The organism is Streptomyces sp. NPDC059897, from assembly GCF_042730865.1.
Lineage (GTDB): Bacteria > Actinomycetota > Actinomycetes > Streptomycetales > Streptomycetaceae > Streptomyces.
The window spans coordinates 166310-223980 of record NZ_JBHWKQ010000005.1; the positions used below are offsets into that span (position 1 = coordinate 166310).

At 72.6% G+C, this 57671-nt stretch carries 44 protein-coding genes and 3 tRNA genes (1 of these 47 cut by a window edge); 27 read left to right on the forward strand and 20 right to left on the reverse strand.

What is annotated here, in order from left to right:
* The 9 genes from ACFV9W_RS08335 to ACFV9W_RS08375 all read left to right on the forward strand — a co-directional run.
* Positions 1-508: the 3' portion of a class I SAM-dependent methyltransferase gene (locus ACFV9W_RS08335; protein ID WP_385756839.1), read on the forward strand. 254 nt of this gene lie to the left of the window's left edge; only the last 508 of its 762 coding nucleotides appear in the window; its start codon lies beyond the left edge, outside the window; it ends in the stop codon at positions 506-508.
* Complete coding sequence (locus ACFV9W_RS08340; RefSeq protein ID WP_385756841.1) at positions 505-4701, forward strand: alpha-(1->3)-arabinofuranosyltransferase; 4197 nt, start codon at positions 505-507, stop codon at positions 4699-4701. The genes ACFV9W_RS08335 and ACFV9W_RS08340 overlap by 4 nt, the downstream gene beginning before the upstream one ends.
* Entirely contained in the window at positions 4698-5990 is a 1293-nt protein-coding gene (locus ACFV9W_RS08345) for a condensation protein (protein ID WP_385756843.1), read from the forward strand. The genes ACFV9W_RS08340 and ACFV9W_RS08345 overlap by 4 nt, the downstream gene beginning before the upstream one ends.
* A complete protein-coding gene (locus tag ACFV9W_RS08350) occupies positions 5987-6733 on the forward strand; it encodes a class I SAM-dependent methyltransferase (RefSeq protein ID WP_385756845.1) in 747 nt (248 codons plus the stop codon). Before ACFV9W_RS08345 ends, ACFV9W_RS08350 begins: the two co-directional genes overlap by 4 nt.
* 6 nt (positions 6734-6739) lie before the next feature.
* Complete coding sequence (locus ACFV9W_RS08355) at positions 6740-7654, forward strand: hypothetical protein (RefSeq protein WP_385756846.1); 915 nt, start codon at positions 6740-6742, stop codon at positions 7652-7654.
* Positions 7644-7886, forward strand: coding sequence for a Trm112 family protein (locus tag ACFV9W_RS08360; RefSeq protein WP_385756848.1), 243 nt, complete (start codon positions 7644-7646; stop codon positions 7884-7886). The genes ACFV9W_RS08355 and ACFV9W_RS08360 overlap by 11 nt, the downstream gene beginning before the upstream one ends.
* The gene (locus tag ACFV9W_RS08365) at positions 7883-8716 is read left to right on the forward strand and encodes an FkbM family methyltransferase (RefSeq protein WP_385756849.1); all 834 of its coding nucleotides are present in this window, start codon (positions 7883-7885) and stop codon (positions 8714-8716) included. Before ACFV9W_RS08360 ends, ACFV9W_RS08365 begins: the two co-directional genes overlap by 4 nt.
* On the forward strand, positions 8697-9278 hold the full coding sequence (locus ACFV9W_RS08370) for a hypothetical protein (protein ID WP_385756851.1): 582 nt from the start codon (positions 8697-8699) through the stop codon (positions 9276-9278). Before ACFV9W_RS08365 ends, ACFV9W_RS08370 begins: the two co-directional genes overlap by 20 nt.
* Before the next feature lie 716 nt (positions 9279-9994).
* Entirely contained in the window at positions 9995-11032 is a 1038-nt protein-coding gene (locus ACFV9W_RS08375; protein ID WP_385756853.1) for a rod shape-determining protein, read from the forward strand.
* A gap of 114 nt (positions 11033-11146) precedes the next feature.
* Here ACFV9W_RS08375 and ACFV9W_RS08380 read toward each other — a convergent pair.
* The 3 genes from ACFV9W_RS08380 to ACFV9W_RS08390 all read right to left on the reverse strand — a co-directional run bounded on the left by ACFV9W_RS08380 (position 11147) and on the right by ACFV9W_RS08390 (position 11548).
* A tRNA-Ile gene (locus ACFV9W_RS08380) sits at positions 11147-11220 on the reverse strand.
* A 177-nt stretch (positions 11221-11397) separates the two neighbouring features.
* Positions 11398-11470: transfer RNA gene (locus ACFV9W_RS08385), tRNA-Asn, on the reverse strand.
* A gap of 5 nt (positions 11471-11475) precedes the next feature.
* Positions 11476-11548: transfer RNA gene (locus ACFV9W_RS08390), tRNA-Asn, on the reverse strand.
* 183 nt (positions 11549-11731) lie between these two features.
* Here ACFV9W_RS08390 and ACFV9W_RS08395 point away from each other — a divergent pair.
* The 4 genes from ACFV9W_RS08395 to ACFV9W_RS08410 all read left to right on the forward strand — a co-directional run bounded on the left by ACFV9W_RS08395 (position 11732) and on the right by ACFV9W_RS08410 (position 17342).
* Positions 11732-12043, forward strand: a complete 312-nt coding sequence (locus tag ACFV9W_RS08395; protein ID WP_385756854.1) for a YtxH domain-containing protein — start codon at positions 11732-11734, stop codon at positions 12041-12043.
* Positions 12044-12110: 67 nt separating this feature from the next.
* Positions 12111-13541, forward strand: coding sequence for an FGGY-family carbohydrate kinase (locus ACFV9W_RS08400; protein ID WP_385756855.1), 1431 nt, complete (start codon positions 12111-12113; stop codon positions 13539-13541).
* 145 nt (positions 13542-13686) lie between these two features.
* Entirely contained in the window at positions 13687-15426 is a 1740-nt protein-coding gene (locus tag ACFV9W_RS08405; protein WP_385756857.1) for an ABC transporter ATP-binding protein, read from the forward strand.
* Entirely contained in the window at positions 15426-17342 is a 1917-nt protein-coding gene (locus ACFV9W_RS08410) for an ABC transporter ATP-binding protein (protein WP_385756859.1), read from the forward strand. Before ACFV9W_RS08405 ends, ACFV9W_RS08410 begins: the two co-directional genes overlap by 1 nt.
* Before the next feature lie 93 nt (positions 17343-17435).
* On the opposite strand, the gene ACFV9W_RS08415 is transcribed toward ACFV9W_RS08410, so the two are convergent.
* From ACFV9W_RS08415 to ACFV9W_RS08435, 5 genes are all read right to left on the reverse strand, one after another.
* Complete coding sequence (locus ACFV9W_RS08415) at positions 17436-18725, reverse strand: RNA polymerase sigma factor (RefSeq protein ID WP_385756861.1); 1290 nt, start codon at positions 18723-18725, stop codon at positions 17436-17438.
* A gap of 218 nt (positions 18726-18943) precedes the next feature.
* Positions 18944-20851, reverse strand: coding sequence for a DNA primase (gene dnaG / locus ACFV9W_RS08420; RefSeq protein ID WP_385756863.1), 1908 nt, complete (start codon positions 20849-20851; stop codon positions 18944-18946).
* Positions 20852-20908: 57 nt separating this feature from the next.
* Positions 20909-22174, reverse strand: a complete 1266-nt coding sequence (locus ACFV9W_RS08425; RefSeq protein WP_385756865.1) for an NAD(P)/FAD-dependent oxidoreductase — start codon at positions 22172-22174, stop codon at positions 20909-20911.
* Positions 22175-22252: 78 nt separating this feature from the next.
* Entirely contained in the window at positions 22253-23593 is a 1341-nt protein-coding gene (locus ACFV9W_RS08430; RefSeq protein WP_385756866.1) for a deoxyguanosinetriphosphate triphosphohydrolase, read from the reverse strand.
* A gap of 46 nt (positions 23594-23639) precedes the next feature.
* On the reverse strand, positions 23640-24500 hold the full coding sequence (locus ACFV9W_RS08435) for a sirohydrochlorin chelatase (protein WP_385757065.1): 861 nt from the start codon (positions 24498-24500) through the stop codon (positions 23640-23642).
* A 299-nt stretch (positions 24501-24799) separates the two neighbouring features.
* Here ACFV9W_RS08435 and ACFV9W_RS08440 point away from each other — a divergent pair, with 299 nt between their 5' ends.
* From ACFV9W_RS08440 to ACFV9W_RS08460, 5 genes are all read left to right on the forward strand, one after another.
* Complete coding sequence (locus ACFV9W_RS08440) at positions 24800-25471, forward strand: vancomycin high temperature exclusion protein (RefSeq protein WP_385756868.1); 672 nt, start codon at positions 24800-24802, stop codon at positions 25469-25471.
* Positions 25472-25549: 78 nt separating this feature from the next.
* A complete protein-coding gene (locus ACFV9W_RS08445; RefSeq protein WP_385756869.1) occupies positions 25550-27652 on the forward strand; it encodes a molybdopterin oxidoreductase family protein in 2103 nt (700 codons plus the stop codon).
* Positions 27653-28159: 507 nt separating this feature from the next.
* Complete coding sequence (locus ACFV9W_RS08450) at positions 28160-29734, forward strand: M4 family metallopeptidase (protein ID WP_385756871.1); 1575 nt, start codon at positions 28160-28162, stop codon at positions 29732-29734.
* A 228-nt stretch (positions 29735-29962) separates the two neighbouring features.
* A complete protein-coding gene (locus ACFV9W_RS08455) occupies positions 29963-30514 on the forward strand; it encodes a hypothetical protein (RefSeq protein ID WP_385756873.1) in 552 nt (183 codons plus the stop codon).
* 60 nt (positions 30515-30574) lie between these two features.
* Positions 30575-31231, forward strand: a complete 657-nt coding sequence (locus ACFV9W_RS08460; protein WP_385756875.1) for a class F sortase — start codon at positions 30575-30577, stop codon at positions 31229-31231.
* 22 nt (positions 31232-31253) lie between these two features.
* On the opposite strand, the gene ACFV9W_RS08465 is transcribed toward ACFV9W_RS08460, so the two are convergent.
* From ACFV9W_RS08465 to ACFV9W_RS08475, 3 genes are read right to left on the reverse strand one after another with little or no spacing between them, the layout of a single operon-like run.
* Positions 31254-32036, reverse strand: a complete 783-nt coding sequence (locus ACFV9W_RS08465; protein WP_385756876.1) for a sulfite exporter TauE/SafE family protein — start codon at positions 32034-32036, stop codon at positions 31254-31256.
* 10 nt (positions 32037-32046) lie between these two features.
* Complete coding sequence (locus ACFV9W_RS08470; protein ID WP_385756878.1) at positions 32047-32283, reverse strand: hypothetical protein; 237 nt, start codon at positions 32281-32283, stop codon at positions 32047-32049.
* 43 nt (positions 32284-32326) lie between these two features.
* Positions 32327-33790, reverse strand: coding sequence for a ferric reductase-like transmembrane domain-containing protein (locus ACFV9W_RS08475; RefSeq protein WP_385756880.1), 1464 nt, complete (start codon positions 33788-33790; stop codon positions 32327-32329).
* A 200-nt stretch (positions 33791-33990) separates the two neighbouring features.
* Here ACFV9W_RS08475 and ACFV9W_RS08480 point away from each other — a divergent pair, with 200 nt between their 5' ends.
* From ACFV9W_RS08480 to ACFV9W_RS08495, 4 genes are all read left to right on the forward strand, one after another.
* On the forward strand, positions 33991-35250 hold the full coding sequence (locus tag ACFV9W_RS08480) for an NAD(P)/FAD-dependent oxidoreductase (RefSeq protein WP_385756882.1): 1260 nt from the start codon (positions 33991-33993) through the stop codon (positions 35248-35250).
* A 1-nt stretch (position 35251) separates the two neighbouring features.
* Complete coding sequence (nirB, locus tag ACFV9W_RS08485) at positions 35252-37792, forward strand: nitrite reductase large subunit NirB (protein WP_385756883.1); 2541 nt, start codon at positions 35252-35254, stop codon at positions 37790-37792.
* Positions 37789-38139, forward strand: coding sequence for a nitrite reductase small subunit NirD (gene nirD / locus ACFV9W_RS08490; RefSeq protein WP_385756885.1), 351 nt, complete (start codon positions 37789-37791; stop codon positions 38137-38139). The genes nirB and nirD overlap by 4 nt, the downstream gene beginning before the upstream one ends.
* A gap of 244 nt (positions 38140-38383) precedes the next feature.
* Complete coding sequence (locus ACFV9W_RS08495) at positions 38384-39628, forward strand: LPXTG cell wall anchor domain-containing protein (RefSeq protein ID WP_385756886.1); 1245 nt, start codon at positions 38384-38386, stop codon at positions 39626-39628.
* 61 nt (positions 39629-39689) lie between these two features.
* On the opposite strand, the gene ACFV9W_RS08500 is transcribed toward ACFV9W_RS08495, so the two are convergent.
* The 3 genes from ACFV9W_RS08500 to ACFV9W_RS08510 form a co-directional block, all read right to left on the reverse strand.
* Complete coding sequence (locus tag ACFV9W_RS08500) at positions 39690-40619, reverse strand: oxidoreductase (RefSeq protein ID WP_385756888.1); 930 nt, start codon at positions 40617-40619, stop codon at positions 39690-39692.
* A gap of 202 nt (positions 40620-40821) precedes the next feature.
* Positions 40822-43539, reverse strand: a complete 2718-nt coding sequence (gene ppdK, locus ACFV9W_RS08505; RefSeq protein WP_385756889.1) for a pyruvate, phosphate dikinase — start codon at positions 43537-43539, stop codon at positions 40822-40824.
* A gap of 417 nt (positions 43540-43956) precedes the next feature.
* Positions 43957-45159 carry an ROK family protein gene (locus ACFV9W_RS08510; RefSeq protein ID WP_385756891.1) on the reverse strand — a complete coding sequence of 401 codons (1203 nt, stop codon included), beginning with the start codon at positions 45157-45159 and terminating at the stop codon, positions 43957-43959.
* A 125-nt stretch (positions 45160-45284) separates the two neighbouring features.
* On the opposite strand from ACFV9W_RS08510, the gene ACFV9W_RS08515 reads away from it, so the two are divergent.
* Positions 45285-46793 (forward strand): hypothetical protein, encoded by a 1509-nt coding sequence (locus ACFV9W_RS08515; RefSeq protein ID WP_385756892.1) that lies wholly within the window; start codon positions 45285-45287, stop codon positions 46791-46793.
* Positions 46793-48757 (forward strand): glycogen debranching N-terminal domain-containing protein, encoded by a 1965-nt coding sequence (locus ACFV9W_RS08520; RefSeq protein WP_385756894.1) that lies wholly within the window; start codon positions 46793-46795, stop codon positions 48755-48757. Before ACFV9W_RS08515 ends, ACFV9W_RS08520 begins: the two co-directional genes overlap by 1 nt.
* Positions 48758-48863: 106 nt before the next feature.
* Here the strand turns inward: ACFV9W_RS08520 and dusB are convergent, their stop codons facing one another.
* On the reverse strand, positions 48864-49991 hold the full coding sequence (gene dusB, locus ACFV9W_RS08525; protein ID WP_385756896.1) for a tRNA dihydrouridine synthase DusB: 1128 nt from the start codon (positions 49989-49991) through the stop codon (positions 48864-48866).
* A gap of 136 nt (positions 49992-50127) precedes the next feature.
* On the opposite strand from dusB, the gene ACFV9W_RS08530 reads away from it, so the two are divergent.
* A complete protein-coding gene (locus ACFV9W_RS08530) occupies positions 50128-51597 on the forward strand; it encodes an MFS transporter (RefSeq protein WP_385756898.1) in 1470 nt (489 codons plus the stop codon).
* Positions 51598-51637: 40 nt separating this feature from the next.
* Here ACFV9W_RS08530 and ACFV9W_RS08535 read toward each other — a convergent pair whose 3' ends face one another.
* A complete protein-coding gene (locus ACFV9W_RS08535) occupies positions 51638-52093 on the reverse strand; it encodes a hypothetical protein (RefSeq protein ID WP_385756900.1) in 456 nt (151 codons plus the stop codon).
* Between the two features lie 102 nt (positions 52094-52195).
* Here ACFV9W_RS08535 and ACFV9W_RS08540 point away from each other — a divergent pair, with 102 nt between their 5' ends.
* Positions 52196-53212, forward strand: coding sequence for an aldo/keto reductase (locus ACFV9W_RS08540; protein WP_385756901.1), 1017 nt, complete (start codon positions 52196-52198; stop codon positions 53210-53212).
* A gap of 25 nt (positions 53213-53237) precedes the next feature.
* Positions 53238-53846 carry a TetR family transcriptional regulator gene (locus ACFV9W_RS08545; RefSeq protein WP_385756903.1) on the forward strand — a complete coding sequence of 203 codons (609 nt, stop codon included), beginning with the start codon at positions 53238-53240 and terminating at the stop codon, positions 53844-53846.
* On the opposite strand, the gene ACFV9W_RS08550 is transcribed toward ACFV9W_RS08545, so the two are convergent.
* The 4 genes from ACFV9W_RS08550 to ACFV9W_RS08565 are packed head-to-tail and all read right to left on the reverse strand — an operon-like array spanning position 53839 to position 57597.
* Positions 53839-55086: an ABC transporter permease gene (locus ACFV9W_RS08550; RefSeq protein ID WP_385756905.1), complete on the reverse strand. Its 1248-nt coding sequence runs from the start codon at positions 55084-55086 to the stop codon at positions 53839-53841. The two genes, ACFV9W_RS08545 and ACFV9W_RS08550, sit on opposite strands and share 8 nt — an antisense overlap.
* A gap of 41 nt (positions 55087-55127) precedes the next feature.
* On the reverse strand, positions 55128-55871 hold the full coding sequence (locus tag ACFV9W_RS08555; RefSeq protein WP_385756907.1) for an ABC transporter ATP-binding protein: 744 nt from the start codon (positions 55869-55871) through the stop codon (positions 55128-55130).
* Complete coding sequence (locus ACFV9W_RS08560) at positions 55868-57070, reverse strand: peptidoglycan-binding protein (RefSeq protein ID WP_385756908.1); 1203 nt, start codon at positions 57068-57070, stop codon at positions 55868-55870. The genes ACFV9W_RS08555 and ACFV9W_RS08560 overlap by 4 nt, the downstream gene beginning before the upstream one ends.
* On the reverse strand, positions 57067-57597 hold the full coding sequence (locus ACFV9W_RS08565) for a hypothetical protein (protein ID WP_385756911.1): 531 nt from the start codon (positions 57595-57597) through the stop codon (positions 57067-57069). Before ACFV9W_RS08565 ends, ACFV9W_RS08560 begins: the two co-directional genes overlap by 4 nt.
* Positions 57598-57671 lie beyond the last annotated feature (74 nt).

Sequence of the window (57671 nt, forward strand, 5' to 3'; positions counted from 1 at the left end):
CTTCGAACCGGACACCACCGAGCTGGGCCTCGATCCGCCGGCCGGCACGGTGGTCGCGGACGGCTATCTGCTGCCGCTGCCCGACGCGTCGGCGGACGTCACGTTCTCCTCGAACGTCCTGGAGCACGTCGCCGATCGGGACACGTTCGTGAGCGAGCTGGTCCGGGTCACCAAGCCGGACGGCCTCATCTATGTCGCGTTCACCAACTGGCTGTCCCCGTGGGGCGGCCACGAGTGGGCGCCCTGGCACTATCTGGGCGCCGACCGCGCGCAGGCCCGCTACCGGCGGCGCACCGGCAGGCCGCCCAAGCACACCCTCGGCGAGAACCTCTTCGCCCACCACATCGGCCCCACCCTGCGCCATGTGCGTGCCCGCGACGACGTGCGCGTGGTCGCGGCGCGCTCCCGCTACTGGCCGTTCCTCGCGGAGGCGGTCACGCGGGTCCCCGGCGTGCGCGAGTTCGCCACCTGGAACCTTCTCCTCATCCTCAGGCGGTGTCCCCCATGACGACCATGGTCCAGGCCCCACCCGCGGCGGCGACGCACCCGGAACCCGAGCCGGGCCCGCGCTCGCGCCGCTGGCTGCTGACGTTCTGGGCCGTGCTGTTCGTCGCGTTCTGCGCGGCGGCGCCAGGGCGGGCGACGTTCGAGACGAAGCTCGGTGTGTCGCAGGACCCCTGGAAGTTCCTCGGCGACCTCGGGGAGCTGTGGCACGACAGATCCGGCTTCGGCGGGATCGCCGACCAGTACATCGGCTACGCGTTCCCGATGCTGCCGTACTACGGCCTGACGGATCTGCTGCAGATCCCGGTGTGGCTGGCCGAGCGGCTGTGGCTCTCGATCGTCGTGACCGTCGCCTTCTGGGGCGCCCTGCGCCTCGCCGAACGCCTCGGCGTGGGCTCGCCGCGCAGCCGGCTGCTCGGCGCGGTGGCGTACGCGCTGTGGCCGACGTTCACGATCGTCGTCGGCTCGACGTCGGCGGCGGCGCTGCCCGGCGCGTTCCTGCCGTGGGTGCTGCTCCCGCTCACCAACCCCCGTACGTCGGCGCGCATTTCGGCGACCCGCTCGGCGCTCCTCATCCCGTTCATGGGCGGCGTGAACGCGTCCTCGACGCTGGCGTCGCTGCTGCCCGTGGGCCTGTACCTGCTGTCCCGGCCGCCGTCGGTCCGCATGCGCCGCCAGCTCGCCTGGTGGATCCCGTCGGTGATCCTCGCGACGGCCTGGTGGACGGTCCCGCTCGTCCTGCTCGGCGTCCACGGCGAGAACTTCCTTCCTTACGTGGAGAGTTCACAGACCACGACGGAGACGATGTCCGCGACGGAGGCGCTGCGCGGCTCCGGGAACTGGGTGGCGTATCTGCACCTGGGCGATGCCTGGCTGCCCGCCGGCTGGGCGGTGGCGACGTCGGTGGTGGTCATCGTCTGTTCGGCGCTCGCCGCCGCTATCGGCCTCGCGGGCCTCGCGCGCCGCGACATGCCGGAGCGCCGCTGGCTGCTCCTGACGGTCATGGCGGCGGCCCTCGTCCTCCTCGCGGGATACGGGGGCTCCCTCGGCGCGCCCTTCCACGACACGGTGCGGTCGTGGCTGGACGGGGGCCTCGCCCCGTTCCGCAACGTCTACAAGTTCCAGACCGGGATCGCGCTCGCCCTGGCGCTCGGCATCGCCCACCTCGTGGGCGTGGCCGCCAATCCGCGCGGCGCCCGCCCGCTGCGCGCCCGCCGCCACGCCACGCTGATCGCCGCGATCCTCATCGTGCCGGGCCTCGCCTGGCCGTACCTCAACGGCTCGATCCTGCAGCCCGGCGCGTTCCAGAAGCTCCCCACGTACTGGGAGGCGACGGCCGACTGGCTGAAGAAGTACTCGCCGGACTCCCGCGCCCTCGTCGTGCCCGCGACCGCCCACGGCATCTACACCTGGGGCTCCCCCATCGACCAGCCGCTCGACGTGCTCGCCGACTCCCGCTGGGCGCAGCGCGACTACGTCCCGTTCGGCACGCGCGGCAACCGGCGCGCCATGGACGCCGTCGAGCAGGCCCTGATGAGCGGCACCCAAGTACCGGGCCTCCAGGACTACTTGAGCCGGTCGGGCCTGCACTACGTGGTGGTCCGCAACGACCTCGACCCCGACCAGTTCGGCTACGTGCCGACCGCCACGGTCAAGCGCACGCTGACGGAGTCGGGCTATCAGCGGGTGACCGGGTTCGGCCCGCAGGTCACGGGCGGCCGCATCGCCGAGAAGACACCGGTGCAGATCGAGGGCCTGTACCCGCGCAGCCGCTCCGTCGAGGTCTACGCGCCGCGCGGCGACGCCGCCCGGCCCGGCCAGGCGGGCCTGCTCCCGGTCGGGGACACGGCGCAGGTCAGCGGCGGCCCCGAGGCGCTGCTCCGGCTCTCCGCCGACCCGTCCTTCCTCGACCGCCCCGCCGTCCTGACCGGCGACAACCACCCCGGCATCGGCAACCCGGCCCTGCGGATCGCCGCCGACGGCCTGCGCCGCGCGGACACCCGCTTCGGCCTGGTCAACACCAACACCTCGTACCCGTACACGCCGACGGAACGCAACAGCCCGAACGCCGCCGAGAACCCGGGCGAGCCGCCGAAACAGATCCTGCCGAGCGAGGGCGTGGCCCATCAGACGACGGCCGATATCCGGGGCGCACGCTCGGTCTCGGCGTCCTCCAGCGGCAACTGGCTGCTGCACCTCCCGCAGTTCGACCCGGTGAACGCCTTCGACAAGGACCCCGACACGGCGTGGACCGAGGGCGCCCCCGACTCCGCCAAGGGCGAATGGGTGCGCGTCGACTTCACCCGGCCGACCCGGATCCCCGCCACCATCGACCTGACTCCGCTGCCGCAGGACAACGTGCGGGCGGCCCCGACCCGCGTACGCATCGAGACGGACAAGGGCTCCACGACGGCCAGTATTCAGCCGAACGGCAAACGCCAGGAGGTCAAGTCCCCTGCGGGCACAGCCGACTGGCTGCGCGTGACGATCCTCGACACGCAGCGCGCCCGCCCCGGCCTGACCGGCGCCGGGTTCACGTCCATCGACATCCCCGGCGTCCGGGCGACCCGCGCGCTGCGCCTCCCGGCCGACTCAGCACAGGCCGACCAGTACTCCTTCCACCGCGCCACGAGCGACGGCGGCCTCACCCTCACCGACACCGAGCGGTCCCTGAACCGCGTCTTCACGACGACCGGCGAGTCCACGTACGACATCGAGGCGACGGCCGCCCCCACCCCGGGGCCCGCGCTCGACAAGCTCCTCTACGACCTGGCCCCCGACCAGCGCCGCAAGATGACGGCGACCGCGGACTCCACGGCCGAGCTGGGCCTGAACACCACGCCCCGCAACCTCACCGACGGCGACCTGACGACGGCCTGGATCGCGGGCGACGACCCCACGATCCACCTGCGCTGGCCGGACAAGCAGCCCGTGTCCACCCTCGTCCTCGCCGGGGCCGGCGGCCTCACCACGCGCCCCGAGGAGATCGAGATCAGCAGCCCGGACGGCGCCGCGATCGCCGGCGTCGACAAGAACGGAGTGGCCCGCTTCGAGCCCATCACCACGAACCGCCTCGACATCACCATCACGAAGGCGGCCCGCCTCAAGGTCCACAACCCGGTCGCCGACAGGGACCTGCAACTCCCGGTGGGCCTGACCGAGGCCTACATCCCGACCCTCGACGCGTACCGGGTCGAACAACCCACGCCCGACCGCGAGTTCAGCCTCCCCTGCGGCAAGGGCCCGACGGTCACGATCGACGGCACCCGCCACCGCACCTCGGCGAGCGGCACCCTGCGCGCCCTGACGGAACGCCGCCCGGTCACCGTGAAACCGTGCGGCGCCGCCCCGACCCTCCCCGCGGGCCGGCACACCCTGAGGACCTCACCCGACGGCCCCCTCGCCCTCACGGACGTCACCCTCACGAACACGACGGCCACCACCGAGACGACACCCACCAACCGCAGGCTCACGGTCCGCGACTGGCTCGGCGACCGCCGCGAGGCACGGGTCGACGCGGGCGAGGCGACGTACCTGACCACGTACGAGAACGCCAACGACGGCTGGGAGGCCACCCTCGACGGCAAGAAGCTGACCTCGCTGCGCCTCGACGGCTGGCAGCAGGCGTGGCTGGTCCCCGGCGGCGCGAGCGGCACGGTCAAGCTGTCCTACGCCCCGGCCCGCACCTACGAGGTCGGCCTGTTCGCGTCCGGCGCGGCGCTCCTGGCCCTCGGCGCGCTGTGCCTGTGGCGCCGCAAGGACACGGAGCAGGAACCCCCGGCCCCGCCACCGGCCCCCGGCCGGCTCATCGGCACGGCCCTCCTGACGGCCATCGGCATCGTGATCGCGGGCCCCTGGGCGGCCCTGGTCCCGGCCCTCGCCCTCCTCGCCTGGAAACGCCACGCCCTCCTGGTCCCGCTCGCGTTCACGGCGATGACGGCGGCGGGAGCACTGGCGGCGACGGGCGCGGGAGAACCGGTCCGGGAGGGCGCGGGCGCGTACAGCACGGCAGCCCAACTTCTGGCGCTACTGGCCCTGTTCGCAGCGTTGGTGACGACACGATCAGCCCCGCCGGCGCTTGAGGCGCGGGGTCCGGACAATCAAGCCCCTCCGGCGATTGAGGAGCGGGGTCCGGGGCAGAGCCCCGAGGCCTCGACCGAGTCGACCGAAACCTCACGGAAGGGCGCCACACAATGACCACACTGGACCGCCCCGCCCGCGGGAACCGGACCACCCGCATCCCCTTCCCGACCGTCGACGAGGTCTCCCGCCACTGCCTCCAGGACCGCGAACCGGAAACCGTCCACATCGAGATCCACCTCACCGCCCGCCTCGACCCCACCCGCCTCACCCGCGCGTTCACGGACGCCCTCCACCACCACCCCCGCATCCTCATGCGCGAGGCCCCCCGCCACTGGTACAGCAGCCGCTACGAGTGGGAACTGACCCGCACCCCGGACACCGCGCCCGTCTCGTTCCCGGCCCCCACCCCGGACGCCCTGCACCAGGCCCGCACCCGCTCCCTCGCCGACGCCCCGCCCCTGACCGCGTCCCCGCCCATCCGCCTGGAAGCGGTGGAGGACCCGAGGACCCGCACCACCGTCCTGTTCGTCACGATCAACCACACCGCCCTGGACGGCCCCGCCTGCCTGCGCGTCGTCGCCACCGCGGCGGAGCTCTACTCGGGCCGGGACAACTCCCCGCCGCCCACCGCTCCCCCGCTCCTGAGCCCGCGCCCCCCGCAGACCCCGCCCTCCCCCTGGTCCCGCCCGGCCCGGGTCTCCGCCGGCACCCCCGACCCCCGCCCCGGCAACGGCCTCCTGGTCACCGAACTGTCCGTGCCGCGCCGCCCGAAGGGCGCCCCGTACACGGTCAACGACCAGCTGATGGTGGCCACGGCCCGCACGATCGCCGACTGGAACGAGGAGCACGGCACCCTCCACGCCCGCCGTCCGTTGCGCGTCACCATGCCGGTCGACGACCGCCCCCGCGACACGACGATGCCCATCGGCAATGGCACCCGTCTGGTGGAAGTCGCCCTCACCCCGTCGGAGTTGAAGTCCCCGACACCCGAACTCCTCCGCCTCACCGCCACCCGCACCGCCGCCCTGAAGTCCCAGCCGCGCCCCCAACTAGGCCACGGTGCCGCCCTGTTGACGAGTCCCTACGCGCCGGTCGCCTGGCGCGCCGCCGCCACCCGCGCCCTGCGCACGGCGGCGGCCCCGTGGACGTCGACGACCCTGCTCAGCAACATCGGCCGCGTCCCCTACCCACTGGACTTCGGCGACGGCGGCCGCGCCCGCGCCGTCTGGTTCTCCGCCCCGGCCCGCATGCCGCGCGGCCTCACCTTCACGACGGCGTCCACGGCGGGCCGGCTCCATCTGGCCCTGCGCTGGTCGCGCACCCTGCTCGGCCCCGGCGACGGGGCCCGCCTGCGCGACCTGTTCGAGCAGCACCTCCACGCGACACAGGAGGAGGCACCATGACGACACCCACCGAACTCGACGCCCCGCCAAGGGACTTGAGGGACTTCTACGAGAACCCGAGCGTCCCGGTGGCCTCCGGCACGCCCCGCACCCGCCGCCAGGCCCGCGTCCTCGCCGCCGCCCTGTCCGGCACCCGCGACGCCACCGTCCTGGACATCGGCTGCGGCGACGGCACGGCCGCGGCCACCACCGCCCGCCTGCTCCCCGCGTCCGACGGCCACCGCCTGATCGGCGTCGACTGGTCGCAGGACGCGCTGCGCCGCGCCGCCGGCCGTGTCCCCGGTGTCGTACGCGGCGAACTGACCGGCCACGGGCTGCCGTTCGCGGACGCGTCCGCCGACGCGGTGCTGCTCTCCGAGGTGATCGAGCATCTCGTCGACCCGGACGCCGCGCTCGACGAGATCCGCCGCGTCCTGCGGCCGGGCGGCCATCTGATGCTGTCCACCCCGAACCTGGCCGCCTGGTACAACCGGGCGCTGCTCCTCGCCGGGGTGCAGCCCGTCTTCTCGGAGGTGAGCCTGCGCGCGATCCACGGCAGGCCGGGCACCGAGGTCGTCGGCCATCTGCGGCTCTACACGCCGCGCGCCCTGAAGGAGTTCGTCGCCGCGTCCGGTTTCGGCGTCGTACGGCTCACCGGGGCGCCGTTCCACGGCGTGCCCCGGCCGCTGCGCCCCCTCGACCGGCTCGCCTGCGCGGCCCCGTCCCTCGCCTCGATCCTTCTCCTGCACGCGCGAAGGACGTGAGGGGCGATGCCCGCCGTGGCATGGGGAGTCGGCGCGGCACTGCTCGCGAACACGCTCTACAGCGTCGGCTTCGTCCTGGAGAAGCGGGCCCTCACCCGGCTGCCCGAGGTGAGCGTGCGCCGCCCCGCCCACCTCCTGCGCCAGGTGGTGACGAGCCCGCTGTGGCTGGCCGGGTCCATCGCCCTGGCCTCCGGCTTCGGCGCCCAGCTCGCCGTGTACCGCACGCTGCCCATCGCCGCCGCGCAGGGCATCTTCGTCTCCGGCCTGGTCCTGCTCCTGCTCCTGTCGGCCCGGCTCCTCGGCGAACGCACCTCGGGCCGCGAGCGCTACGCCATCGCGGCGATCCTGGCGGCGCTGCTCATGGTGGTGCTCTCGCTGCGGCAGGGCTCGGAGTCGGTGGGGCAGGAGTCCCCCGCGCCCCTCATCCTCCTGGTGTGCGTGCCCTCACTGGCGGCGGGCCTGTCGCTGTACGCGTCCGCGGAGCGCCGCGCGCGGCACCGGCACCGGCTGCCGACCACGGGCGTCGAGTACGGGGTCGCGGTGGGTCTGCTGTACGGGGTCAGCTCGCTCGCCATCAAGGGTGTGTCGGGCGTGCTCCCGGACATCCCGGCGCTGTTCGCCTCCCCGTACCCGTATCTGCTGATGTGCACGGGCGCGTTCGGGCTCGTCATGTCGCAGGCGGCCCTGCAACGCTGCCGCGCCTCGCTGATCGTCCCGGTGTGCACCACGGTGACCTGCCTGTTCACGGCGGTCCTCGGCACGCTCGCGTTCGGCGAGTCGCTCCCGCAGGAGCCGGTGCGCCTTGCGCTGCGTGTGACGGGCACGGCCCTCGCGGTCGCCGTGCTCCTCCTGATGCCGAAGCACGACACCCCCACACAACCGGACCCAGAGCCAAGGGAGTTGCTCCCGAATGAACCCTGATGACCCGCTGCTCAAGATCCTCGCCTGCCCGCTCGACAAGGGCCCCCTGCTCCTGCTGCCCGCGCCGGAGGGGACCCCGGGCGACAGCCTCTACAACCCCCGGCTGCACCGCCGCTACCCCATCGTCGACGGCATCCCGCAGCTCCTCCCGTCGTCCGGCGAACAGGTCCCGGAGGGCGAGCACGAACAGCTCCTGCAACGCGCGGAGCAGGCGAAACGAGCACTCCCATGACGACCGTCGCCGCCCGGATCGCGCCCTGGCTGCCCGCCCGGCTGACCGCCGCGACGGCCCGCGCCCTGTACCCGCGCTTCGAGCCCGAGCTGACCCGGCTCGCCGACATGCTGCCCGCCGCGGGCTCCTGCGGCACGGCGGTGGACGTCGGCGGCTGGTACGGCCCGTGGACCCACCGCCTGGCAGGCCTGGCCCGCCGCGTGATCACCCTGGAACCGGTCCCGCACCTGGCCCGGGTGCTCGCCGCGTCCGCGCCCGCGAACGTCGAGGTCGTCCGCGCGGCGGCCAGCGACCGCCCCGGCACGGCCCCGCTGTGGCAGCCCCCGCACGACGCGCGCGGCGAACGCGGCGTGTCCTCGCTCGTCCGCCGCGACGACCTGCATGCGCCGACCGGCCGCGAGGTCACGTGCGTCACGCTCGACGAACTCGCGCTGCGCGACGTCGACTTCATCAAGGTCGACGTGGACGGGGCGGAGCTGCGGGTGCTGCGCGGCGCCCGCGCCCTGCTCGCCCACGACCGGCCCGCCCTCTTCATCGAGCTGGAGACCCGCATCCAGCCGATCACCCCGGTCGTCGCCCACTTACGCGCGCAGGGCTACGAGGGCTGGGTCCTGCCCGACACCGACACCGACTGGCTGCCCCTGCCCTCCTACGATCTGGCGGCCCATCAGCGCGGCACCGCCCACATCGCCTCCCAGGGCCTGCTGCGCCGCGCCCTCACCCCGGCCGGACGCCGCCGGCGGTACGTGAACTCGGTGCTGTTCCTGCCGGACGGGCGAACCCCCGGCGCCGTACGCGACCATGGAGCGCATGCCCGGACGCCCCGCTGAACCCTTCACTCCGCTGGACTTCCAGCTGGTCCTGCTGCGCCGCATGGCGGACCACAATCCGCGGCTGGTGGAGACGGCCCGCGCCGACCTCGGCGTCTCCGTCGCCGACATGCGGGAGGCGAACCGCCGCTGGCAGGCGAGGCTGCACTCCCGGCACCCGCAGGGGGCGGTCTCCCGCTACCGGTCGGTGCTCGGCGCCCCGGAGCGCACCCTGCTGCGCAAGGTCGGCGACCTGGAGTGCGAGGCACTGCTGTGGCCGGTGCCGCTCTGGCCCGACCTGCGCTTCGAGGTGCTGCTCGCGCCCACGGGCGGGATCTGGAACGAGTGGCTGATCCGCGCCCCCGGCACCCCGGGCCCGGCCCTGCGCACCCTCGCCGACCTGACGCCGTGGTCGTGCACGGTGGACGAGGCGGCCCGCGCCTTCGCCCCGGCCCGCCCCCTGGAGGGTTCGGCGCCCACCCGCTGGGGCCTGGCGTTCCGGGCCCCGGACGAGGCGGGGACGCCGCGCGAGGTGCGGGCGGAGTTCACCTGGGGCCTGCTCCAGCGCTGGTACGAGGCCTGAAAGCACACGAACGGAAGAACACGCGATACGAACACCCGATACGAACACGGGCGCAGTTGTTCCCTTGAACAGGTGGTCGTCGCCGAAGAGTTTGCATGGGACGTACGTGAACAACGATGCTTACGGTGCGCAAGCAACGGGCTGCAGACCGTAGCGAACGCATCGCGATGCACATCTCAAGTCCCAAGTCCCATATGCGCGTTGCACTCCCTGTGCACGGCGCATCATCGCTAGGAGAACGCGTCACATGAACGTCATCACCGACATCGTCGCCGGCCTCGCCCACTTCCTCGGCTGGCTGGTGTAACACCGTCGGACACCGAAGCGGCGCCGCCTCCCTCGTCCCACGGGAGGCGGCGCCCCGGCGTTAGGGCCCTTCTGACGGATCTTGCTGGAGTCGCGGGGCCTGGCACGCACATCTGCTGCGTTGTCGTCGGTTGCCAACTCCCCCACCCTCGAACCAGGCTCCGCCAGGCTCGGGCGGGAGGTGCCCCCTTCGCGTTGACGCCCTCCTCCGCCTTGCAGCTGCCCGCACCAGACCCCGCTCACCGGCACCGCACATGGACGCCGTCCGCATCCAGCCTGATCCGTCAGAAGGGCCCTAGTGGACCCGCCCGGCCTACTCCAGCGAGCGCACTCGCGCGCGCGACCGCAGGATGCCAGAAGGGTCGCCGCCCGGCGAGCCATCACGGTCCGCGCTCTCGGGAGGATCCGCCATGACCGCCAGTCTGGAGCAGTTGCGCCGCTGCCACTTCGCCGTCGATCTGGGTGCCGCGCGCACCCGCGTGTACGTGAAGGGCGCGGGCCTCGTCGTCGACGAACCGAGCGCCGCAGCGGTCAACACCCGCACCGGCGCCCTCATCGCGGTCGGCGACTTCGCCGAGAAGATGACGGGCCGCACCCCGCACTACATCCGCGTCGTACGCCCCGTCTCCGGCGGCACGGTCGTCGACATCGAGATGGCCCAGCGGATGCTGCGCCACCTGCTCGGTGACAAGCTCCGCCGCGCCCTGCGCCGCAAGCCCCGGCTGCGCGCCGCGGCCGCCGTGCCGCACGACGCCGACCCGCTGGCCCAGCGCGCCGCCGTCGAGACCCTCGTCGGCCTCGGCGCCCGCCGCGTGGAACTCGTCGACACCCTGATCGCGGCCGCCGTCGGCTGCGGCCTCCCGGTGGAGCAGCCCGAGGCCACGATGATCATCGTCTGCGGCGCGGCCACCACCCAGATCGCGGTCCTCTCGCTCGGCTCGATCGTGACGGCGGCCCGCATCCCCGTCGGCGGCGACGCCATCGACCACGCGGTCGTCCAGCACCTGCGCCAGCACCACGCCCTGATGCTGCCGTCCCAGTCCGTACGCCCCCTGCAGCTCGCCCTGAGCGGCAACGGCCTCACCCCGCTGGGCCCCGAGCAGACCGAGATCCACGGCCGCGACGTGGCGACGGGCCTGGCCCGCTCGGTGCACGTGGACACCGCCGCGGTGCGCAGCGCCATCCACACGCCGCTCACCGCCGTCCTCGACGGCATCGGCCGGGTGCTGCGCGACTGCCCGCCCGACCTGGTCGCCGACCTCGCGGAGCGCGGCATCATGATGGTCGGCGGCTCCGCCCTGCTGCCCGGCCTCGACCAGATGCTGCGGAACGCGACGGGCATCCCCGTGCACATCGCCGAGCGCCCCGACGTGTGCGCGGTGCGGGGTCTCGGCGAGATGCTGGAGGGCCGGATCCAGCCGATGGAGCTGAACCCGCTGGCCGACTGACCCGGGGCCCCGCACCCGGCCACCAGAAAGACAGCTGGCCCGTCACGGAAGCCGTGACGGGCCATCAGTCTGCGTACGAACCGGTCGCATCGTTTCTGCGCTGCGTACGTGCGGTGGGGCGGGTGGGACTCGAACCCACGGCCGACGGATTATGAGTCCGCTGCTCTAACCGGCTGAGCTACCGCCCCGTTTCGGCGTGGCGCGTACAAGTGTGCGCGCCGTCTGCCGCAGCATAGCCGCTCATACGATCTCCTGCCTCGGATGGTCCGGCTCTGCACGACCATGAGGACTCCGCCCGTGCGCGCACGGTTCCACCGGGCAAGAAAAAGCCCCCCGGAGCGGACTCCGGAGGGACTTGTTCACAGCTCTCCCGACTGGACTCGAACCAGTAACCTGCCGGTTAACAGCCGGCTGCTCTGCCAATTGAGCTACAGGAGATCGAGCTCCCCCGACTGGACTCGAACCAGTAACCTGCCGGTTAACAGCCGGCTGCTCTGCCAATTGAGCTACAGGGGAATGACCTCGTTTGCTTCGAACGAACCCACCTGGGTACTTGCCAGGCGGCGCGCGCTCGCTGCGACACATACATTAGCGCAAGCAGGGGGGTGGTCCGCCAATCGGTACCCCCCAGGAGATCAAGAAGCTCCGAAACGGACCGCACCGACCACGAACGCCTCGCTACGGAAAGGGTGGCCGACCATGCGCTATCGGCTCACATTCATCGCCGGTCTGGCCCTGGGTTACGTGCTGGGCACGAGGGCCGGCCGGGAGCGCTACGAGAAGCTGAAGAAGTCCGCGCGCGAGATCGCCCAGAACCCGGCCGTGCGCAATACGGCGGAGTCGGCGGCGCAGCAGACGCGCAACGTCGCGGGCAAGGCCTTCCACTCGGTGAGCGAGAAGGTCGAGAGCAAGGTGCCGGACTCGGTCGCCGACCGGGTGCGCACGCTGCGCGAGCGCGGCGGCCCCGCCGACGACGGGGCGACCGACGACTGGGGCACCAGCAACACCTGACGCCCCGGAGCGCACGGCCCGCGCCCGACGGCACGGAAGCGTCCGGCGGTACGGCAGAATTTCAGTCATGGGGATAGTCGCCGGGCTGGACAGTTCGCCCGAATTTACGCGCATAGTCGTTTGTGACGCCGACACCGGGGCCGTGCTGCGGCAGGGGTACGCCCCGCACCCGCTGGAGGCACCGGAGGGCGGCGGACGGCCGTCCGACGTCGATCCCCAGGCGTGGCTGCTGTCACTCGGCGAGGCCGCGGGCGGCGGGCTGCTCGAAGGCGTGCAGGCCATCGGGGTGTCCGCGCAGCAGAACACCGTGGTGCCGCTGGACGCGCAGGGCAACACCGTGCGCCCGGCCCTGGTCGGCGGGGACAAGCGGGCGCAGGTCGCGGCCGCCGACCTGGTCGACCGGCTCGGCTCGCGCGAGGCGTGGGCCGAGGCCGTGGGCAGCGTGCCGCAGGCGGCGCTGCCGGTGACCAAGCTGCGCTGGCTGGCCCGCAGCGAGCCTGAGAACGCCGAGCAGGTCGCCGCCCTCATGCAGGCGCACGACTGGCTGGTGTGGCAGCTGCTCGGCCGGCCCGCGCGCCGCACCACCGACCGCGGCGGGGCCTCGAGCACCGGGTACTGGTCGGCGGCGAGCGCCGCGTGGCGGCCCGATCTGGTGGAGCTCGCGCTCGGCCACCAGGTGGCGCTGCCCGAGGTGATCGGCCCCGGCGAGGCCGCCGGGCGGACCCCGGAGGGCCTGGTCATCTCGGCCGGGACCGGGGAGACGATGGCCGCCGCGTTCGGGCTCGGCGTGCAGTCGGGGGACGCCGTGGTCTCGCTCGGGGCCTCGGGCTCCGTGATGGCCGTGCACCACGAGGCGCTCGTCGACTCCAGCGGCTCCATCACCTCGCTCGCCGACGCCACCGGGATGCACCTGCCCGTGGTGCACACGTCGAACGCGGTGCGGGCGCTGCGCGGCACGGTCGACATGCTGGGGCTCGACGGGGGCCTGGAGGAGCTGTCCGAGCTGGCCATGAAGTCGACGCCGGGCGCCCACGGACTCGTACTCCTGCCCTATCTGGAGGGCGAGAAGACGCCGAACCTGCCGCACACCGCGGGCACGCTGAGCGGGCTGCGGCGGGAGTCGATGAAGCCCGAGCATCTGGCGCGGGCCGCGTTCGAGGGCATGCTGTGCGGGCTCGCCGACGCCATGGACGTGCTGCGCGGGCGCGGTGTGGAGATCCGGCGGGTGTTCCTGCTGGGCGCCGCCGCGGAGCTGCACGCCGTGCAGAGCGTGGCGCCGGCCCTGTTCGGGACGCAGGTCGTGGTGCCGCAGGTCGCGGACTACGCGGCGATCGGCGCGGCCCGACAGGCGGCGTGGGCGCTGAACGGGCAGCTGCCGCAGTGGCAGGGCGCGGCCGCACAGGTCTTCGAGGCGGGCGACGAGCTGCCGGTGGGGCAGGCCGTTCGGCAGCAGTACCGGGCGGTCCGGGACCAGATCCACCCCGGCGCTTTTGCCTGAGACTTGGTTAATTCGGTTGAGGTAACGCGGGTGGAGTGTCCGACGATAGGGGTCCATGCGTACGCCGCCGTCCAGCGGCGCACGCGTCGATCCCCCTCCCCGGACACCGCTCCTCCCACTACCGCCGACCACCGAGAGACCGAGCGTGCTCATAAGACTTCTGCGGACCCATCTGCGTCCGTACAAGAAACCCATCGGGCTGCTGGTGCTGCTGCAGTTCCTGCAGACCTGCGCCTCGCTGTATCTGCCCACCCTGAACGCCGACATCATTGACAACGGTGTCGTGAACGGCGACACCGGCTACATCCTCGAGTACGGCGCCCTGATGCTGGGCGTGACCGTCGCCCAGGTGGTGTGCAACATGGGCGCCGTGTTCTACGGGGCCCGCACCGCCGCCGCGCTCGGTCGCGACGTCCGGGCCGGGATCTTCGACCGGGTGCAGTCCTTCTCCGCGCGCGAGGTCGGCCAGTTCGGGGCGCCCTCGCTGATCACCCGGACCACGAACGACGTGCAGCAGGTCCAGATGCTGGCCCTGATGACGTTCACGCTGATGGTGTCGGCGCCGATCATGTGCGTCGGCGGCGTCGTGATGGCGCTCGGCCTCGACGTGCCGCTGTCGGGCGTGCTGCTCGCCGTGCTGCCCGTGATGGCGATCGTGCTTTCGCTGATCATCCGTAGGATGCGGCCGCTGTTCCGGTCCATGCAGGTCAAGCTGGACACCGTGAACCGGGTGCTGCGCGAGCAGATCACCGGCAACCGCGTGATCCGCGCCTTCGTGCGCGACGAGTTCGAGAAGGGCCGGTTCGGTGAGGCGAACCGGGATCTGACCGAGACCTCGCTCGCGACCGGGCGCATCATGGCACTGATGTTCCCGTTCGTGATGACGATCGTGAACGTCGCGTCCATCGCCGTCGTCTGGTTCGGCGCCCACCGCATCGACGGCGGCGGCATGCAGATCGGTGACCTGACCGCGTTCCTCGCGTATCTGATGCAGATCGTGATGGCCGTGATGATGGCCACGTTCATGTTCATGATGGTGCCGCGCGCCGAGGTCTGCGCCGAGCGCATCCAGGAGGTCCTGACGACCGACACGAGCGTCGTGCCGCCGTCGGAGAAGGCCGCCGTGCGCGAGCTGCGCCGCCGCGGGCACCTGGAGATCCGCGGCGCCGACTTCGGCTACCCGGGCGCGGAGGAGCCCATCCTGCGCGGCATCGACCTGGTCGCGCTGCCCGGCGAGACGACCGCGGTCATCGGCTCCACCGGCAGCGGCAAGTCGACGCTGCTCGGACTCGTACCGCGCCTGTACGACACCACGGCGGGCACGGTGTACGTCGACGGCGAGGACGTCCGCGGGCTCGACCCGGAGCTGATGGCGAGGACGGTCGGGCTCGTGCCCCAGCGGCCGTACCTCTTCTCCGGGACCGTGGCGAGCAATCTGCGCTACGGGCGTCCGGACGCCACCGACGAGGAGCTGTGGCACGCGCTGGAGGTCGCGCAGGCCAAGGACTTCGTCGGCGAGCTCGAGGGCGGCCTCGAGGCGCCCATCACCCAGGGCGGCACGAATGTCTCCGGCGGCCAGCGCCAGCGGCTCGCCATCGCGCGCACGCTCGTGCAGCAGCCCGAGATCTACCTCTTCGACGACTCGTTCTCCGCGCTCGACTACGCCACCGACGCCGCCCTGCGCCGCGCGCTCGGCGCCGAGACGGCCGAGTCGACCGTGGTGATCGTCGCCCAGCGCGTGGCCACGATCCGCGACGCCGACCGGATCATCGTGCTCGACGAGGGCCGGGTCGTCGGCACCGGCCGGCACCACGAGCTGATGGCGGACAACGAGACGTACCGGGAGATCGTCCTCTCCCAGCTGACGGAAGCGGAGGCCGCCTGATGGCCGGGCCAGGAGCGATGGGCGCGCCGGGCGCGCGCTCGATGGATTTCAAGGGGTCCGGCAAGCGGCTGCTGAAGCGGCTCACCGTGCACCGCGCCGCGGTGAGCGGGGTGCTGGCCGCGATCGTGATCGGCGTCGCCCTCTCGGTGGTCGGGCCGAAGATCCTCGGCCGCGCCACCGACCTGCTGTTCGGCGGGGTCATCGGCGGGCGGATGCCGGCCGGGCAGACCAAGGAGCAGGTCATCGAGGGCCTGCGGGCCAAGGGCGACACCGGCGTGGCCGACATGCTCGGCGGCGTCGACTTCACCCCGGGCCAGGGCGTCGACTTCACCGCGATCGGCGAGGTGCTGCTGCTCGGGCTCGCCGTGTTCGCGTGCGCGGGCCTGGCGATGATGATCGGCACGCGGATCGCGAACCGGCTGATCAACCTGGCCGTGGCGCGGCTGCGCGGCGACCTCCAGGAGAAGCTGTCGCGGCTTCCGCTGTCGTACTACGACAAGCAGAAGCGCGGCGAGGTGCTGAGCCGGGCTACCAACGACATCGACAACCTCGGCCAGACGCTGCAGCAGACGACGGGGCAGATGCTCAACTCCCTGCTCACCATCATCGGCGTGCTCGCCATGATGTTCTGGATCTCCTGGCTGCTCGCCCTGGTCGCGCTGGTCACGGTGCCGCTGTCGGTGTTCGTCGCGGCGCGGGTCGGCAAGCGGGCGCAGCCGCAGTTCGTCCAGCAGTGGCGGGCGACGGGCGCGCTGAACGCGCACGTCGAGGAGATGTACACCGGGCACAACCTGGTGAAGGTGTTCGGGCGGCAGAAGGAGTCGGCCGAGCAGTTCGCCGAGCAGAACGAGGAGCTGTACCAGGCCTCGTTCAAGGCGCAGTTCAACAGCGGGATCATGCAGCCGCTGATGTTCTTCATCTCGAACCTGAACTATGTGCTGGTGGCCGTCGTGGGTGGCCTGCGGGTGGCGTCCGGCACGCTGTCCATCGGCGATGTGCAGGCCTTCATCCAGTACTCGCGGCAGTTCTCGATGCCGCTGACGCAGGTCGCGTCGATGGCGAACCTGGTGCAGTCGGGCGTGGCCTCGGCCGAGCGGATCTTCGAACTCCTCGACGCCGAGGAGCAGTCCGCCGACCCGGTGCCGGGCGAGAAGCCGGACCACCTGCGCGGGCACGTCGAGTTCGAGCACGTGGCCTTCCGCTACGAGAAGGACAAGCCGCTCATCGAGGACCTGTCGCTGACGGCGGACCCCGGCCACACGGTGGCGATCGTCGGGCCCACGGGCGCGGGCAAGACCACCCTCGTCAATCTGCTGCTGCGGTTCTACGAGGTCACGGGCGGCCGCATCACGCTCGACGGCGTCGACATCGCGAGGATGTCGCGGGAGGAGCTGCGCGCCGGGATCGGCATGGTGCTCCAGGACACCTGGCTGTTCGGCGGGACCATCGCGGAGAACATCGCGTACGGCGCCCCGAAGGACGTCACCCGCGAGGAGATCGAGGAGGCGGCGCGGGCCGCGCACGCGGACCGGTTCATCCGGACGCTGCCCGACGGGTACGACACCGTGCTCGACGACGAGGGCACCGGTGTCAGCGCCGGTGAGAAGCAGCTCATCACCATCGCGCGGGCGTTCCTGTCCGACCCGGTGATCCTGGTGCTCGACGAGGCGACCTCCTCCGTCGACACCCGGACCGAGGTGCTGATCCAGAAGGCGATGGCGCGGTTGGCCTCCGGCCGTACCTCGTTCGTGATCGCGCATCGGCTTTCGACCATTCGGGATGCCGACACGATCCTCGTGATGGAGAACGGGGCGATCGTGGAGCAGGGCTCGCACGACGCGCTGGTCGCCTCCGGCGGGGCGTATCAGCGGTTGTACGAGGCGCAGTTCGCGCAGGCGGTCGCCGAGGTCGACTGAATCTGTTCGGCTCCGCCGAAAATCAAGCCCCGCCGGCGATTGAGGCGCGGGGTCCGGGGCAGAGCCCCGGGACCGCAACGCCGGCGGGGCGTATCAGTCCAGGTAACCCCGCAGCTGGTCCGCGAACGCGTGATCGCGGAGCTTGTTCAGGGTCTTCGACTCGATCTGGCGGATGCGCTCGCGCGTCACCCCGAAGATGCGGCCTATCTCCTCAAGGGTGCGCGGGCGGCCGTCCGCGAGGCCGTAGCGGAGCTGGACGACCTTGCGCTCGCGCTCGCCGAGCGTGGAGAGCACCGCCTCCAGGTGCTCGCGCAGCAGGAGGAAGGCCGCCGATTCCACGGGGCTCGTCGCGTCGCCGTCCTCGATGAGGTCGCCGAGCGCGACGTCGTCCTCCTCGCCGACGGGGGCGTGCAGGGAGACCGGCTCCTGGGCGAGGCGCAGCACTTCGCTGACCCGCTCGTGGGTCAGGTCGAGGTGGACGGCGACCTCTTCGGGGGTGGGCTCGTAGCCGCGCTCCTGGAGCATGCGGCGCTGCACGCGGACGACCCGGTTGATCAGCTCCACGACGTGGACCGGGACCCGGATGGTGCGGGCCTGGTCGGCGAGGGCGCGGCTCATGGCCTGGCGGATCCACCAGGTCGCGTACGTCGAGAACTTGTAGCCGCGGGCGTAGTCGAACTTCTCGACGGCGCGGATCAGGCCGAGATTGCCCTCCTGGACCAGGTCGAGCATGGTCAGTCCGCGGCCCACGTACCGCTTGGCGACGGAGACGACCAGGCGCAGGTTCGCCTCGATGAGGCGGCGCTTGGCCATCCGGCCCATGACCACCAACCGGTCGAGGTCCAGGGCCAGTTGGGAGTCGAGGTCGGGGGCGTGCGCGAGCTTCTCCTCGGCGAACAGGCCCGCCTCCACGCGCCGCGCGAGCTCCACTTCCTCGGCCGCCGTGAGCAGCGGAATCCGGCCGATCTCGCGCAGGTACTGGCGGAACAGGTCGGAGGACGGGCTGCCGCTCTCGGCACGGGCGCCGCGCACCGGCTCGGGCGGGTCCACGGACCCCTGGGAGGGCCCGGCCGACTCCTCCGGATCGGCCTCGGGATGGTGCGCGACGCGGCTCTGCGAGGGCACCGAGGCCAGTACGTCGCCCTGCGGCACGGCACCCTTGGGCGCGGCTTCGGGGTCGGCGAGGGCCTGCGCTGTGCTGTCGCTCTGGGCGAGGGTCTGGGTCTGCACGGGGGCGACCTCCAAAGTGATCGCATCTGAGGCGTGCGGCAGGGGGGCGGGAACGGCAGCCACGCCGCCGTCCTTCCCGTACGCGATGAGCGGAACCGCGGGGGTGTCGGACCCGTTGTCCGGGCTCCGGCCGCGCTCCGAGGACTCAGGCACCGCAACCCAGTGTGGAGTACGACACAGCGCCGCCACGAGGGGCGTGCGTTGACTTTTTGAGTCCGGTGCGTGACCGCACGGTTACCGTGTTGGACGGTTACCCACGCTTCCCCGATCCGAACGGAGAAAAACGGCGCGTTGGAGTGCGATATTCAAGCCCCGCCGGCGATTGAGGCGCGGGGTCCGGGGCAGAGCCCCGAGGCCGGAGGGCGGCGCGGCTACAACGCTTCCGCGCCCCGCTCGCGAAGCGCCTGACCGTACTGCTGCAGCACCCACAACTCGTTCTGCACCGCGGCCAGTTGCTGCGGGTCGCCGCCCGCGCCGAGGCGGGTCAGCGTGCCCTGGACGTCGCGGATGCGGCGGTCGACGGCGCGCTTGCGCACGGTCACCAGCTGCTCCCCCGCGTACGCCTCGTCGACGGTCTTGCGGCGGATGGCCTCGACGGCGAGCTCGGTCACCATCGCCCGCACCGCGTCGTCGGGCGCCGCCTCGCGCACCGAGACCAGGTACTGCTGCGGGTCGTGGACGCCCTGCTCGGCGCCGCCCGCGTCCATGACGGCCTGGCGGACGGCCGCGTACGGGTCGGCCGTGAACTCGTCGACCCCGTAGGCGTCGAACGCCGGGGAGACCAACTGCGGGTACTGCAGCGCCAGTTTGAGCAGTTCGCGCTCGGTCGTGAAGACCGGGTTGCGCAGGGTGAGCGCCGGTCCGCCGAAGGGTCGGGCCGAAGCTGTGGCGGGGGCGTCCTGCGGGCCGCCGCGCCCGGCGGCGGGCGCGGGGCCGCGGCCGCCGCGCTCGCGGGCCCAGCGGGCGAGCTGGCCGACCCGCTTGACCACGAACTGGGTGTCCAGAATGCCGAGCATGCCGGCGAGCTGGACCGCGACCTCGTGCTGCGAGGCGCTGTTCTTGATGCGGGCGACCACGGGCGCCGCCTCGTCGAGCGCGGCGGCGCGGCCCGCCGGGGTCTCCAGGTCGTAGCGGTTCACGATCTGGCGGAGCGCGAACTCGAAGAGCGGGGTGCGGGGCTCGACCAGGTCGGCTACCGCGTCGTCGCCCTTGGCCAGGCGCAGGTCGCACGGGTCCATGTTGTCCGGCGCGATCGCGATGTACGTCTCGGCGGCGAACTTCTGGTCGTCCTCGAAGGCGCGCAGGGCCGCCTTCTGGCCCGCCGCGTCGCCGTCGAACGTGAAGATCACCCGCGCCGAGCCGTTGTCCATCAGGAGGCGGCGGAGGATCTTGATGTGGTCGTTGCCGAACGCCGTGCCGCACGTCGCGATGGCGGTGGTGACGCCCGCCAGGTGGCAGGCCATCACGTCCGTGTACCCCTCGACCACGACCGCGCGGGAGGACTTCGCGATGTCCTTCTTGGCCAGGTCGATGCCGTACAGGACCTGCGACTTGCGGTAGATCGGCGTCTCGGGCGTGTTCAGGTACTTCGGGCCGTTGTCGTCCTCGCGCAGGCGGCGGGCGCCGAAGCCGACGACCTCGCCGCCGATGTCGCGGATCGGCCACATGAGGCGGCCGCGGAACCGGTCGATGGGGCCGCGGCGGCCCTCCTGGGAGAGCCCGGAGAGCAGGATCTCCTTGTCGCTGAAGCCCTTGCCGCGCAGGAAGCGCGTGAGGTGGTCCCAGCCCGCCGGGCTGTAGCCGACGCCGAAGTGCTGGGCCGCGGCCTGGTCGAAGCCGCGCTCGGCGAGGAACGCCCGGCCGATCTCGGCCTCGGGCGACTCCAGCTGGTCGACGTAGAACTGCGCGGCGACCTTGTGCGCCTCGACCAGGCGGATCCGCTCGCCGCGCTGGTGGGTCGGGTTGTACCCGCCCTCCTCGTAGCGCAGCGTGATGCCGGCCTGGCCGGCGAGGCGCTCCACCACCTCGGAGAAGGAGAGGTGGTCGACCTTCATCACGAATGTGATGGTGTCGCCGCCCTCCTGGCAGCCGAAGCAGTGGAACAGGCCCTTGCTGGGGCTGACCTGGAAGGACGGGGACTTCTCGTCGTGGAACGGGCACAGACCCTTGAGGTTTCCGCCGCCCGCGTTGCGCAGTTGCAGGTACTCGGACACCACGGCGTCGATCGGGACCGCGTCCCGAACCGCCTTCACGTCCTCGTCATTGATCCTGCCTGCCACGCGGCAAGTCTACGGTGCCCCTCTGACACTCCTGCCACCGCTCCACAAGATCATTTGTCACTCTCCGACAAGATCACCGAGCGGCACCGACGGGTCCGACAGGCGCTCGACGCCGGGCCTGGACCCCGACCTGATGAGCCGCTGGATCTGCTCCGTGACGTCCCACACATTCACGTTCATCCCCGCGAGGACCTGCCCGTCCTTCAGCCAGAACGCGATGAACTCGCGCTTGCCCGCGTCCCCGCGCAGCACCACCTGGTCGTACGAGCCCGGGGGCGCCCAGCCCGAGTACTCCAGGCCCAGATCGAACTGGTCGGAGAAGAAGTACGGCACCCGGTCGTAGCTGACGTCCTTGCCGAGCATGGCGCGGGCCGCGGCCGGTCCGCCGTTCAATGCGTTCGCCCAGTGCTCCACGCGGAGCCGGTCGTCGAAGAGCGGGTGCTGGACCGCCGCCACGTCGCCCGCCGCGTAGATGTCCGGGTCGGAGGTGCGCAGTGTGGCGTCCACGGCGATGCCGCCGCCGTGCGCCCGGTCCGCCAGCTCCAGGCCCGCGGCCTCGGCGAGCGCGGTGCGCGGGGCGGCGCCGATGGCGGCCAGCACGTCGTGCGCCGGGTGCTCCTCGCCGTCGTCGGTGAGGGCGGCGAGGACCATGCCGTCCTGGCCCGTGATCTCGGTGAGCTTCGCGCCGAAGTGGAAGCGGACGCCGTGGTCGCCGTGCAGCTCGGCGAAGATCTGGCCGAGCTCGGGGCCGAGCACGGAGTGCAGCGGCGTGGCCTCCGGCTCCACGATGGTGACCTCCGCCCCGTACTCACGGGCGGCCGCCGCGACCTCCAGGCCGATCCAGCCGGCCCCGGCGATCACCAGGTGGCCGTTGTCCCTGCCGAGCGAGGCGAGCACGCCCTTGAGGCGCTCGGCGTGGGCGAGGCGGCGCAGGTGGTGGACGCCCGCGAGGTGTGTGCCGGGAATGTCGAGACGGCGCGGCTCCGCGCCGGTGGCGAGCAGCAGCTTGTCGTAGCGCACGACGGTGCCCTCACCGAGCCGCACCGTCTTGTCCGCGCGGTCGATCGTGGTGACCGTCTGACCGAGGTGCAGCTCGATGTCGTTGCTCGCGTACCAGGCCGGTTCGTGGACGAAGACGCTGTCGCGCTCCTCCTTGCCCTGGAGGTAGCCCTTCGACAAGGGCGGTCGTTCGTACGGGTGGTCCCGTTCGTCACCGATGAGGATCACCCGCCCGGTGAAGCCCTCCGAGCGGAGTGTCTCGGCGGCCTTGGCTCCTGCGAGCCCTCCCCCGACGATGACGAACGTCTGGTCCGCGTCGACCACTTGATGCCTCCTCATTGCCATGCCGTCATATGCGAGCGTCCCGCACGCAGCGTAATGCGGGAAGGGGGCGTGGCCCGATCAGGGCATCTTTTCGTCACGCCCAGTGGTCGCGTCTCCCCTTCGATGATCCCCGCCGACGGTAAGCCGCGCGTGAAGGGAACGCGCCGAGGCGTCGGTCAGCGAGGCGATCTGATCGACGATCACACGCTTTCTCGCGCGGTCGTCGGGCGCGGCGTCGAACAGCGCGCGGAACTGCGGGTCGAGGCCTTCGGGCGCGCGGGAGGTCAGCGCCTGCGCCAACTCGGCGACCACGATGCGCTGATCGGCCCTCAGCCGCTCCTGCTGGGGGCGCTGCATCACATACCGGTCGGCGACCGCCTTGAGCACCGCGCACTCGAACCGGGCGGCGCGCGGCACCACCAGCTCCGCGGCGTAGCGTGTCAAACGGCCCGTGCCGTGTCTCGCGCGTGTCGCGCCCTCCGCGGCGAGGCAGAACCGGCCGATCAACTGGCTGGTCGCGTCCTTGAGCCGGGCCTGGGCGACCGCCGTGCCGTCGTAGCCGTGCGGCCACCACTCCTGGTCGAGGAGCCGGTCGAGGGCGGCGGCGAGCTCGGCGGGATCCGTGCCCTCGGGAACGTACCGACCGATGGCGACCGCGAAGACATCGGCGCGCTCGGGCTCGGCGTGCAGCACGTTCGGATCCAAGTGCCCCGCGTGCAGGCCGTCTTCGAGGTCGTGCACCGAGTACGCCACGTCGTCCGACCAGTCCATGACCTGCGCCTCGAAGCAGGTGCGGCGGCCGGGGGACATCTTCCTGATCCAGTCGAAGACCGGCCGGTCGTCCTCGTAGACCCCGAATTTCTGCGACTCGGGGTCGCTGGGGTGTTCGCCGCGCGGCCACGGGTACTTCGTCGCGGCGTCCAGCGCGGCCCGCGTCAGGTTCAGGCCCACGCTGGTCAGCTCGCCGGAACGCGCATCGCGCACGAAGCGCTTGGGCTCGATGCGGGTGAGCAGGCGCAGCGACTGCGCGTTCCCCTCGAAGCCGCCGCAGTCCTGCGCCACCTCGTTGAGCGCCTGCTCGCCGTTGTGCCCGAAGGGCGGGTGGCCCAGGTCGTGCGAGAGGCAGGCCGTCTCGACGAGGTCGGGGTCGCAGCCGAGCGCCGCGCCCAACTCCCGGCCCACCTGGGCGCATTCGAGGGAGTGCGTGAGCCTGGTGCGCGGGCTCGCGTCCCAGTGCCTGCTGCGCGTGCCCGGCGTGACGACCTGGGTCTTGCCCGCGAGGCGGCGCAGCGCCGACGAGTGCAGCACCCTGGCCCGGTCGCGCTGGAACGCCGTGCGCCCCGGGCGCTTGTCGGGCTCGGGGGCCCAGCGCTCGACCGCCGCCTCGTCGTACGTGTCGCCGCCTACGCTGTCTTCCATGGCCCGACAGTACGGGCAGCCACCGACAACGGGGAGCTACGACGGCTCAGACGGACGCGGTACGCGCCACCGGGGCGTACGTGGCCGTGGCCGGTGCCCGGTCGTAGCGGTGCAGGACGAGGCGGGCCAGGGCCGGGTGGGTGCCGAGCGGCGCCGCGACGATGCCGGGCGCCGCGGCGGCGGCCTCCGAGGCGAAGCGGCCGGGGGCGGTGAAGTACGAGGCGACGGCGATCCGGTCGCGGCCGTGGGCGGCGAGGGACCGGGCGGCCGTGGCGATGTCGGGGGCGGTGGCGGACGCGTAGCCGGGGACGACGGGGACGCCGAGGCGGCGGGCGAGGAGCGCGGCCGTGCGGCGGACGTCGGCGGCGGCATGCGGATCGCGGGAGCCGGCGGCGGCGAGGACCACTCCGGCGCGGCGGCGGTCCCGGTCGGTGGGCCGCTCGGGCCAGCCCGCCTCGACGAGCCGGTCGTGCAGGGCCTCGACGAGCAGCGGGTGCGGGCCGAGCGGGTCGGCGACGCGGGTGAGCAGGTGCCCGGCGTCCTCGGCGGCCCTCGGCAGGTCGTGCTTCACGTGGTGGCCGCGGGAGAGGAGCAGCGGCACGAGGACGGCACGGCCTGCGGGCAGCGCGGCGAGCGTGTCGTCCAGGAGCGGTTCGTTGAGCTCGATGTGACCGAGGCGGACGGTCAGGCCGGGGCGCCGCTCGCGTATCCGCTCCGCGAGCGCGGTGACGGTGGTCAGGGCCCGTGGGTCGCGGCTGCCGTGCGCCACGAGCACGAGGGCGGGCGGCTGCCGGGGGGCGCGCAGCGGGGAGACGTGGCTGAGTCTGCTGCCGAGCTGGTCGCTGATCATGGTGAGGAGTCCCGCCGTGCCGACTGTGTGATCCAGGTGGGTCGTGCCGTGGTCCATGGGGCCGTACGACTCGTCCGTCATGGACAGATCGTGCCGGGCGGGGGTTGCGGGGCTGTTGCCGGGCGGTGACGGGTGGTTGCCGGTCGTTCACCGGGCGGACGGGGGTGCGGTGAGCGGTCACCGGGGCCGGGCCCCTCGTCACCGATGCGCGGCACCGGGGGCCGCCTTGCCCACCCTGCCGCCCAAGGCGGCAGATTGCCCAAGGCTTGGGGGGGCTCATCGAGCCGGTGAACCGGCGGGGGTGCGGAGGCGTCTTAGGCCGCGCCGTTGCCGATCAGCCACACAGGGGGCCCGCGATGCATCTGCCACGTACCCGGAGGGCTCAGCGCCGGACCGTGCAGGCGGTCATGGTGGCCTGTGTGCTGGCGCTGTTGCCGGCGACCTGGCTGTTCGTGTCGACCGGGGACCGGCTGCGGACGGCGGCGGACGTGCCGCGCACCGAGGTGGCGGTGGTGTTCGGGGCGGGGCTGTGGAACGGGGAACCATCGCCGTACCTGGCGCACCGGCTCGACGCGGCGGCCGAGCTGTACCGCGCGGGGAAGGTGCGCGTCCTGCTCGTCACGGGTGACAACAGCCGCGTGGAGTACGACGAACCGGACGCCATGCGCGCGTACCTGACCCGCCACGGGGTGCCGTCCCGTGCCGTGGTCAGCGACTACGCGGGCTTCGACACCTGGGACTCCTGCGTCCGCGCGAAGAAGATCTTCGGCGTCGACCGGGCCGTCCTGGTCACCCAGGACTTCCACGCGCGACGCGCGGTGGCGCTGTGCGAGGCCGCGGGCGTCTCCTCGTACGGGCTCGGGGTCGCCGAACCGCACGACGTGACCTGGTACGCGGGCGGGGCGCGGGAGACCCTCGCGGCGGCGAAGGCGGCGCTCGACGTGGTGGTGCGGCCGGATCCGCACTTCCTGGGGCGCGAGGAGAAGGGCGTGCGGGAGGCCCTGGACGGGACCTCACGCCGTCTGTAGGACGGCCGGGAGATGCCCGTTCCGGCTACGTAACCGGGCGCGCGCCGACCGGCAACACATCCGGCGCACCCTCGGGGCATGCTCAACACGACGGCGACGCCCACCCACTGCCCGTACTGCGCCCTGCAGTGCGGCATGAACGTGCTGCCGGGACCCGCGGTCGAGGGCCGCGCGGACTTCCCGGTCAACCAGGGCGCGCTGTGCGGCAAGGGGCAGAGCGCCGCGTCCGTGCTCTCCTCCGGGGTGCGGCTCACGGAGCCGCTGGTCCGCAGCGCCGCCACAGGACGGCTCGAGCCCGCGACCTGGGAGGAGGCCCTTGACCGGGTCGCGGACGGTCTGGCACGCGCGCGTGCCGGGCACGGGGCGGACGCGTGCGGCGTGTTCGGCGGGGGCGGCCTGACGAACGAGAAGGCGTACGCGCTCGGCAAGTTCGCCCGCATCGTGCTCGGCACCTCGCAGATCGACTACAACGGCCGGTTCTGCATGTCGTCGGCCGCGGCGGCCGGACAGAAGGCGTTCGGGCTCGACCGGGGGCTGCCGTTCCCGCTGGAGGACATTCCGCGGGCCGGGTGCGTGATCCTGGTCGGCTCGAACCTCGCCGAGACGATGCCGCCGGCGCTGCGCTACCTCTCCGAGCTGAAGGCCAACGGCGGCACGTTGATCGTGATCGACCCCCGCCGCACCCGCACCGCGGACCAGGCGGACCTGCATCTGGCGCCCCGCCCCGGCACGGACCTGGCGCTCGCGCTCGGGATGCTGCACCTGGTGGTGGCGGACGGCCGGGTCGACGAGGAGTACGTACAGGGCCGTACGCGGGGCTGGGAGGAGGCCCGGTCGGCGGCGATGGCGCACTGGCCGGAGTACGTGGAGCGGGTCACGGGCGTGCCGGTGCCCCGACTGCGCGAGGCCGTCGGCATGTTCACGCGGGCCGAGCGGGCGATGGTGCTCACCGCGCGCGGGCCCGAGCAGCAGTCCAAGGGCACGGACACGGTCGGCGCGTGGATCAACCTGGCGCTCGCGACGGGGCGGCCGGGCAGGCCGTTCTCCGGTTACGGGTGTCTGACCGGTCAGGGCAACGGGCAGGGCGGTCGCGAACACGGCCAGAAGGCGGACCAGTTGCCCGGGTACCGCAAGCTCACCGATCCGGCGGCGCGGGCCCATGTGGCGGAGGTGTGGGGGGTGGATCCGGACGCGTTGCCCGGGCCCGGGCGGTCGGCGTACGAGCTGCTCGACGCGCTGGGCGGTGACATCCGGGCGCTGCTCCTGATGGGCTCGAATCCGGTGGTGTCGGCGCCCCGGGCGGCGCATGTCGAGTCCCGGATCCGCTCGCTCGACTTCCTGGCCGTCGCGGACGTCGTCCTGTCCGAGACGGCCGAACTGGCCGATGTGGTGCTGCCGGTGACGCAGTGGGCCGAGGAGACGGGGACGGTGACGAACCTGGAGGGGCGGGTGCTGCTGCGGCAGCGCGCGCTGACGCCTCCGGCGGGGGTCAGGTCCGATCTGGACGTCCTGCAAGGGCTCGCGGCGCGGCTCGCGCCCGATCTGGAGAAGGGGTTCCCGACGGAGGCGCGGGAGGTCTTCGACGAGTTGCGGCGGGCGTCGGCGGGCGGTCCTGCGGATTACTCGGGGATCAGCTACGAGCGGTTGGCCGAGGGGGAGGGCGTCTTCTGGCCGTGTGCGGCGGAGGGCTCCGCCGGTGCGCCGAGGCTCTTTCTCGAACGGTTCGCCACGGAGGACGGGCGGGCGCGGTTCGTGCCGGTGGCGCACCGGCCGGCGGCGGAGGAGCCGGACGCGGAGTATCCGCTGTATCTGACGACGGGGCGGGTCGTGGCCCAGTACCAGTCCGGGGCGCAGACGCGGCGCGTGCCGGAGCTCAACAAGGCGGCTCCCGGGGTGTTCGTGGAGCTGCATCCGCGGCTGGCGGGGCGGCTCGGGGTCGGGCAGGGGGACGCGGTCGCGGTGACGTCGCGCCGTGGCCGGGTCGAGGCCCCGGCGCGCCTCACCTCGACGATCCGACCGGACACGGTCTTCATGCCGTTCCACTGGCCGGGGGCGGGGCGGGCCAACACGCTCACCAACCCGGCGCTCGACCCTTCGTCACGGATGCCGGAGTTCAAGGTGTGCGCGGTGCGGGTGGAGCGGGCGGGATCACCGGGCGGGCCGGGGCCGGGGCCCTCGTAACCGGCACGCGGCGCCGGGGCGCGCCAGGTCGGCCGGGGCCGGACCCCTTGCAACTGGCGCGCCGCACCGGGGGCCGCTTGCCCACCCTGCCGCCCAAGGCGGCAGATTGCCCAAGGCGGTGGCGGCTGACCGCAACGGGTGGGAAGCCGTGGTTGCGACAGATTGCCCAAGACGGGGGCGGCCTCGACGTCCCAGGCGGGGAGCCGTGGTTGGCGACGGGCCGCCCGCAGCCCATGCGGCACCCCGTGAGGCCGACGCCCCCGGAGGGGGTGGGTGGGTGGGAGATGGGCGGGGGAAACGGGGCTCGGACGGCCCACAGAGCCGCCCCCGGAGCGCCCAGGGCAGAACCCCGCCCCCTGGTGAACGGCGGAGCCCCCGCTCCTTCACAGGTCCGACACCGTGGACCCCTGGACTCCGTTTGTCATGGACCCCTAAAACTGAATCAGTGTCAGGACTCGGAAGTCGCCGCTCATCCCACTCGTCTCACCGTCCCCACGGAGCCGCCTGATGAGACATATATGGACCACATCGCGCCTCACCACCGGCATCACCACCCTGGCCACCCTCCTCGCCGCCACCCTCGCCCTCGCCCCCACGGCGACCGCGGCCCCCGCCCCCGCCGAGGCCACCTCCGTACGGGACGTGATCACCGACCCCGACGGCGCCCGGCACATCCGCTACGACCGGACGTACGGTCAGCTCCCCGTCCTTGGCGGTGACTTCGTCGTGCACGAGGCCGCCGACGGCACGTACGAGGGGACCGACCGCGCCGTGTCCGGCAGCGTCTCCGTCCCCACCACCACGCCCCGGCTCTCCGCCCCCAAGGCCGCGGACCTCGCCACCACGCTCCTGCGCGAGGCCAACCCCGGCACCCTGCTCCGCGGCCTCGTGGCCAAGCCGCGGCTCGTCGTGGACGCGCTGCACGGCAGCCCCAGGCTGGCCTGGCGGACGACCGCCGCCGCGAAGGACTCGCGCGGCAACCCCATGGCCCGTACGGTCCTCACCGACGCCACCACCGGCGCCGGCATCGACTCCTGGGACAGCCTCGAAACCGCCGCCCCCACGGGCGAAGGACGCTCCCTCTACTCCGGCACCGTCCCCCTCACCACCAGCCGCGCCTCCTCCGGCGGCTACCAGCTCAGCGACGCCACCCGCGGCAACACCTACACCGGCGACGCGGGCGACAAGACCGACACCTGCGTCCTCGGCATCTGCCTGGAGCGCGCCCCGGCCAAGGTCTTCACGGACGCCGACAACCGCTGGGGCACCGGAGAGACCGCCGACCGGAGCACCGCCGCCGTGGACGCCCAGTACGGCACGGACCGGACCTGGGACTACTACAAGGACATGCACGGCCGGATCGGCATAGCCGACGACGGCAAGGGCTCGTACAACCGCGTCCACTACGGGAAGGACTACAACAACGCCTTCTGGGACGACAACTGCTTCTGCATGACGTACGGGGACGGCGACGGCAAGACGTTCGGCCCGCTGGTCTCCCTCGACGTCACGGGCCACGAGATGTCCCACGGCGTCACCTCGGCCACCGCGGCCCTCACCTACTCCGGCGAGTCCGGCGGCCTCAACGAGGCCACCTCCGACATATTCGGCGCGCTCGTCGAGTTCCACGCGGACAACCCCTCCGACCCCGGCGACTGGCTCATCGGCGAGAAGATCGTGAAGCCCGGGGCGAAGACATCGGCCCTGCGCTTCATGGACAGGCCCAGCCGGGACGGGAAGTCCGCGGACTGCTGGAACAAGAACGTCAGCGGTCTCGACGTGCACTACTCCTCCGGCGTCGCGAACCACTTCGCGTATCTGCTCGCCGAGGGCAGCGGCCCGAAGACGGTCGGCGGCGTCCGCGGCGACAGCCCGACGTGCGACAAGTCGGAGCTCCCCGGCATCGGCAAGGAGAAGCTCGGCAAGATCTGGTACCGCGCGCTCACCGTCTATATGACGTCTTCGACCGACTACAAGGGCGCTCGTACCGCGACGCTGAAGGCCGCCAAGGATCTGTACGGCGCGGACGGCAAGGAGTACGCGGCCGTGGCCGCCACCTGGTCCGCGGTGGCGGTGAACTGACCGGGCATCACCCGCACGCCGACCCCGTCACCCGGTCGCACGCCTCCCCTCCCCTTTCGGATGCTTTCCGGTGAACACGCCGGTGACCTGCTGGAACGCACCCGAAAGGGCGTCAGGAAGGCGGCGATAGCTGCCATCCTGACGTTGCATCAGGAGGCGGGGCGCGGCGACTGGCACTTACCTCGTCCTTGGCAGGGCGCGCCCGACGCCCGCGAAGGAGCTTGGACGATGCGCGTGCGCAGGTGCATGGGCCGACCGCTGACCGCGGCGGCGTTCCTCACCACCGCGGCCACCACGGCGGTGCTCGCCGTCGCCGCTCCCGCGAGCGCCGCGCCGGGCGGCCTCGAGGTCTACCCGGCGACGGCGGCGCCGGGCGACCGGGTCACGGTGGACACCACCGCGTGCGGCGGGAGCGACACGGCGACCGGTGACGCCAGCGCGGTCGGCGCGGGCACCTTCACCCTGGCTCCGGACGCGGGAGACCCGAGCGCGTCGAACGCCACGGGGCACTTCCGCGTTCCGGTGTCCGCGCAGCCGGGAACGTACGAGATCGTCGCGAGGTGTGCGAGCGGCCCCGGGGTGACGGGCGACCTCATCGTCTCCGTGACCGGCTCCGGCGCCTCCGTGGCCCAGCTTCCCAAGGGCCATGTGGACACGGGCGTCGGCGGGGCGCTCGGCCCCGAACCCACGCGGACCTCCGCGGGTGTCGCGGCGCTCGCGCTGGCCGCCGCGGGCGGCACCTGGCTGCTGCACCGCAGGGCGCGCGGCGACCGCATCTGAGCCGGTCCCGCACCATCCGCCCTGTGATCGAGTGACGAACTGCGAGGAACCCAGGACCCCATGCGCAAGCCCACGCGCACCGGTGCGCGCCCGCGCGCCACGAACCGTGTCAACGCCGCCGCCGGAACGGCCACCGCCCTGGCCCTCGCCGCCGGCGCCTGGCTGCTGGCCAGCGGGGCGGAGGGGCAGCCGCCGCCCCAGCCGTCCGCCGCGCAGGCCCACGTAGACCGGGCCCGTGAAGCGCCCGCCGCCGCTCCCCTGGCCCCGTCCCCGCCGGACCGCATCCGCATCCCGTCCCTCGCGGTCGACGCCCCGCTGATGGGCCTGGGCCTGAACCGCTCCGGCAGCCTCGACGTGCCGCCGCCCGGCAGGAAGAACCTCGCGGGCTGGTACCGGGCCGGCACCAGGCCCGGCGAGACGGGCACGGCGGTGGTCGCGGGCCACGTCGACAACGCGCGCGGCCCGGCCGTCTTCTATGCCCTGGGTTCGCTGAAGCGGGGCCGCACGATCGAGGTGGAGCGGCGGGACGGTTCGGCCGCGGTGTTCACGGTGGACGCGGTCGAGGTGTACGACGCGAAGCACTTCCCCGACGCGAAGGTGTACGGCGCGGCCCGCCGCCCCGAACTCCGGGTCATCACCTGCGGCGGACCGTACTCGCGCACAACGGGCTACCAGGGGAACGTGGTCGTCTTCGCGCACCTGACGGGAAGCCGGTAGGGCACGTTCCCGAGCGGGCGGTTCACGCCACCCAGTGCTCGTACGCCATCTTCACCACCAGCGCGCACACCACCGTGAGCAGCACGACGCGCACGAACCCGGCGCCGCGCTTGAGCGCGGTGTGCGCGCCCACCATGCCGCCCGCCAGGTTGAACACGGCCATCAGGCCGGCGAGCTGCCAGTACACCTGACCCTTCCAGGCGAACATCGCCAACGCGCCCGCGTTGGTGCAGCAGTTGACGATCTTCGCGGTGGCAGAGGCGGTCACCAGGTCGAGGTGGAGGATCGCGGTCAGGGCCAGGACCAGGAAGGTGCCGGTGCCCGGTCCGATCAGGCCGTCGTAGAAGCCGATGCCGAGGCCCGCGAAGCCGATGGCGGCCCAGATCCGGCGGGGCGAGGCCGGGACCGCGGACGGGGCCGTGCCGAACGCCGGGCGGAAGATGACGAACGCGCCGACCGCGACGAGCACCACCATCACGACCGGTTTGAGGACGTCCGTGCTCATGCCCGTCGCGAGCAGCGCCCCGCCGGTCGACCCGGCGAGCGCGGCCGTCCCGATGCGGACGGCGAGGCGTACGTCGACGGAGGCCTTGCGGGCGTAGGTGACGGCGGCGCCCGTGGTGCCGACGATGGCGACGGCCTTGTTGGTGCCGAGGGCGTGGCCCGCCGCGGCGGAGTTCGGCAGGCCGAGCAGGAGGGCCGGGAGCAGGAGCAGTCCGCCGCCGCCCACCACCGCGTCGACCCAGCCCGCCGCGAGCGCGGCGACGCACAGCACGACGACGGTGGTCAGGGATATGTCAGGCATGATCAGGACTCTACGGACGCGCGGCCTGCACGACCTCGGGGGCCCTGGAAGGCTGAGGTTGATCTGAGGGTTCCGTACCGGAATGCGGGACGACCCGGTCGGGTGCCGGGGGCGCGGCCGGGGCGACGGTGAGCGCGAGGCAGGTGGCGGCCAGGGCGCTGGCCGAGGCGAGCCCGGCGGCGAGCCTGCGGCGGGCCTGGACCGTGGGGGCGTGTGCGGTGCGGGCGGGTCTGGTGTGGCGGCCCATGGGGGTGTCTTCTCTTCTCCGGTGGGGGAACGGTCCTGCGTGGTCAGTACGTGAAGGACTCCGCGTGGATGCGGCTCTCGGGGACGCCGGCCTTGATCAGCGCCGCCGTCGCCGTGTCCGTCATGCCGGGCGGGCCGCACAAGTAGACGTCGTGGCCCGGGAGTTCGGGCACGAGCTCGCGCAGGGCCTGCGGGGCGAGGGGGTCGAAGGCGGCGCCGGAGGGGCCGAGGAGGTAGTGCAGGGACGCTCCTCGGGTGCGGGCGACGGACTCCAACTCCTCGCGCAGGACGAGCTGTTCCTCGGTGCTCGCGCGGTAGAGGAGCGTGATGTCCCCGGGGTCGCCGGGCAGCGTCTCGAACAGGGCCCGCAGCGGCGTGATCCCCACTCCCCCGGCGAGCAGCAGCACCTTGCGGCGGGTGCGGCGGTGCGCGGTGAGCGCGCCGAACGGGCCGGTGGCGATCACTCGTACCCCAGGACGCAGCCGCCGCACCCGGCGCGTGTGGTCTCCGACGGCCTTCACGGTGATCCGGACGTGGTCGCCGTCGACCGGTGCCGACAGGGAGAACGGCAGCGCCGTGTGCCAAAGGCGTCGCGTCAGGAACCGCCAGCGCAGGAACTGGCCCGGTTCCGCGCGCAGCAGGCCGAGGTCGGTGCCGCGCATCAGGACGGAGGCGACGCCGGGCCCCTCCTGCCGTACGTCGACGATCCGCAGCCGGTGCCGCAGCGCCTGCCGCACCGGCACGACGAGCCGGTACCAGACCAGCAGCACCGCGACGGTGGCGTGCAGCAGCGACCACAGTCCGAGGCTGACCGGGCTGGACGCGATGTCGGGGCCCGAGAGCTGGTGCGCCGAGCCCAGCGCCGCGGCGAGGTAGGTCAGCAGGTGCAGGCCCCGCCATGTGCCGTGCCCGACGCGGCGGCGGACGGCGCGGGCGCTGCTCACGCCGACGGCGGCGAACAGCACGGTGCCGGCCGTGGCGGCGGCGAGCCCCGGGTAGCCGAGCAGTTCGGTGACCGTGCCGACCAGGTCGGTTCCGGTGTGCGCCGCGTACCCGCACAGGGCGAGCAGGACGTGGGCGGCGCACAGGGTGAGGACGTGGCGGCCGCCGCGCGCGTGGTGGCGGGCGAGCCGGTCGGCGCCGATGCCGTGCTCGACGGCGGGCACCCGGGCCATGAGGAAGAGCATGACCAGGATTCCGTACCCGGCGAGCAGGCCGGTGAGGTGGGCGCCGGTCGTGAACAGCGCGTCGACGCGTGCCGACGGGCGGACCTGCGCCAGCCACAGGGCGGTCACGAGGAGCGCGCCCGCGCGGATCCCGGCGCGCAGCCCGTGCGGGGTGACCCTGGCGGGCGCGGCGGGCCGCACCCGGGGTGCCCTGCGGGGGCGCGGCGGGATCGGCGGGATCGGCGGGGCCTTGCGGGGCTTCTCGGTCTGTCGGCGGTAGGACGCCAGAGCGGGGTAGCGGGCGAGTTCGGGATCGACGGCCTTGGTGGTCACGACCGGCACACTAGGCTCGGCAGGACCCGGATTCCGGCTGGTCAGCGCCGTACGGCCGATCCTTAAGGCGCCCTTGAGGACGGACTGAACACGGGTTAAGCCCGCCGCGTTTCCCTCACATCCGCCCACCGGCCCCGCTGAGCGCACCGTTCCCCCCGGGAAACCATCGGGACGCCACCGGGTAACACCCGCCGCGCACGCTGCGAAGCATGACCGCACCGTACGAGCACGTCGACGCCACGACCGGCCCCGGCCGCGTCGTCGTCATCGGCACCGGCCTCGCCGGTACCCGCGTCGCCCACCGGCTGGGCGGGCGCGCCACGCTGATCGGCGAGGAGACGCACGCCCCGTACAACCGCGTGCTGCTCGCCGAGGTGCTGGCGGGGACGTACGCGCCCGAGGTCATCGAACTGCCCCGGGCCACCGGCCCGCACCTGCGCACCCGCGCCGTCCGCATCGACCGCGAGCGGCGGCTCGTGCAGTGCGAGAACGGGGACGAGGTCGGCTACGACACCCTCGTCCTCGCCACCGGCTCGAACCCGGTACTGCCGCCGCTGCGCGGCCTGTTCGCTCCGGACGCCACCGAACTGCCGGGCGGAGTCCACGCGTTCCGCACGATGGACGACTGCCTGGCGCTGACCGGGGCCGTCACCGATGGCACTCGCGCCGTCGTCATCGGCGGCGGCCTCCTCGGTGTCTCGGCGGCCCGCGCGCTCGCCCGGCGCGGCGCCCAGGTGGTGCTCACCCAGCAGTCGGAGCGGCTGATGGAGCGCCAGCTCGACCCGCGCTCCTCCGAACTGGTCCGCCGCCACCTCAACGCGCTCGGCGTGGAGATCCACACCGAGTGCCGGGTGCGGGGCGTCGGCGTCGTCGACGGGCACGTCCGCCGCGTCGAGCTGCACGACGGATACGTGCTCGGCACCGACGTCACCGTCCTCGCCTGCGGCGTCCGGCCGCGCACCGGGCTCGCGCAGGCCGCGGGGCTCGACGTCCGCAAGGGCATCGTCGTCGACGACGCGCTGCGCACCAGCGATCCGCACATCCGGGCGGTCGGCGACTGCACGCAGCACGCCGACACCGTCTACGGTCTCGCGACCCCGGCCCTGGAACAGGCCGACGCGCTCGCCGACCTGCTGACCGGCACCGACAGCGCGTACACCGGGACCCGCACGCTCACCCGGCTCACACTCCCGCACGAGGCCGGTCCGCTGGACCTCGCCGCGTTCGGCGAGACCGAGGCGCTGCCCGGCGACGACGTCGTGCAGCTCGCCGACGCCACCCGCGGCACGTACCGGAAGGTCGTCGTGCGCGGCGACCGTCTGGTCGGCGGGGTGCTGGTCGGGGAGCTGGCCACGGTCGGCGCGCTCGCGCACGCCTGGGAGTCGGACGAATCACTGACCGCCGGCCATGTCGACAACGCCGTCGGCTCGCCTCTGCTGCACCTGCTCACCCACGACGGAGGCCTCTGACATGCCGACCGAAAAGGCACTGCCCACGATCGTCCTCATCGGCCACGGCATGGTCGGCCAGCGCTTCCTTGAGGCCGCCGCCGAGCGCGGGCTCACGGAGTCGCACCGCGTGGTCGTCCTGTGCGAGGAGCCGCGCCCCGCCTACGACCGGGTGCACCTCACCTCGTACTTCTCGGGCACGACGCCCGAGGAACTGTCCATGACGGACCCGGAGTTCATGGAGAAGCACGGCATCGAGCTGTACGTCGGCGATCCCGCCGTGGTCGTCGACCGCGAGGCCCGCACCGTGCGCGCCCGCTCCGGTTTCGAGGTCTCCTACGACACGCTGGTGCTCGCCACCGGCTCGTACCCGTTCGTCCCGCCGGTGCCCGGCAAGGACGCGACCGGCTGCTTCGTGTACCGGACGATCGACGACCTGTACGCGATCGAGGAGTACGCGAAGAACAACGCGACGGTCGGCGCCGTGGTCGGCGGCGGCCTGCTCGGGCTCGAGGCCGCGGGCGCGCTCCAGGGCCTCGGACTCGCCACCCACATCGTCGAGTTCGCGCCGCGCCTGATGCCGGTGCAGGTCGACGACGGCGGCGGCGCCGCCCTGCTGAAGACCATCTCGGACATGGGGCTCGACGTGCACACGGGCGTCGGCACCCAGGAGATCGTCACCGACGACGCGACCGACGCTGTGCGCGGCATGAAGCTGTCGGACGGCAGCGAACTCGCCACCGACCTCGTCGTCTTCTCCGCCGGTGTCCGCCCCCGCGACCAGCTCGCCCGCGACATGGGCCTCACGGTCGGCGAGCGCGGCGGCATCTCCGTCGACGAGCGGTGCCGCACCTCCGACCCCGACGTCTTCGCGATCGGCGAGTGCGCGCTGGCCTCCGACGGGCGGGTCTACGGGCTCGTGGCCCCCGGCTACGAGATGGCGCTAACGGCCGCCGACACCATCGCCCGGCAGGACGCGTCCTTCACCGGCGCCGACCTCTCCACCAAGCTCAAGCTGCTCGGCGTCGACGTCGCCTCGTTCGGCGACGCGCACGGCGCCACCGAGGGCTGCCTCGACGTCGTCTACTCGGACTCCCGCTCGGGCACGTACAAGAAGCTCGTGATCGGCGGCGAGGGCGAGCTGCTCGGCGGCATCCTCGTCGGCGACGCCGAGGCGTACGGGACGCTGCGCGCGCTCACCGGGACCGTGCCGCCGATCGCCCCCGAGCAGCTGGTCCTCCCGGCGGGCGCGGGCGCCCCCGCCCAGCTCGGCCCGGAGGCGCTGCCCGCCGACGCCGTCATCTGCTCCTGCCACAACGTCACCAAGGGCGAGATCTGCGAGCACACCTCGCTGCCCGAGGTGAAGAAGTGCACCAAGGCCGGTACGGGCTGCGGCAGTTGCGTCAAGCTCATCGGCCAGCTGCTGCCGAAGTCGGGCGACGACGGGCTGTGCGGCTGTTTCGAGCACACCCGCTCGGAGCTGTACGAGATCGTGCGCGTCAAGCGGATCACGACGTACGCCCAGCTCCTCGACGAGCACGGCCGGGAGGGCGCGCGCGGCGGCGAGGGCTGCGAGATCTGCAAGCCGACCGTCGGCTCGATCATCGCCTCGCTCGCCCCGTCGATCGGCGCGGACGGCTACGTCCTGGACGGCGAGCAGGCGGCCCTCCAGGACACCAACGACCACTTCCTCGCCAACCTCCAGAAGAACGGCTCGTACTCGGTCGTGCCCCGGATCCCCGGCGGCGAGATCACGCCCGAGAAGCTGATCGTGATCGGCGAGGTCGCGCGGGACTTCGGCCTCTACACGAAGATCACGGGCGGCCAGCGCATCGACCTGTTCGGCGCGCGGGTCGACCAACTTCCCATGATCTGGGCCCGGTTGGTCGACGCCGGCTTCGAGTCCGGGCACGCGTACGGCAAGGCGCTGCGGACCGTGAAGTCGTGCGTGGGGCAGACCTGGTGCCGTTACGGGGTGCAGGACTCGGTGAAGATGGCGATCGACCTGGAGCTGCGCTACCGGGGGCTGCGAGCGCCGCACAAGCTGAAGTCGGCGGTGTCCGGGTGCGCCCGCGAGTGCGCGGAGGCCCAGTCGAAGGACTTCGGCGTCATCGCCACCGCCAACGGCTGGAACCTGTACGTGGGCGGCAACGGCGGCATGACCCCGCGCCACGCCGACCTCCTCGCCCAGGACCTGAGCGACGCCGAACTGATCCGGCTCATCGACCGGTTCCTGATGTTCTACGTCCGCACCGCCGACCGCCTGGAGCGCACGGCGGCCTGGCTGGAGCGGATCGACGGCGGGCTCGACCACGTACGGGACGTCGTCGTGCACGACTCGCTCGGCATCTGCGACGAGCTGGAGGCCCTGATGCGGGCGCACGTCGCGCACTACCGCGACGAGTGGGCCGAGACCATCGAGGACCCCGAGCGCCTCTCCCGCTTCGTGTCCTTCGTGAACGCGCCCGACACCCCCGACCCGACGGTCCGCTTCATGCCCGAGCGCGACCAGATCAAGCCCGAGCTGCCGCTGATCCCTCTGGAAGGACTGGCTGTCCGATGACCCTTGCCCCTGAACTGACGACCACCACGACCCTCGTTCAACTCGACGTGGACGGAGAGCTGTTGGCCGTGTGCGAGCCGGCCCGGCTGAGCGGGGGGCGCGGCGTCGCCGTCCTGCTGCCGGACGGCCGGCAGGCGGCGGTGTTCATGGACCGTGCGGGCCGCGTCTACGCGATCGACAACACCGACCCGTTCACCGGGGCGTCCGTGCTCTCGCGCGGGCTGCTCGGCTCGGCGCAGGGGCGGCCGTTCGTCGCCTCGCCGCTGCTGAAGCAGCGCTTCGACCTGGAGACGGGGCGGTGCCTGGACGACGACGCGGTCACCGTCGGGACGTATACGGTGCGTTGAGATCAGCCGTGACATCAGTCACAGAGAAAACACAGGGATAGAGAGCAACTTTCACAATCCGTCCGTATTTCGTCCCCAGTAAGCGCAGAACGCCGCTCACACCCGGACAGAAAGCCCCGCACGGGCGCCCTCGAACCGCCTTAGGATCTCGGCACCTCAGCGCTTATTCGCGCCTTACTCCGACCCGAACAGAGGGCGTCCCGTGCAGATCCGTCAGATTCTCGCGACAGCCGCAGTCGCCGCCGTGACCGCTCCGGTGGCGCTGCTGTCCGTCTCTCCGGCGTTCGCCGACACGAAGCCTGCGGCCCAGACCCAGGAGCAGGACGCCTCCATAGCCGAGCTGAAGAAGGCGGTGAAGGAGGCGAAGAAGGTGTACAAGGCGGCCGTCGAGGCCCGGGCCGCGCTCGTCCAGCAGCTCGAGGACACGGACCTTCCGACGTTCCCGGCCCGCGCGGCTCGGGAAGAGGCGAAGGCGGAGGCCGAGAAGGCCGCGACCGCCAAGACCACCGCCGACCAGGCGGTCACCGACGCGCAGGCGAAGCTGGACGCCGCCAAGACCGACGAGGAGAAGGCGGCCGCCCAGACGGAACTGGACACCGCCAAGACCGCCGCCGAGGCCGCCGCCACCGCCAAGACGGACGCCGACGCCAAGCTCGATGCGGCCGACACGGCCCTGGACGACGCCCGCGTCGCCATCACCAAGCAGATCCACCAGGCCGACCAGGACATCAAGGCCGCTCTCGAAGCCAAGGAGGCCGCCGAGAAGGCGCTCGCCGACGCCCTGGAGCAGGAGCCGGGCACCCCCGGCGAGCCGGGCGAGCCGGGCGACCCGGAGTGCACGGAGGGCACCGCCCTCAAGGCCGCCCTCTCCGGCCTCCCGTCCAAGATCGCCGCCGGTTCCACGGTCGACTTCCGGCTGCGTCTGACGAACACCAGCAAGCAGACCTTCGAGACGGTGCTGCCCTTCGTCGCCGTCGGCGCGGTCGACAAGACCGGCGAGAAGGACATCTCCAGCAAGCTGCACCTGAAGTCGAAGCAGGGCGGCACCTGGAAGACCGTCGACCAGGAGAGCTACGCGGGCGAGTTCACCAATGTGAAGCCGGGCGCGCACGCCGACCTGCCGCTGCGTCTGACGATCGACCGCTCGACCCCGGCCGGCTACGGCGCCAGTATCGCCATCGGCGAGTACTTCAACCAGGACGCGAGCTGCGGCACGAGCGACCTCGCCGTGTACGACTTCACCATCAACCCGGTCGGCGCCGGCAACTCCGGCTCCGCCACGCCCAACAAGCCGAAGCCGCAGGGCAGCGCCTCCCCGGTCGCCAATTCCGGCTCCGGCACCGGCTCCGGTGACGACGACGGCTCGCTCGCCTCCACCGGCTCCTCCTCCGCCCTGCCGACGATCGGCCTCGCGGGCGGCGCCGCCGTCGTGCTCGGCGCCGGCGCGGTCTACGTGGTGCGTCGCCGCAAGGCGGGCACCAACAGCTGAGTCCGGCTCTTGTGACCGACGGTGGACCGGCGCCCCTGCTGGAGGGGGTGCCGGTCCACCGTCATGCGTGCCCCAGCGCCTTGAAGTCCACGCCCGTCAGCTGCTCCGACGCGGCCCACAGCCGCTCCCCCGCCGCGTCGTTGACCGTCCACGACGTCCGCCAGGACGTGACGGGGGCGCCGCGCCACATCGCCACGCGCGGCCCGTAGAAGTCGTCGGGGCGCACGCCCGGGTCGGTGGCCGCGCGCAGCGTCGGCAGCGCCCCGGCCGCCGCGGGCTGACCGAAGAACCGGTTGCCGACGTCGAAGAACCGCTCCATGCCCTTGCGGCCCTCCATCCGTGCGCTGCGCGCCTGCAGTTCGGTCGCCGCGTACCCGGGGTGCGCGGCCGCCGCGACGAGGTTCGCGCCCGCCGCCCGCGCCTGCCGCGCCAGCTCGTGCACGAACAGCAGGTTGGCCGTCTTGGACCGCCCGTAGGCGATCCAACGCCCGTACTTGCGCTCGCTGTTGAGGTCCGCGATGTCGATGTTGGCAAGGGCGTGCAGCGCGCTGGAGACGGAGACGACGCGGGGCGCGGGCGCCGCGAGGAGGCCCGGCAGCAGCAGCCCGGTCAGCGCGAAGTGGCCGAGGTGGTTGACGCCGAACTGGGTCTCGAAGCCGTCGGCGGTGCGGCCGAACGGGAGGGCCATCACGCCCGCGTTGTTGACGAGGAGGTCGAGCGGGCGGTCCTGGCGGGCCTCGGCGAAGGCCCGTACGGAGGCGAGGTCCCCGAGGTCGAGCGGCGCGAACTCGGCCCGCGCGCCCGGCGCCTCGGACGTCAGCCGGTCCAGGGCCGCGGTGCCGCGCGGCTCGCTGCGGCAGGCCAGGACCACGTGGGCGCCGGCGCGGGCCAGTTCGCGTGCGGTGACGTAGCCGATGCCGGTGTTGGCTCCGGTGACCACCGCCGTACGGCCCTGCTGGTCGGGGATGTCGGTCGCGCTCCAGCCGCTCATGGGTCGGCTCTCCTTCGGGGGGACGACGTCTGTGGGGGTTACCGAAGGGTACGCACGCGCGGAAAAGGGCGGCACCCCCCGCACAGGGGTGCCGCCCTTTCGTGGATACCGGGGCCGCCGCGAATCGGTGAGGGTCGGGGACTCGCGGCGGCCCCGGAGTTCAGGGCCCGTCAGGAGCGGCCTGACGGGCTCCGGCCGCCGGTCAGCGGTGGTCGCTGCCCTCGGAGCTGCTGGCCGCGCGGCCGGCCTCCAGGCGGGCGACCGGGATGCGGAACGGGGAGCAGGAGACGTAGTCGAGCCCGACCTCGTGGAAGAAGTGGACCGACTCCGGGTCGCCGCCGTGCTCGCCGCAGACACCGAGCTTGAGGTCGGGGCGCGTGGCACGGCCCGCCTCGACGGCGGACTTCACGAGCGAGCCGACGCCGTCCTTGTCGATCGTCTCGAACGGCGACACCCCGAAGATGCCCTTCTCCAGGTACGCGGTGAAGAAGCTGGCCTCCACGTCGTCCCGGGAGAAGCCCCACACGGTCTGCGTGAGGTCGTTCGTGCCGAAGGAGAAGAACTGGGCGGCCTCGGCGATCTGCCCGGCCGTGAGGGCGGCGCGGGGCAGCTCGATCATGGTGCCGATGGCCAGCTTCAGCTTGACGCCGGTCTGCTCCTCGACCTCCGCGATGACCTGGTCGGCCTCCTCGCGGACGATCTCCAGCTCCTGGACGGTGCCGACGAGCGGGATCATGATCTCGGCGCGCGGGTCGCCCTTGGCGTTCTTGCGCTCGGCGGCGGCCTCGGCGATGGCACGGACCTGCATGGTGAACAGGCCGGGGATGACGAGGCCGAGGCGGACACCGCGCAGACCCAGCATCGGGTTCTGCTCGTGCAGCCGGTGCACGGCCTGGAGCAGGCGCAGGTCGTTCTCGTTGTTGTCCTTGCGGGACTCGGCGAGCGCGACACGCACCGACAGCTCGGTGATGTCGGGGAGGAACTCGTGCAGCGGCGGGTCGAGCAGGCGGACGGTGACGGGAAGGCCGTCCATCGCCTCGAACAGCTCGACGAAGTCCTGCTTCTGGAGCGGCAGGAGCAGCTTCAGGGACTCCTCGCGCTCGCCGTCGGTGTCGGCGAGGATCAGCTTCTCGACGAGCTCGCGGCGGTCGCCGAGGAACATGTGCTCGGTGCGGCACAGGCCGATGCCCTGGGCGCCGAAGCGGCGGGCGCGCAGCGCGTCCTCGGCGTTGTCGGCGTTGGCGCGTACTCGGAGGCGGCGTACCCGGTCCGCGTAGGCCATGATCCGGTGGACGGCGCCCACGAGTTCGTCGGCGTCGTCGGCGCCCGCGTGCATGCGGCCCTCGAAGTACTCGACGACCGGGGAGGGCACGACGGGCACCTCGCCGAGGTAGACCTTGCCGGTGGAGCCGTCGATGGAGACGACGTCGCCCTCCTCGACGACGGTCTCGCCGATGGTCATCCGGCGGCGCTTGGTGTCGACCTCCAGCTCCTCGGCGCCGCAGACACAGGTCTTGCCCATGCCGCGGGCGACGACGGCGGCGTGCGAGGTCTTGCCGCCGCGCGAGGTCAGGATGCCCTCGCAGGCGATCATGCCGTCGAGGTCGTCGGGGTTGGTCTCGCGGCGGATCAGGATGACCTTCTCGCCGGAGCGCGACCACTTGATGGCGGTGTACGAGTCGAAGACCGCCTTGCCGACGGCCGCGCCCGGGGAGGCGGCGATGCCGCGGCCGAGCAGTTCGACCTTCGCCTCGTCGTCGAAGCGCGGGAACATCAGCTGCGCGAGCTGGGCGCCGCTGACCCGCTGGAGGGCCTCGGCCTCGTCGATCAGGCCCTGGTCGACGAGCTGCGTCGCGATGCGGAAGGCGGCACCGGCGGTGCGCTTGCCGACGCGGGTCTGCAGCATCCACAGCTGGCCGCGCTCGATGGTGAACTCGATGTCACAGAGGTCCTTGTAGTGGTTCTCAAGGGTCTCCATGATCTGCATGAGCTGGTCGTACGACTTCTTGTCGATCTGCTCAAGCTCGGCGAGCGGCACGGTGTTGCGGATGCCCGCGACGACGTCCTCGCCCTGGGCGTTCTGGAGGTAGTCGCCGTAGACGCCCTGGTGGCCGCTGGCCGGGTCGCGGGTGAACGCGACGCCCGTGCCGGAGTCCGGGCCGAGGTTGCCGAAGACCATCGAGCAGACGTTGACCGCCGTGCCGAGGTCGCCGGGGATGCGCTCCTGGCGGCGGTACAGCTTGGCGCGGTCGGTGTTCCACGACTCGAAGACCGCGTTTATGGCGAGGTCCATCTGCTCGCGCGGGTCCTGCGGGAAGTCGCGTCCGGCCTCGGTCTTGACGATCTTCTTGAAGCGCGTGACGAGCTTCTTCAGCTCGGCGGCGTCCAGGTCGGTGTCGACCGCGACCTTCTTGGCGGCCTTGGCCTTCTCCAGGGCGTCCTCGAAGAGCTCGCCGTCGATGTCCAGGACGGTCTTGCCGAACATCTGGATGAGGCGGCGGTACGAGTCCCAGGCGAAGCGGTCGTCGCCGGCCTGCTTGGCGAGGCCCTGCACCGACTTGTCGGAGAGGCCGATGTTGAGGACGGTGTCCATCATGCCGGGCATGGAGAACTTCGCGCCCGAACGGACCGACACCAGAAGGGGGTTGTCGGCCTGGCCGAGCTTCTTCCCCATCTTCTTCTCGAGCGCGTCGAGGTGCTGGGAGACCTCGTCACGGAGTGCCACCGGCTCCTCGCCGCTGTCGAGGTAGACCTTGCAGGCCTCGGTGGTGATGGTGAAGCCCGGAGGGACGGGAAGGCCCAGGTTGGTCATCTCGGCGAGGTTCGCGCCCTTGCCGCCGAGAAGGTCCTTGAGGTTCTTGTTTCCCTCGGTGAAGTCGTAAACGAACTTCGCTACCTGAGGATCTTTGTTTTCCGACACGGGTCTCGACTCCTCGAGGCTCGGGTGGCTGCCCTGACGGCGAGGAACATACCCAGATCCAAGGCCTGTGGGTACGTCCACTCAGCTGTCATACGGGCGTAACCACCCGTCCGCCAGGAGATCGAAAGTGATGCACGGGAGGTGGACCCTTGGACCTTGCGTTCATTACTTGAAGACACTACCCCCGTAGACCCCGCTCATTGCTCACATGAGCGAGTCCTGCTCGTTTGTGCGTTCAGGATGTAAATGATCGAGCGATGGCACTGAGTGCCAGGGCTTGGAGAAGTACAGACGGGCTTTAAGCGCTCATCTGAGCGCAACCCCGATCAGGGGTGGCGAGAATCACGCCGTTTGAAGCGGCTCCCGGACGGTCCCGTTCCAGCATGCGGACGCCCCTCAGGGGACGAAACGGGCGCGTCACAGGCCCAGTACGGCCAGTCGGCGCTCGGCCCGCCCGGGGGCGTACAGCTCCTCCACCACCAGCGCTCCCGCTCCGATGAGCGCGGAGCGCTCGCCGAGCCGGGAGGTGACCACGTCCAGATGCGCGGTCGAGCGGGGCAGCGCCCGTTGATACAGGAGTTCACGGACTCCCGTGAGGAAGGCAGTTCCGGCCAGATCTCCGGCGATCATGAGAACGCCGGGGTTCAGGAGCGTCACGACGGTCGCCAGGACCTCCCCCACCGAGCGCCCCGCCTCCCGCGCCAGCCGCAGCGCCTCCGGGTGCCCGGCGGCGAGCAGCTCGCGCACATCGGAGCCCGAGGCCGCGGGAACGCCCGCCTCCGTGAGCCGACGCGCCACGGCCCGGCCGCTGGCGACCGCGGCCAGACAGCCGTACGAGCCGCACTTGCACAGCGCGTCCGCGCCGTCCGGCACCCGGATGTGCCCGATGTCGCCCGCGCCCCCGTCGATGCCCCGGTAGACCGCGCCGTCCACGACGACGCCCGCGCCGATCCCGGTGGAGACCTTGACCAGGGCGAAGGCGCGGCAGTCCGGGTGGGCGGTGCGCTGCTCCCCGTACGCCATGAGGTTGGCGTCGTTGTCGACGAGGACCGGGACGTCGGCCGGGGTGCCCGCGCCCTCGGCGGTCGCGCGGGCGAGCCGGCCCACGATGTCGTAGCCGTCCCAGCCGGGCATGATCGGCGGCTGGACGACCCGGCCGGAGCCGAAGTCGACGGGGCCCGGCACCGCGAGGCCGATCCCGCACACCAGGTCCGGCGAGCGGTCCGCCTTCCTCAGCAGGTCGCCGAACCAGCCGCCGAGCCGGGACAGCACCTGCTCGGGCCCGTCCTCGACGGTGAGGGTGTCCATGTGCTCCGCGAGCACCTCGCCGCCCAGGGTCAGGACGGCGGCGCGGGCGTGCCGGGTGTCAAGGTCGGCGGCGAGCACCACGGCGTGCGTGTCGTCGAACTCCAGGTGGACCGAAGGGCGGCCGCCGAGCCGGGAGTTGACCGGGTCAGCGGCGCCCTCGCGCAGCCAGCCCGCGCGGAAGAGCCGGTCGAGGCGCTGCCCGACGGTGGCCCTGGACAGGCCCGTGACGTCCTGGAGGGCGCCTCTCGTGGTCGCTCTGCCGCTGCGCACCAGGTGCAGCAGCTCTCCGGCGCTCGCCCGATTCCCCGCCATGCCGTTGTAACCCCCTTGCGTTCACCAACTGCGCGTTACATTCTGGGTTTTGCGTGTTAAATAGACGTAACCCTATGCGGTGAACCGCGTAACCGACACCCGTTGGAAGGGGTGTGGGAAAGCCTGTGGAGCACACGACCGAGCGGCGCGGCGGGGCGCTGCGTTCCGCGCGGCCCCGCTCCTCCTTACGGGACCGCGCCGCGCGCGTCCTCGAAGCGAACTGGACGGGTACGTCGACGGTCCCCTCGCGCACGCTCTACCCCCACCAGTGGTCGTGGGACTCGGCGTTCATCGCGATCGGCCTGCGCCATGTCTCTCCGCTGCGCGCCCAGGGCGAGTTGGAGACGCTGCTCGCCGCGCAGTGGGGCGACGGCCGGATTCCGCACATCGTCTTCAACCCCGCCGTCGCGCTCGACGCCTACTTCCCGAGCCCCGACTTCTGGCGCTCCTCGACCGCGGGCCACGCCACCGGCGCCCCCGCCGCCGTGCAGACCTCCGGCATCGTGCAGCCGCCCGTGCACGCGCTGGCCGCCTGGCTGGTGCACCGCGCGGACCCGGGCCTCTCCCGCTCCCGCGGCTTCCTGGCCCGCGTGTACCCGCGGCTCGCCGCCTGGCACCGCTACCTCCTGCACCGCCGCGACCACGGCGGCGCCGGCCTCGCCTCCGTGATCCACCCGTGGGAGCAGGGCATGGACAACAGCCCGTGCTGGGACGCCCCGCTCCGCCGGGTCTCCCCCGCCCGGGCGTTCCGCCGCGCGGACCTGGCGCACGGCGCGTCCCAGGACCGGCCGACGGACCTCGACTACGGACGGTACGTACGCCTCGCGGCCGACTACCGGGACGCCGGATACGCGGACGGGGAGGGTGAGTTGGCGCACGCGGACGGGGAGAGCGGGTTCGCGCACGCGGACGGGAAGGGCGGGTTCGCGCACGCGGACGGGGAGAACGGGTTCGCGCACGCGGACGGGGAGAACGGGTTCGCGCACGCGGACGGGGAGAACGGGTTCGCGCACGCGGACGGGGCGGGCGGGTTCGCGGTCGAGGACCCGTCCTTCAACGCCCTGCTCGCGGCCTCCGAGCACGCGCTGGCCCGGATCGCCCGCGAACTGGGGGCCGTGGGGTCGGCGCGGCACGCGCGCGCGGAGCGGCTCACGGCGGCGCTGGTGCGGCGGCTGTGGGACCCGGAGGCCGGGATGTTCTTCTGCCGGGATCTACGGGGCGGGGGCGGCCTCGTCCGCGAGTACGGCGTCTCCGGGCTGCTGCCGCTGATCCTGCCGACGCTGCCGCACGAGGTGGTGCGGGCGCTCGTGGACACGGCGTGCGGACCGCACTTCGGCTTGGGCGGCCTGGTGCGGATGGCGCCCAGCTACGACCTGCTCGGACCGGCCTTCGACCCGCACCGCTACTGGCGCGGCCCGGCCTGGTTCAACACCAACTGGCTCCTGGAGCACGGCCTTCGCCTGCACGGCGAGCACGCGCGGGCCGGGCGCCTGCGCGCCGCGATGCTCGACGTCGCGGGGGCCTCGGACTTCGCCGAGTACGTGGATCCCCGTACGGGGGCGGGCCGCGGCGCCCGCGGCTTCGGCTGGACGGCCGCGCTGACGCTGGATCTGCTGGCCGAGAGGACGTCGTGATGACGGATGGGTACGGATACGGATACGGACAGGGCCGCCAACTCCTGGTGCACGGACGGACGTTCGCCGCGACCGACCCGTCCGGCGCGCTGACGGCGTTGCGCGGCGGCTCCTCGCCGGACGGCCTGTTCGTGCGGGACGCGCGCCACCTGTGCCGCTGGCAGCTCACGGTCGACGGGGCGGCGCCCGAGGTCCTCACCCCCATGTCGTACGAGCAGGAGGGCGTCGCCCGCTGCGTCCTCGTGCCGCGCGGCGGCGGGCGCCAGGACCCTTCGGCGTACACCCTGTTCCGCGAACAGGCGGTGACGGACGGCTCGTTCGTGGAGCTCCTGAAGGTCGTCTCGAACCGTCCGGTGCCGACGACGGTACGGATCGCGCTCACGGTGGACGCCGACTTCACCGACCAGTTCGAGCTGCGCTCCGACCACCGTACGTACGTGAAGACCGGGGCGGTGCGCACGCGCGAAGTCCTCGACGACGGCGTGGAGTTCACGTACACGCGCGGCGACTGGCGCTCCTCGACGACGGTGACCAGCGAGCCCGCGCCCGACGGGGTGGAGGAGACCGGCACCGGGGCACGCCGCCTCGTGTGGACGCTGGACCTCGCGGGGCAGGGCAGCGCGGAGCTGACGCTGCGGGTGGTGGCGCGACCTTCGGGCGCGGAGCCGGTGCGGGCGGCGACGGGCCCGGCGGCGGTGGCGGCCGAACTGGCAGAGACGGTTGAGGAGTTCAGGCGGGGCGTCGAGCTGCCTGGCTCATGGCCCGAACTCGCGGACGCCTGCACGCGGGGGCTCGCCGACCTCGCGGTGTTACGGGTGCCGGCGGCCGGGCCCGACGGGGAGCGGCATCTGGTCCCTGCGGCCGGGGTGCCGTGGTTCCTGACGCTGCTCGGCCGGGACGCGGCCCTGACCTCGCTCTTCGCGCTGCCGTACCGGCCGGAACTGGCCGCGGCGACGCTCCCCGTCCTGGCCGCGACGCAGGCCACCGAGCCGGTGGAGGGCGCGGTCGCACAGCCCGGGAAGATCGTGCACGAGGTGCGGCACGGGGAGCTGGCGCACTTCGGCCAGGTCCCCTACGGCCGCTACTACGGTTCGGTGGACGCGACGCCGCTGTTCCTTGTCCTGCTCGGCGCGTACGTGGAGCAGACCGGGGACGTGGCACCTGCGCGGCGCCTCGAGTCCCAGGCGCGGGCGGCGGTGGGCTGGATGCTCGACCACGGCGGCCTCACCTCGCGGGGGTACCTGGTCTACCGCGCCGACCGGGGCGGCCTCGCCAACCAGAACTGGAAGGACTCCCCCGGGGCGATCTGCTCGGCGGACGGCGGCCGGGCGACGGGCCCCGTGATGGCGGCCGGGGCCCAGGGCTACGCCTACGACGCGCTGCGCCGCACGGCGACGCTGGCGCGCACGGTCTGGTCCGACACGGTCTACGCGGATCTGCTGGAGCAGGCGGCGTCGGACCTGCGGGACCGCTTCGTACGTGACTTCTGGATGGAGGAGGACGGCTTCCCGGCACTGGCCCTGGACGGCGAGGGCCGCCAACTGGACGCGCTCGCGTCGGACGCGGGCCACCTTCTCTGGTCGGGCCTCCTCGACAAGGAATACGGCGAGGCAGTGGGCCGCCGCCTGTTGGAACCAGACTTCTTCTCCGGCTGGGGTGTCCGCACGGTGGCCTCCGGCCAGGCCGCGTACCACCCGCTCTCCTACCACCGCGGTTCGGTCTGGCCGCACGACAACGCCCTGATCGCGCTCGGCCTCGCGCGGTACGGGCTGCATGACGAGGCGCGGACGGTGGCGGCCGGCCTGATCGCGGCGTCGTCCGCGTGCGGCGGCCGCCTCCCGGAGGTCATCGCGGGTTACGCCCGCTCGGCGTACCCGGGCCCGGTCCCCTACCCACACGCCTGCCAGCGTGAGTCCCGCTCAGCGGCGGCACCGCTGGCGCTGCTGACGGCGGTGGGAGCCTGAGTCCTATTGCGCGGTGCCGGTCTCTTTGAGCCCCTCCGGCGATTGAGGAGCGGGGTCCGGGGCAGAGCCCCGAGGCCGGTGGACGGCGCCGGTCAACAACGATCGGTCAGCCGCCGGACGTGTCCAGTTCCGCGTCCTCCGAGACGCCCGCGCAGTCGTACGGGTCCTTCAGCCACCCGTCCGGCAGGACCACCCGGCCGTTGCCCGACGTACGGCCGCGAGGTCCGTCCGCGCCGGCCGGCCAGCCCTGGTCGAGGTCCAACTCGTCCAGGCCGGAACGGAGTTCGTCCAGGGACGACGTGGTCGCGAGCCGCTTGCGCAGCTCGCCGCCGACCGCGAACCCCTTCAGGTACCAGGCCACGTGCTTGCGGAAGTCGATGACCCCGCGCGACTCGTCGCCGATCCACTCGCCGAGCAGCGACGCATGCCGCACCATCGCGTCCGCCACCACCCGCAGCGTCGGCCGGACCCGCTCCTCACGCCCCTCGAACGCCGCCACCAGATCCGCGAACAGCCACGGCCGCCCCAGGCACCCACGCCCGACCACGACCCCGTCGACCCCGGTCTCGCGCACCATCCGCAGCGCGTCGTCCGCCGACCAGATGTCGCCGTTGCCGAGGACGGGGATCTCGGGGACGTGCTCCTTCAACCGGGCGATGGCGTCCCAGTCCGCCGTACCGCCGTAGTGCTCCGCCGCCGTGCGCCCGTGCAGCGCGATCGCCGTGACACCCTCCTCGACCGCGATCCGCCCCGCGTCGAGGAACGTGATGTGGTCGTCGTCGATGCCCTTGCGCATCTTCATGGTGACCGGGAGGTCGCCCGCCCCGGACACGGCTTCCTTCAGGATCGCCCGCAGCAGAGGACGCTTGTACGGGAGCGCGGACCCGCCGCCCTTCCGCGTCACCTTCGGGACCGGGCAGCCGAAGTTCAGGTCGATGTGGTCGGCCAGGTCCTCCTCCGCGATCATGCGGACGGCCTTGCCGACGGTGGCCGGGTCCACCCCGTACAGCTGGATCGAGCGAGGCTTCTCGGTCTCGTCGAAGTGGATGAGCTGCATCGTCTTCTCGTTGCGCTCGACCAGCGCCCGCGTCGTGATCATCTCGCTCACGAACAGGCCCTTGCCGCCCGAGAACTCCCTGCACAGGGTGCGGAACGGCGCGTTCGTGATCCCCGCCATGGGGGCGAGCACCACGGGGGGCTGCACCAGGTGGGGGCCGATGGTCAGGGCGGACATCTCAGGGCTCTCCGGGACGGACGACGGGTGGGGGCAAGCATCCATTGTCCCTCACTCCCCGCGCGGCCCCGCCCGAGGCACCCGCGGGGCCCACCGCGCATGCCCCCTCACAGCACATCCGGCTACCGTCGGACACATGCCCGATGCACGACAAACCCTGACCCACCGCAGGCGGATGCTCGTCCTGGCGATCTGCTGCATGAGCCTGCTGATCGTCAGCCTCGACAACACCGTCCTGAACGTGGCGCTCCCCTCCATGGCGAAGGACTTCGACGCCACCCTGTCGGGCATGCAGTGGACGATCGACGCCTACACGCTGGTCCTCGCCGCGCTGCTGATGCTGGCGGGGTCGACGGCCGACCGGATCGGGCGGCGCAAGGTCTTCACGGTCGGCCTGACCGTCTTCACGGTGGCGTCCGTGGCCTGCTCGCTCGCGCCGAGCCTGGAGGCCCTGGTCGCGTTCCGGATGCTGCAGGCGGTCGGCGGCTCGATGCTCAACCCGGTCGCGATGTCGATCATCACGAACACCTTCACGGACCCGCGCGAACGGGCCCGCGCCATCGGCGTGTGGGGCGGCGTCGTCGGCATTTCCATGGCGGCCGGACCGCTGGTCGGCGGCCTGCTCGTGGACTCGGTCGGCTGGCGCTCGATCTTCTGGATCAACCTGCCGGTCGGCCTCGCGGCCCTGCTCCTCACCCTCCGCTACGTTCCCGAGTCCCGCGCCCCGAAGGCCCGCCGCCCCGACCCGGTCGGCCAGCTCCTGATCATCACGCTGCTCGGCTCGCTCACGTACGCGATCATCGAGGCGCCCGACGCGGGCTGGACCTCGGTCCGCATCCTGGTCTTCGCGGCGCTCGCCGCCGCGTCCCTGACCGGCCTCCTGCTGTACGAGCCGCGCCGCGAGGAACCCCTCATCGACCTGCGGTTCTTCCACTCGGCCCCGTTCAGCGGCGCCACCGTGATCGCGATCTGCGGCTTCGCTGCGCTCGGCGGCTTCCTCTTCCTCTCCACCCTCTACCTCCAGGACGTCCGCGGCCTCGACGCCCTGCACGCGGGCCTGTGGATGCTGCCGATGGCGGCGATGACGCTGGTGTGCGCGCCGCTGTCGGGCCGCCTCGTCGGAAGCCGCGGACCGCGTCTGCCCCTCCTCGTCGCGGGCGTGATGATGACGGCGAGCGGTGTCCTCTTCGCCGCGTTCGACGCCGAGACCTCGAACGTCACGCTCTTCATCGGCTACGTCCTGTTCGGCATCGGCTTCGGCTTCGTGAACGCCCCGATCACCAACACCGCCGTCTCCGGAATGCCGCGCGCCCAGGCGGGCGTCGCGGCGGCGGTCGCCTCCACCAGCCGCCAGATCGGGCAGACCCTCGGCGTCGCGGTGATCGGCGCGGTGCTCGCCTCGGGCGTCGCGGGATCCTCGTACGCGAAGGCCTTCGTCGAGGCAAGCCGCTCCTGCTGGTGGATCATCGCGGGCTGCGGCCTCGCGGTCCTGGTCCTCGGCGCGCTGACCAGCGGCCACTGGGCCCGTGAGACGGCGCGCCGGACGGCGGAGCGCCTCGAGGACGCGGAGGACGCGGCCGTCACCAAGGCGGCCACCGGCTCATGACCGGGCGGCGGTGGCGCCGACCCTCCGCCCACCGCGTCCGCTACGCCCGGCGGGCCCGGAGCTCCCCCCGATACCCGACGCCCACCGCCCCGACCACCGCCGACAGCCCGAACAGGGCCGCACCCGGGTTCACATAGCCCGGCACGTCGTCCGTGGCGTACGAGCCGCGGCCGTCACTCGTCTCGCAGACGAAGCCGAGCGGCACGTAACGCACCGTGTAGTCGACGATGTGCGCGTCGCGGCCCATGTCGCCGGTGCGGCACGGAATGACCGGCGACGAGCCGGTGCCGCCGTCCTCGGCCGTGAGGACCGCGCCGGCCACACCGAGCAGGCCCCACGCGTAGAGGGCCGCCGCGACCGCGCCCGCCAGCGCCGCCGCGCCGCGCAGCGCGTCTCGCTTCCCCGAGAGCTGCCCACAGCCGTACCCGAGCAGTGCGCACGCCCCGACCAGCGACCCGAGGAACACCACGACGTAGACCAGAAAGCCGAGAAGCATGCGCAGACAGTAGCGGACATCGCATGACAGATGACAGGTGACAGATATTGAAATCTGTCACCTGTCATGCGACGCTGGAGGCACCGACCCGAAGGAGCCCTCATGAGCACCGCCCTCCCCACCCGCACCCTCGGCACCACCGGCCCCCGCACCGCCGCCCTCGGCCTCGGCTGCATGGGCATGTCCGCGCTGTACGGCGAGGCCGACCGCGCCGAGTCCGTCGCCACGGTGCACGCCGCGCTCGACGCCGGGGTCACGCTCCTCGACACCGGCGACTTCTACGCGATGGGCCACAACGAGCTGCTGCTCGGCGAGGCCCTGCGCACGGCCCCCGCCGCGACCCGGGAGAACGCGCTGGTCAGCGTGAAGTTCGGCGCCCTGCGCGGCCCGGACGGCGCGTGGAACGGCTACGACGCCCGCCCCGAGGCCGTGAAGAACTTCGCCGCGTACTCGCTGCAGCGCCTCGGCGTCGACCACATCGACATCTACCGGCCCGCCCGCCTCGACCCCGAGGTGCCGATCGAGGAGACGGTCGGCGCCATCGCCGAGCTCGTCGAGCAGGGCTACGTACGTCACATCGGCCTGTCCGAGGTCGGCGCGGACACCATCGCCCGGGCGGCGGCGACGGCCCCGATCTCGGACCTCCAGATCGAGTACTCGCTCATCTCGCGCGGCATCGAGGAGTCGATCCTGCCCACCACCCGCGAGCTCGGCATCGGCGTCACCGCGTACGGCGTGCTCTCGCGCGGCCTGATCTCCGGGCACTTCAGCCGGGACCGCAAGCTCGGCGCGGGCGACTTCCGCGCCTTCAGCCCGCGCTTCCAGGGCGAGAACCTCCAGCACAACCTGGACCTCGTCGAGCAGCTGCGGAAGATCGCCGAGCAGAAGGGCGCGAGCGTCGCGCAGATCGCCATCGCGTGGGTCGCCGCGCGCGGCGAGGACATCGTCCCGCTGGTCGGCGCCCGCCGCCGCGACCGCCTGACCGAGGCCCTCGGCGCGCTCGACGTGACCCTGGACGCCACCGACCTCGCCGCCATCGAGGCGGCCGTGCCCGCCGACGCCGCGGCCGGCGAGCGCTACCCGGCGGCCCAGATGGCACACCTCGACAGCGAGCGCTGATCAGCGGCCCGGTAACTTCGTAGCCATGGCCCCCGAGACCCTGACCCCCGAGCGCATCCTCGCCGCGACCGAGGAGGTGCTGCGCAGGCACGGCCCCGCGAAGGCGACCGTGGTCGACGTGGCCCGCGCGCTCGGGGTCAGCCACGGCTCGGTGTACCGGCACTTCCGTACGAAGGCGGAGCTGCGCGGCGCGGTCACGAAGCGCTGGCTGGACCGCACGACGGCGCGGCTCGCGGAGGTCGTCGCGGGCGGGGAGCCGCCCGCCGCCAAGCTGCGCCACTGGCTCGCGACCCTCTTCGAGGCCAAGCGCCACAAGGCGGGCGACGACCCGGAGCTGTTCGCCACGTACTCCGTCCTCACGGACGAGCAGGGCGGCGTGGTGGACGCCCATATCGCCGAACTGACGGGGCAGTTGACCTCGATCGTCCAACAGGGCGCGGACACCGGCGAGTTCGACGTCCCCGACGTCCCGGCGGCGGCCCGCGCCGTCTTCGAGGCCACCGCCCACTTCCACGACCCGGTCTACGCCCCGGAATGGTCCCGCGAGGACGCCCACCAGGCCTTCACCGCCCTGGTCACCCTCCTCCTGCGCGGCCTGTCGACGGCTACGGGGCCGGGCACACCGGCTACGTAGCGGCCAGCGCCTCCGTGGGCGCGAGCCGGGAGGCGCGCAGGGCCGGGTAGAGGCCGGCGAGGGCCCCGATGGCCATCGTCGCGGCCAGGCCGCCCGCCACCGCCCAGGCGGGCACGACGACGGGCCAGCCCTGGGCGATCGCGTATCCGGCGGTCACCGCGGCCCCGGCCACGGCGCCGCCCAGGCCGCCGAGCGCGGACAGCAGCAGGGACTCCATCAGGAACTGGGTACGGATCTGCCCCCGCGTCGCCCCCAGCGAGCGGCGCAGACCGATCTCGGCCCGCCGCTCCAGGACGGAGATCACCATGGTGTTGGCGACGCCGACCCCGCCGACCAGGAGCGCGACCGCCCCCAGGCCGAGCAGCAGCCCGGTGAACGCCTTGCCCGCCGCCTGCTGCGCCGCGAGCGCGTCGGAGGGGCGGGAGACGTCGACCTCGTTGGGTGCCTCGGGGTTCGCGGTGGCGCCCAGGACGGCCTGGACCTCCTCGACCGCCGATTCGGCCGAGCGGGTGTAGAGGGTGGTGGGGTGTCCGTCGAAGCCGAGTTCCGTACCGGCCGCGGCCCAGCCGACCAGGGCCGCCTCGTCCAGCTCCGGCGCGAGTTCGGCCGGGGCGAGCACGCCGACGACGGTGAACCACCGTCCGCCGATGAGGACTTGGGTGTCGGGCCCTGCCCGCCCGATGCCCAGCCGGGACGCGGCGTCGGCCCCGAGCACGGTCGCCGGGTAGCGGCCGGTGGCGGCGTTGAGCCAGGCTCCGCCGCTGAGCCGGGCCCCGGTGGTGGCCCGCAGGTCGGTTCGGGCCGCGTAGGTGGTGATGCCGTTGGTCTCCGCCTCGGGGATCTTGTCGGTGCGGTAGACCTTCGCGTCGGGCACCTCGCCGACGGCGGACACGGCGTCGACCGGTTCGATCCGCGCGACCATCTCCTCGGCGGTGAGCGGGAGTTCGGCCCGGCCGTCGGTGAAGGTGGAGCCGGGTGCGACGGTGAGCAGATTGGTGCCGAGCGCGGCCAGGGTGCGGTCGAGGCCGGCGCGGGAGGACGAGGAGATGCCGACCACGGCGACCATCGCGGCGATACCGATGGCGATCCCGAGCGCGGACAGGAACGCGCGCATCGGCCGCGTCCGCAGCCCGACCGCCCCCACCCGCACGATGTCCCCGAGGCCGAGGCCCGCGGGTCGCGGCGGCGGGGCCGGTTCGGCGGGGCCGGGCGGTCCGGGTTCGAGCAGGTCGACGGTCATCGGGAACCTCCGGGACGAGTGCGGCGAGCGGGACGGTCCTGTCATCGGCGCACCACCGGCGCGGCCCCGGCGGACGGCAGCCCGCCGCCGCCCGACCGGGTCACCACCGCCCCGGTCGCGGAGCGCACCGTGTCGGCGACCACGCGGCCGTCGCGCATCCGGACCTGGCGGGGCAGCGACTCGGCGATCTCCCAGTCGTGGGTGATGATCACGACGGTGGTGCCGGCGCCGTGCAACTCCCTGAGCAGGGCCATGACGTGCTCGCCCGACGCGGAGTCGAGCGCGCCCGTCGGTTCGTCGGCGAGCAGCAGGGCGGGGGCGCCCGCGACGGCGCGGGCGATGGCGACGCGCTGGCGTTCACCGCCGGAGAGCTCGTGCGGGCGATGGTCGAGGCGGTGCCCGAGGCCGACGTCGCGCAGCACGGCGGCGGCCCTGCGGCGCCGCTCGGCCGGGCGGGTCCCGGTGTAGAGGAGGCCGTCGGCCACGTTGTCCAGGGCGGACGTCCCGGCGGCCAGGTGGAACTGCTGGAAGACGAAGCCGATCCGGGAGGCCCGCAGCGCGGCGAGCCGGTCGTCGCCGAGGGCGGAGACGTCGTGCCCGTCGATGTGCACGGTTCCGGTGCTCGGCCGGTCCAGGGTGCCGAGGATGTGCAGCATCGTGGACTTTCCGGAGCCCGACGGGCCGACGATGGCGACAAGTTCGCCCGCGTCGATGGTCAGGCCGACCCCGCCGAGCGCGGTCACACCGCCGGGGTAGCTCTTCGTGACACCGCTCAGCCGGATCACCGGGGCACCCCCACCTTCGTGCCGGCGCCGATGCCGCTGATCTCGACACGGCCGTCGGCGAAGAGGCCCGTCTTCACGGGGACGTACGAGGAGGCGCCGCCCTTGACGACCTCCACGCCGAACCCGCCCTCGGCGAGGGCGACCAGGGCCGCCACGGGCACGGTCAGGACGTCCTTGCGGGTCTCCGCGGTGAAGTCGACGTGCACGGCGGCGAGCGCGTAGGACTTCGCCGCCTCGCGCGCTTTGTCGCCGGTGAGTCCGACGACGACCTCGACCTTCGTCTCCGCCTCCTCGTCCTGGCCCTGTGCGGGCTCGATGAGGGTGGAGACCTCCTCGATCCTCCCTTTGACGGTGGAGTCGTCGGGCAGCACGACGTCGACGGTCGCGCCCTCCTTCGCCAACCGCTGGTCGGCGGCGTCGAGTTCGGCCGTGACGGCCTTGTCGGTCCCGGTGTACGAGAGCACCTTGGTGCCGGGCCTGACGGGGGTGCCGAGCTGCGCGTCGAGGCTGTCGACGCGGACGGCCCCGGGCGCGAAGACGACCTGCCCGAGTTCCACGGTGCCGGTCTCCGGCAGGCCCCGGTCCTCCTGCCACGCCTCGACCGCGGCCGCCGTGCCCGCGGTGTACTCGTCGTCGACGGTGAACCCGTCGTGGCCGAGCGCGTCGAGGTTCTTCTCCAACTGCCGTACGTCGGCGCCCTCGGAGCCCTCCTTCAGCTCGCGGTAGGCGGGTGTCGAGCCGTACATGAGGGTCACGGGCAGCCCGTCGGCCTCGTACAGCGTGCCGCCCCGCTCGACGGTGTCGCCGGAGTCGGGAAGGGCGGTGACGGTTCCGTTGGTGCGGGCGACGGCGTCGGTGGCCGGGCCGAACCCCAGCTGCCCGTCGGCCCGTTCGGTGTCCTGGAGCGTACGGCGCGTCACCTCGGCCGTGGCGGGCGGCAACGCGCTGCCCTGCTGTTCGTCCTTGCTCCCGCCCCCGAGCCCGGCCGCGGCGGCCGCGCCACCGGCCGCGAGCACGACGACGCCGACGGCGATCCAGGCGCCCCTGCGCCGCGCCCCGGTGCGGCGGCGCCGTTCCGGTCCTTCGTGCGCCGAACCGGCTTCCATGGCACCGTCCTGGGCTTCCTCGACGACCGGCCCCGCGTCGTCCCCCGCGCTGCCGGCCGGCTCCACCTCGGTGGACGTCCGCTCCGCCGTCACTGGCCGGCCCCCAGCTGCTCGCCCGCGCCGCCCAGGACGTCCTGGCACGCCTTCTGCGCGTCCTTGAAGTCGGGATCCTTCGAGACCGAGCCGTCGATCCTGATGCCGCCCTCCTCGGTGGGGTCGGGGAAGGCGTCGACCCCGTTCTCCCGCATACAGGCCGCGTATTCGCGCATGTTCTCGCCCTGCTTGCCGTTGCCGCCGCCGCGCGTCCCCTGCGGCTGGTACTTGCGGCAGGCCTCCAGGGCCTTGTCGACGGTCTCCTTGGGGATCGAGCCGTCGATCTGGAGCCGGACGCCCTCGCCGGGCTTCGGGTCCTCCATCGGTATGCCGTTCTCCCGCATGCACTGCGCGTACTTGGCGCCCTTCTCCTCGGGGCTCAGGCTCGACTTCGCGCCGGCGGTGCTCTCCTTCGCCTTGTTCGCGGAGGCGACCCCGCCCCCGTCGTCGCCGGATCCACAGCCACTGAGCAGCAGCGCGAGCAGCAGAGCCGGTGCCGCGGCGGCGGCACGTGTGCGTACACCCATGTCGTGTTCTCCCTCGGGTCACGGCCGGCCGGGACCGGCCGGCTCGCAGGCAGATGCAACGCCCCGCCGCGTTT

Bases quoted from the DNA above. Each gene is read 5' to 3' on its own strand.
- ACFV9W_RS08340 (WP_385756841.1), top strand. From the start codon at position 505: ATGACGACCATGGTCCAGGCCCCACCCGCGGCGGCGACGCACCCGGAA.
- ACFV9W_RS08345 (WP_385756843.1), top strand. From the start codon at position 4,698: ATGACCACACTGGACCGCCCCGCCCGCGGGAACCGGACCACCCGCATC.
- ACFV9W_RS08350 (WP_385756845.1), top strand. From the start codon at position 5,987: ATGACGACACCCACCGAACTCGACGCCCCGCCAAGGGACTTGAGGGAC.
- ACFV9W_RS08355 (WP_385756846.1), top strand. From the start codon at position 6,740: ATGCCCGCCGTGGCATGGGGAGTCGGCGCGGCACTGCTCGCGAACACG.
- ACFV9W_RS08360 (WP_385756848.1), top strand. From the start codon at position 7,644: ATGAACCCTGATGACCCGCTGCTCAAGATCCTCGCCTGCCCGCTCGAC.
- ACFV9W_RS08365 (WP_385756849.1), top strand. From the start codon at position 7,883: ATGACGACCGTCGCCGCCCGGATCGCGCCCTGGCTGCCCGCCCGGCTG.
- ACFV9W_RS08370 (WP_385756851.1), top strand. From the start codon at position 8,697: ATGCCCGGACGCCCCGCTGAACCCTTCACTCCGCTGGACTTCCAGCTG.
- ACFV9W_RS08375 (WP_385756853.1), top strand. From the start codon at position 9,995: ATGACCGCCAGTCTGGAGCAGTTGCGCCGCTGCCACTTCGCCGTCGAT.
- ACFV9W_RS08395 (WP_385756854.1), top strand. From the start codon at position 11,732: ATGCGCTATCGGCTCACATTCATCGCCGGTCTGGCCCTGGGTTACGTG.
- ACFV9W_RS08400 (WP_385756855.1), top strand. From the start codon at position 12,111: ATGGGGATAGTCGCCGGGCTGGACAGTTCGCCCGAATTTACGCGCATA.
- ACFV9W_RS08410 (WP_385756859.1), top strand. From the start codon at position 15,426: ATGGCCGGGCCAGGAGCGATGGGCGCGCCGGGCGCGCGCTCGATGGAT.
- ACFV9W_RS08430 (WP_385756866.1), bottom strand. From the start codon at position 23,593: ATGGAAGACAGCGTAGGCGGCGACACGTACGACGAGGCGGCGGTCGAG.
- ACFV9W_RS08435 (WP_385757065.1), bottom strand. From the start codon at position 24,500: ATGGACCACGGCACGACCCACCTGGATCACACAGTCGGCACGGCGGGA.
- ACFV9W_RS08440 (WP_385756868.1), top strand. From the start codon at position 24,800: ATGCATCTGCCACGTACCCGGAGGGCTCAGCGCCGGACCGTGCAGGCG.
- ACFV9W_RS08445 (WP_385756869.1), top strand. From the start codon at position 25,550: ATGCTCAACACGACGGCGACGCCCACCCACTGCCCGTACTGCGCCCTG.
- ACFV9W_RS08450 (WP_385756871.1), top strand. From the start codon at position 28,160: ATGAGACATATATGGACCACATCGCGCCTCACCACCGGCATCACCACC.
- ACFV9W_RS08455 (WP_385756873.1), top strand. From the start codon at position 29,963: ATGCGCGTGCGCAGGTGCATGGGCCGACCGCTGACCGCGGCGGCGTTC.
- ACFV9W_RS08460 (WP_385756875.1), top strand. From the start codon at position 30,575: ATGCGCAAGCCCACGCGCACCGGTGCGCGCCCGCGCGCCACGAACCGT.
- ACFV9W_RS08465 (WP_385756876.1), bottom strand. From the start codon at position 32,036: ATGCCTGACATATCCCTGACCACCGTCGTCGTGCTGTGCGTCGCCGCG.
- ACFV9W_RS08470 (WP_385756878.1), bottom strand. From the start codon at position 32,283: ATGGGCCGCCACACCAGACCCGCCCGCACCGCACACGCCCCCACGGTC.
- ACFV9W_RS08480 (WP_385756882.1), top strand. From the start codon at position 33,991: ATGACCGCACCGTACGAGCACGTCGACGCCACGACCGGCCCCGGCCGC.
- nirB (WP_385756883.1), top strand. From the start codon at position 35,252: ATGCCGACCGAAAAGGCACTGCCCACGATCGTCCTCATCGGCCACGGC.
- nirD (WP_385756885.1), top strand. From the start codon at position 37,789: ATGACCCTTGCCCCTGAACTGACGACCACCACGACCCTCGTTCAACTC.
- ACFV9W_RS08500 (WP_385756888.1), bottom strand. From the start codon at position 40,619: ATGAGCGGCTGGAGCGCGACCGACATCCCCGACCAGCAGGGCCGTACG.
- ACFV9W_RS08510 (WP_385756891.1), bottom strand. From the start codon at position 45,159: ATGGCGGGGAATCGGGCGAGCGCCGGAGAGCTGCTGCACCTGGTGCGC.
- ACFV9W_RS08520 (WP_385756894.1), top strand. From the start codon at position 46,793: ATGACGGATGGGTACGGATACGGATACGGACAGGGCCGCCAACTCCTG.
- dusB (WP_385756896.1), bottom strand. From the start codon at position 49,991: ATGTCCGCCCTGACCATCGGCCCCCACCTGGTGCAGCCCCCCGTGGTG.
- ACFV9W_RS08530 (WP_385756898.1), top strand. From the start codon at position 50,128: ATGCCCGATGCACGACAAACCCTGACCCACCGCAGGCGGATGCTCGTC.
- ACFV9W_RS08535 (WP_385756900.1), bottom strand. From the start codon at position 52,093: ATGCTTCTCGGCTTTCTGGTCTACGTCGTGGTGTTCCTCGGGTCGCTG.
- ACFV9W_RS08540 (WP_385756901.1), top strand. From the start codon at position 52,196: ATGAGCACCGCCCTCCCCACCCGCACCCTCGGCACCACCGGCCCCCGC.
- ACFV9W_RS08545 (WP_385756903.1), top strand. From the start codon at position 53,238: ATGGCCCCCGAGACCCTGACCCCCGAGCGCATCCTCGCCGCGACCGAG.
- ACFV9W_RS08550 (WP_385756905.1), bottom strand. From the start codon at position 55,086: ATGACCGTCGACCTGCTCGAACCCGGACCGCCCGGCCCCGCCGAACCG.
- ACFV9W_RS08565 (WP_385756911.1), bottom strand. From the start codon at position 57,597: ATGGGTGTACGCACACGTGCCGCCGCCGCGGCACCGGCTCTGCTGCTC.